50 protein-coding genes (2 of these 50 only partly in view) are annotated in these 57,671 nt (G+C 46.5%); 21 read left to right on the top strand and 29 right to left on the bottom strand.

The features are described from left to right. Nucleotides 1-513: the 3' end of an LCP family protein gene (locus NYE28_RS18520; protein ID WP_025285355.1), read on the top strand. 723 nt of this gene lie to the left of the window's left edge; 513 of the gene's 1,236 nt are visible here — the last part of the coding sequence; its start codon lies off the left edge, out of view; it ends in the stop codon at nucleotides 511-513. A 98-nt stretch (nucleotides 514-611) separates the two neighbouring features. Here the strand turns inward: NYE28_RS18520 and NYE28_RS18525 are convergent, their stop codons facing one another. The 12 genes from NYE28_RS18525 to NYE28_RS18580 form a co-directional block, all read right to left on the bottom strand. Next, nucleotides 612-1,688 carry an MraY family glycosyltransferase gene (locus tag NYE28_RS18525; protein WP_003151382.1) on the bottom strand — a complete coding sequence of 359 codons (1,077 nt, stop codon included), beginning with the start codon at nucleotides 1,686-1,688 and terminating at the stop codon, nucleotides 612-614. A 132-nt stretch (nucleotides 1,689-1,820) separates the two neighbouring features. Further along, complete coding sequence (locus tag NYE28_RS18530; RefSeq protein ID WP_094032536.1) at nucleotides 1,821-3,017, bottom strand: glycosyltransferase; 1,197 nt, start codon at nucleotides 3,015-3,017, stop codon at nucleotides 1,821-1,823. 19 nt (nucleotides 3,018-3,036) lie between these two features. Then, nucleotides 3,037-3,795, bottom strand: coding sequence for a glycosyltransferase family 2 protein (locus tag NYE28_RS18535; protein WP_012118576.1), 759 nt, complete (start codon nucleotides 3,793-3,795; stop codon nucleotides 3,037-3,039). Between the two features lie 23 nt (nucleotides 3,796-3,818). Then, on the bottom strand, nucleotides 3,819-4,499 hold the full coding sequence (locus NYE28_RS18540; RefSeq protein ID WP_033575219.1) for a Teichuronic acid biosynthesis protein TuaF: 681 nt from the start codon (nucleotides 4,497-4,499) through the stop codon (nucleotides 3,819-3,821). Then, on the bottom strand, nucleotides 4,496-5,983 hold the full coding sequence (locus NYE28_RS18545) for an O-antigen ligase family protein (protein WP_043021845.1): 1,488 nt from the start codon (nucleotides 5,981-5,983) through the stop codon (nucleotides 4,496-4,498). The genes NYE28_RS18540 and NYE28_RS18545 overlap by 4 nt, the downstream gene beginning before the upstream one ends. A gap of 66 nt (nucleotides 5,984-6,049) precedes the next feature. Next, entirely contained in the window at nucleotides 6,050-7,390 is a 1,341-nt protein-coding gene (locus tag NYE28_RS18550; protein WP_337681151.1) for a UDP-glucose/GDP-mannose dehydrogenase family protein, read from the bottom strand. Nucleotides 7,391-7,394: 4 nt separating this feature from the next. After that, a complete protein-coding gene (locus NYE28_RS18555; protein ID WP_227051133.1) occupies nucleotides 7,395-8,591 on the bottom strand; it encodes a glycosyltransferase family 4 protein in 1,197 nt (398 codons plus the stop codon). Next, nucleotides 8,588-10,036 (bottom strand): MOP flippase family protein, encoded by a 1,449-nt coding sequence (locus NYE28_RS18560; protein WP_060673969.1) that lies wholly within the window; start codon nucleotides 10,034-10,036, stop codon nucleotides 8,588-8,590. Before NYE28_RS18560 ends, NYE28_RS18555 begins: the two co-directional genes overlap by 4 nt. Before the next feature lie 36 nt (nucleotides 10,037-10,072). Then, entirely contained in the window at nucleotides 10,073-10,732 is a 660-nt protein-coding gene (locus NYE28_RS18565) for an exopolysaccharide biosynthesis polyprenyl glycosylphosphotransferase (protein ID WP_003151373.1), read from the bottom strand. A 216-nt stretch (nucleotides 10,733-10,948) separates the two neighbouring features. Continuing rightward, entirely contained in the window at nucleotides 10,949-12,439 is a 1,491-nt protein-coding gene (locus tag NYE28_RS18570) for an N-acetylmuramoyl-L-alanine amidase (RefSeq protein ID WP_012118582.1), read from the bottom strand. A gap of 21 nt (nucleotides 12,440-12,460) precedes the next feature. Next, on the bottom strand, nucleotides 12,461-14,581 hold the full coding sequence (locus NYE28_RS18575; RefSeq protein WP_020956425.1) for a SpoIID/LytB domain-containing protein: 2,121 nt from the start codon (nucleotides 14,579-14,581) through the stop codon (nucleotides 12,461-12,463). A 32-nt stretch (nucleotides 14,582-14,613) separates the two neighbouring features. Beyond that, the gene (locus NYE28_RS18580) at nucleotides 14,614-14,931 is read right to left on the bottom strand and encodes a hypothetical protein (RefSeq protein ID WP_007407496.1); all 318 of its coding nucleotides are present in this window, start codon (nucleotides 14,929-14,931) and stop codon (nucleotides 14,614-14,616) included. Between the two features lie 180 nt (nucleotides 14,932-15,111). On the opposite strand from NYE28_RS18580, the gene NYE28_RS18585 reads away from it, so the two are divergent. Then, nucleotides 15,112-16,029 (top strand): LytR family transcriptional regulator, encoded by a 918-nt coding sequence (locus NYE28_RS18585; protein WP_003151369.1) that lies wholly within the window; start codon nucleotides 15,112-15,114, stop codon nucleotides 16,027-16,029. Nucleotides 16,030-16,060: 31 nt separating this feature from the next. On the opposite strand, the gene wecB is transcribed toward NYE28_RS18585, so the two are convergent. Continuing rightward, entirely contained in the window at nucleotides 16,061-17,200 is a 1,140-nt protein-coding gene (wecB, locus tag NYE28_RS18590; RefSeq protein ID WP_094031334.1) for a UDP-N-acetylglucosamine 2-epimerase (non-hydrolyzing), read from the bottom strand. Nucleotides 17,201-17,428: 228 nt separating this feature from the next. Here wecB and galU point away from each other — a divergent pair, with 228 nt between their 5' ends. Beyond that, entirely contained in the window at nucleotides 17,429-18,313 is an 885-nt protein-coding gene (gene galU / locus NYE28_RS18595; RefSeq protein WP_020956427.1) for a UTP--glucose-1-phosphate uridylyltransferase GalU, read from the top strand. 39 nt (nucleotides 18,314-18,352) lie between these two features. Here the strand turns inward: galU and tagH are convergent, their stop codons facing one another. From tagH to tagD, 5 genes are all read right to left on the bottom strand, one after another. Further along, entirely contained in the window at nucleotides 18,353-19,897 is a 1,545-nt protein-coding gene (tagH, locus tag NYE28_RS18600) for a teichoic acids export ABC transporter ATP-binding subunit TagH (protein ID WP_342490206.1), read from the bottom strand. 20 nt (nucleotides 19,898-19,917) lie between these two features. Beyond that, nucleotides 19,918-20,745 (bottom strand): ABC transporter permease, encoded by an 828-nt coding sequence (locus NYE28_RS18605; RefSeq protein ID WP_003151365.1) that lies wholly within the window; start codon nucleotides 20,743-20,745, stop codon nucleotides 19,918-19,920. A 185-nt stretch (nucleotides 20,746-20,930) separates the two neighbouring features. Next, nucleotides 20,931-23,105, bottom strand: coding sequence for a CDP-glycerol glycerophosphotransferase family protein (locus NYE28_RS18610; protein ID WP_032867490.1), 2,175 nt, complete (start codon nucleotides 23,103-23,105; stop codon nucleotides 20,931-20,933). Between the two features lie 40 nt (nucleotides 23,106-23,145). After that, complete coding sequence (locus tag NYE28_RS18615) at nucleotides 23,146-24,687, bottom strand: glycosyltransferase family 2 protein (protein ID WP_305175824.1); 1,542 nt, start codon at nucleotides 24,685-24,687, stop codon at nucleotides 23,146-23,148. A gap of 137 nt (nucleotides 24,688-24,824) precedes the next feature. Further along, a complete protein-coding gene (tagD, locus tag NYE28_RS18620; RefSeq protein ID WP_003151361.1) occupies nucleotides 24,825-25,214 on the bottom strand; it encodes a glycerol-3-phosphate cytidylyltransferase in 390 nt (129 codons plus the stop codon). 355 nt (nucleotides 25,215-25,569) lie between these two features. Here tagD and NYE28_RS18625 point away from each other — a divergent pair, with 355 nt between their 5' ends. Further along, on the top strand, nucleotides 25,570-26,340 hold the full coding sequence (locus tag NYE28_RS18625) for a WecB/TagA/CpsF family glycosyltransferase (RefSeq protein WP_007407501.1): 771 nt from the start codon (nucleotides 25,570-25,572) through the stop codon (nucleotides 26,338-26,340). A 32-nt stretch (nucleotides 26,341-26,372) separates the two neighbouring features. Continuing rightward, on the top strand, nucleotides 26,373-27,539 hold the full coding sequence (locus NYE28_RS18630) for a CDP-glycerol glycerophosphotransferase family protein (protein ID WP_322824035.1): 1,167 nt from the start codon (nucleotides 26,373-26,375) through the stop codon (nucleotides 27,537-27,539). A gap of 61 nt (nucleotides 27,540-27,600) precedes the next feature. Here the strand turns inward: NYE28_RS18630 and NYE28_RS18635 are convergent, their stop codons facing one another. Beyond that, nucleotides 27,601-30,246: an N-acetylglucosaminidase gene (locus tag NYE28_RS18635; RefSeq protein WP_342490207.1), complete on the bottom strand. Its 2,646-nt coding sequence runs from the start codon at nucleotides 30,244-30,246 to the stop codon at nucleotides 27,601-27,603. Nucleotides 30,247-30,386: 140 nt separating this feature from the next. After that, nucleotides 30,387-31,337 carry a mannose-6-phosphate isomerase, class I gene (gene manA, locus NYE28_RS18640; protein WP_098082002.1) on the bottom strand — a complete coding sequence of 317 codons (951 nt, stop codon included), beginning with the start codon at nucleotides 31,335-31,337 and terminating at the stop codon, nucleotides 30,387-30,389. A gap of 219 nt (nucleotides 31,338-31,556) precedes the next feature. Between manA and NYE28_RS18645 the strand changes: the two genes are divergently transcribed. From NYE28_RS18645 to NYE28_RS18655, 3 genes are read left to right on the top strand one after another with little or no spacing between them, the layout of a single operon-like run. Next, nucleotides 31,557-33,008 carry a spore germination protein gene (locus tag NYE28_RS18645; protein WP_342490208.1) on the top strand — a complete coding sequence of 484 codons (1,452 nt, stop codon included), beginning with the start codon at nucleotides 31,557-31,559 and terminating at the stop codon, nucleotides 33,006-33,008. A 5-nt stretch (nucleotides 33,009-33,013) separates the two neighbouring features. Beyond that, nucleotides 33,014-34,120 (top strand): GerAB/ArcD/ProY family transporter, encoded by a 1,107-nt coding sequence (locus NYE28_RS18650; RefSeq protein WP_342490209.1) that lies wholly within the window; start codon nucleotides 33,014-33,016, stop codon nucleotides 34,118-34,120. After that, nucleotides 34,117-35,247 (top strand): Ger(x)C family spore germination protein, encoded by a 1,131-nt coding sequence (locus tag NYE28_RS18655; RefSeq protein WP_020956435.1) that lies wholly within the window; start codon nucleotides 34,117-34,119, stop codon nucleotides 35,245-35,247. The genes NYE28_RS18650 and NYE28_RS18655 overlap by 4 nt, the downstream gene beginning before the upstream one ends. A gap of 3 nt (nucleotides 35,248-35,250) precedes the next feature. Here NYE28_RS18655 and NYE28_RS18660 read toward each other — a convergent pair whose 3' ends face one another. Together NYE28_RS18660 and NYE28_RS18665 are read right to left on the bottom strand one after the other, a co-directional pair. Beyond that, the gene (locus tag NYE28_RS18660) at nucleotides 35,251-36,663 is read right to left on the bottom strand and encodes a bifunctional glycosyltransferase family 2 protein/class I SAM-dependent methyltransferase (protein ID WP_342490210.1); all 1,413 of its coding nucleotides are present in this window, start codon (nucleotides 36,661-36,663) and stop codon (nucleotides 35,251-35,253) included. Between the two features lie 92 nt (nucleotides 36,664-36,755). Beyond that, complete coding sequence (locus NYE28_RS18665) at nucleotides 36,756-38,132, bottom strand: sugar porter family MFS transporter (RefSeq protein ID WP_025285372.1); 1,377 nt, start codon at nucleotides 38,130-38,132, stop codon at nucleotides 36,756-36,758. A gap of 304 nt (nucleotides 38,133-38,436) precedes the next feature. Between NYE28_RS18665 and NYE28_RS18670 the strand changes: the two genes are divergently transcribed. The 3 genes from NYE28_RS18670 (at nucleotide 38,437) to NYE28_RS18680 (ending at nucleotide 41,267) form a co-directional block, all read left to right on the top strand. After that, nucleotides 38,437-39,423 (top strand): LCP family protein, encoded by a 987-nt coding sequence (locus NYE28_RS18670; RefSeq protein ID WP_012118595.1) that lies wholly within the window; start codon nucleotides 38,437-38,439, stop codon nucleotides 39,421-39,423. Nucleotides 39,424-39,578: 155 nt separating this feature from the next. Further along, nucleotides 39,579-40,436, top strand: coding sequence for a Cof-type HAD-IIB family hydrolase (locus NYE28_RS18675; RefSeq protein ID WP_025285373.1), 858 nt, complete (start codon nucleotides 39,579-39,581; stop codon nucleotides 40,434-40,436). Nucleotides 40,437-40,541: 105 nt separating this feature from the next. Then, the gene (locus tag NYE28_RS18680) at nucleotides 40,542-41,267 is read left to right on the top strand and encodes a hypothetical protein (protein WP_327975741.1); all 726 of its coding nucleotides are present in this window, start codon (nucleotides 40,542-40,544) and stop codon (nucleotides 41,265-41,267) included. A 38-nt stretch (nucleotides 41,268-41,305) separates the two neighbouring features. Here NYE28_RS18680 and NYE28_RS18685 read toward each other — a convergent pair whose 3' ends face one another. From NYE28_RS18685 to pgsB, 5 genes are all read right to left on the bottom strand, one after another. Further along, nucleotides 41,306-42,541, bottom strand: coding sequence for a C40 family peptidase (locus NYE28_RS18685; RefSeq protein WP_025285375.1), 1,236 nt, complete (start codon nucleotides 42,539-42,541; stop codon nucleotides 41,306-41,308). A gap of 150 nt (nucleotides 42,542-42,691) precedes the next feature. Continuing rightward, nucleotides 42,692-42,853, bottom strand: a complete 162-nt coding sequence (locus NYE28_RS18690; protein ID WP_003151344.1) for a hypothetical protein — start codon at nucleotides 42,851-42,853, stop codon at nucleotides 42,692-42,694. A gap of 7 nt (nucleotides 42,854-42,860) precedes the next feature. Beyond that, entirely contained in the window at nucleotides 42,861-44,009 is a 1,149-nt protein-coding gene (locus NYE28_RS18695; RefSeq protein ID WP_007614174.1) for a CapA family protein, read from the bottom strand. An 18-nt stretch (nucleotides 44,010-44,027) separates the two neighbouring features. Beyond that, complete coding sequence (gene pgsC, locus NYE28_RS18700) at nucleotides 44,028-44,477, bottom strand: poly-gamma-glutamate biosynthesis protein PgsC (protein ID WP_003151340.1); 450 nt, start codon at nucleotides 44,475-44,477, stop codon at nucleotides 44,028-44,030. 14 nt (nucleotides 44,478-44,491) lie between these two features. After that, nucleotides 44,492-45,673 carry a poly-gamma-glutamate synthase PgsB gene (gene pgsB, locus NYE28_RS18705; RefSeq protein ID WP_003151337.1) on the bottom strand — a complete coding sequence of 394 codons (1,182 nt, stop codon included), beginning with the start codon at nucleotides 45,671-45,673 and terminating at the stop codon, nucleotides 44,492-44,494. A gap of 731 nt (nucleotides 45,674-46,404) precedes the next feature. On the opposite strand from pgsB, the gene NYE28_RS18710 reads away from it, so the two are divergent. From NYE28_RS18710 to NYE28_RS18755, 10 genes are all read left to right on the top strand, one after another. Next, entirely contained in the window at nucleotides 46,405-47,874 is a 1,470-nt protein-coding gene (locus NYE28_RS18710) for a spore germination protein (RefSeq protein WP_015240716.1), read from the top strand. After that, on the top strand, nucleotides 47,864-48,955 hold the full coding sequence (locus tag NYE28_RS18715) for an endospore germination permease (protein ID WP_327943419.1): 1,092 nt from the start codon (nucleotides 47,864-47,866) through the stop codon (nucleotides 48,953-48,955). Before NYE28_RS18710 ends, NYE28_RS18715 begins: the two co-directional genes overlap by 11 nt. Next, nucleotides 48,945-50,078, top strand: a complete 1,134-nt coding sequence (locus NYE28_RS18720) for a Ger(x)C family spore germination protein (protein ID WP_039253592.1) — start codon at nucleotides 48,945-48,947, stop codon at nucleotides 50,076-50,078. The genes NYE28_RS18715 and NYE28_RS18720 overlap by 11 nt, the downstream gene beginning before the upstream one ends. A 93-nt stretch (nucleotides 50,079-50,171) precedes the next feature. Beyond that, nucleotides 50,172-51,161: a LacI family DNA-binding transcriptional regulator gene (locus NYE28_RS18725; protein ID WP_327943421.1), complete on the top strand. Its 990-nt coding sequence runs from the start codon at nucleotides 50,172-50,174 to the stop codon at nucleotides 51,159-51,161. Then, nucleotides 51,154-52,035 (top strand): ribokinase, encoded by an 882-nt coding sequence (rbsK, locus tag NYE28_RS18730; protein WP_342490211.1) that lies wholly within the window; start codon nucleotides 51,154-51,156, stop codon nucleotides 52,033-52,035. The genes NYE28_RS18725 and rbsK overlap by 8 nt, the downstream gene beginning before the upstream one ends. Further along, nucleotides 52,032-52,427 (top strand): D-ribose pyranase, encoded by a 396-nt coding sequence (gene rbsD, locus NYE28_RS18735; RefSeq protein ID WP_039253587.1) that lies wholly within the window; start codon nucleotides 52,032-52,034, stop codon nucleotides 52,425-52,427. The genes rbsK and rbsD overlap by 4 nt, the downstream gene beginning before the upstream one ends. A 16-nt stretch (nucleotides 52,428-52,443) precedes the next feature. After that, nucleotides 52,444-53,937: a sugar ABC transporter ATP-binding protein gene (locus NYE28_RS18740; RefSeq protein ID WP_342490212.1), complete on the top strand. Its 1,494-nt coding sequence runs from the start codon at nucleotides 52,444-52,446 to the stop codon at nucleotides 53,935-53,937. After that, entirely contained in the window at nucleotides 53,927-54,898 is a 972-nt protein-coding gene (gene rbsC, locus NYE28_RS18745) for a ribose ABC transporter permease RbsC (RefSeq protein WP_015240722.1), read from the top strand. Before NYE28_RS18740 ends, rbsC begins: the two co-directional genes overlap by 11 nt. A 13-nt stretch (nucleotides 54,899-54,911) precedes the next feature. After that, nucleotides 54,912-55,829 carry a ribose ABC transporter substrate-binding protein RbsB gene (gene rbsB / locus NYE28_RS18750; RefSeq protein ID WP_342490213.1) on the top strand — a complete coding sequence of 306 codons (918 nt, stop codon included), beginning with the start codon at nucleotides 54,912-54,914 and terminating at the stop codon, nucleotides 55,827-55,829. 60 nt (nucleotides 55,830-55,889) lie between these two features. After that, nucleotides 55,890-56,423, top strand: a complete 534-nt coding sequence (locus tag NYE28_RS18755; RefSeq protein WP_012118607.1) for an SH3 domain-containing protein — start codon at nucleotides 55,890-55,892, stop codon at nucleotides 56,421-56,423. Nucleotides 56,424-56,547: 124 nt separating this feature from the next. Here the strand turns inward: NYE28_RS18755 and NYE28_RS18760 are convergent, their stop codons facing one another. Both NYE28_RS18760 and budA read right to left on the bottom strand, forming a co-directional pair. Next, nucleotides 56,548-57,072, bottom strand: coding sequence for an NAD(P)H-dependent oxidoreductase (locus NYE28_RS18760; protein ID WP_007407526.1), 525 nt, complete (start codon nucleotides 57,070-57,072; stop codon nucleotides 56,548-56,550). A 101-nt stretch (nucleotides 57,073-57,173) separates the two neighbouring features. Continuing rightward, nucleotides 57,174-57,671: the 3' portion of an acetolactate decarboxylase gene (gene budA, locus NYE28_RS18765; RefSeq protein ID WP_003151318.1), read on the bottom strand. Its footprint extends 270 nt past the window's final position; only the last 498 of its 768 coding nucleotides appear in the window; its start codon lies beyond the right edge, outside the window; the stop codon is at nucleotides 57,174-57,176.

The following is a 57,671-nucleotide window of genomic DNA, read 5'->3' on the forward strand; positions in this document are numbered from 1 at the left end:
CTGATCGACCAAATGTCTAAGGCTGGAAATATTGCTAAAATCGATAAAATCGCTGAAACAGCAAGCAATAATGTCCAAACGAATATTCGAATCACTGAAGGACTCGCCCTTCAGCAGATTTACAACGGCTTTACCAGCAAAAAGATTGATACACTGACCATAACAGGATCAGATTTATATTTAGGCGGCGGCGGAACCGCGTCTACGGGCGGAACGTATTATTTCCAGCCCGATCCGACCAATCTCGAAAAAGTACGGCAGGAATTGCAGAAACACCTGGATTACCCGTCCGGAAGCAGCACGGCGTCCGATCCTGCTTCTGACAGCACCGGAACGGACAGTACGACTGATTCGACTTCTGACAGCACAGGAACAGGCGGTACGGCTGATTCGACTTCCGGCAGCGCAGGAACAAGCGGTACCACTGATTCAACCAACGGTACTGCCGGTGCAAACGGTACGGACAGCACACAGTCCGGCGGCACACAGTCCGGCGGCACAACAGGCTATTAAGAGTAAACCCGATCCTTTGAGCAGGATCGGGTTTTTTTATATAATAAGAGAATAGCAGAATCCACAAAAAAGCAGACCATTCGCATGATCTGCTCTTTTTAATTTTTCTTTACCAGTCTCTTGTAAAACTTGGTAAATGGTTTAAATTGTTCATTTACTAACCCTGTGACCTCTGCTATGATTTGCATAAATACAATCAATACAAAAATAATAAACAGCGAAAGCCATATGGTCGCGCTTTTCAGCAGGATGGCACTGACGCTGAAAATAAAGCCGATTAAATAAATGATAATGACAGCCGTGCGGTGTGACAGCCCGAAGGCCATCAGCCGGTGGTGTATATGTGACTTATCAGGCGCCGAAATCGGCTGTTTGTTTAAAATCCGCCTGATGACGGCGAATGTCGTATCAAAAATCGGCACGCCCAAAATGATGATCGGAATGATGATACTGAATAAAGTAACACTTTTATAAAGACCTAATAATGAGAGTACTGAGATGACGTATCCGAGAAAGAGCGATCCGGTATCTCCCATAAATATCTTTGCCGGATGAAAATTATAAAATAAAAATCCGAGTGTGCTTCCTATCACGACAAGTGAAAGTGACAGAATAAGGATTTTCCCTCCGGACAACGCCATAACGGCGATAGTGGAGAGTCCGATGACCGACAGGCCGGCAGCGAGTCCGTCCAAACCGTCAATCAGGTTCATCGCGTTCGTAATACCGACGATCCATAACACAGTCAGCGGGTAAGCGACCCATCCCAATTCTAAACGTTCCGTTAAAAACGGTACGGAGAAAAAGTCCATTTTCAGTCCCGTGCTCACAATCATAATGGCCACGGCCAGCTGGACGAAAAACTTTACCTTTGCGCTTAATTGGTATTTATCATCGAGGATTCCTAAAATAACAATAATAAACGCACCCACTGTAATGGCGGTCATTTTTGTTTCATTATATATGCCGGCCGCGAGCACACCCGCCGCTACGCCGATAAAGATGGCCAGGCCGCCCATACGGGGCATTATTTTATCATGTACTTTTCGGTTGCTGGGCTGGTCAACTGCACCTATTTTGATCGCAATTTTTTTTACGATAGGAGTTAGGATTAAAACCGTTAGCAGAGAGACAAAAAACGCAACAACTATGCGAAACATGCGTTCGTCAAGCATAAAGAAGTCTCCTTTGGAATTATATGAAGTCTTTTCTGATATTGAACCGTTCCTTCCATTATAATTCTTACTAGTTATTATAACAAGCATCATCAAAAAGAAACACGCAAATCAAAAAATGCGCTTTCCCTTTTAATGGGATTGCGCATTTTTCAATATACCCGTGCATTCGAGCATTCGGCCGAATAAAACATTCCAATCCCGTCTCCGGGCCAATTCACGGCGCAAAGCCTCATATGATCCGCTGCGGTCCGCTGCCAGAAGCGCGTCGCAGGCCGCGATGAAATCTGCGGGGTCACTGCCTTCAACGTATTCATAGACGAAAGGCCTTTTGATTTTTGACGTAGAAGAAAGGTTGCAGCCGACAACCGGTTTCCCGGCGGCTAAAAATTCAAAAAGCTTAAGCGGAAATACCGCGTCATTATAAGGTGAATTTTTATAAGGCATGATGCCGATGTCGACAAGCTGCATATAGGACGGCACTTCATTCGGCGCGGCAGGTCCCGTCCAGATGACATTCGGACGCTCTAGAAGCGACTTGAAATCCGGATCGTCCTGAGCCGTGTTCGGGCCTACCAATAAAATCGTCCAGTCAGGCCTCACATCTGCCGTTTCCGCCATAAGCGCAAAATCGAGCTTCGGTTTGATTCCGCCGATAAAACCGAGAACCGTTCCGTTCCGTCCCCGTAAAATGTCTTCATCCGGCTGTTTATTTTCCCGTGAAAACAGGTCATATTCCACTCCGTTTTCAATGGTGAACACTTTCTGGTGCGGGTTCTCCAGCTTTTTTCCGACCTCCTGGTGCAGACAGTCAGATGTACACGTAATGGAATCGGCACGCTGAATGATTCTCATTTCCGCCTGTTTAATGATGTTTCTTCTAACATTTGACAGCACCCCGGACCGGCCGCTGATCGGAGCGGCCCACAGATCACTGCAATCGTAAATCACTTCATCCCAAGGAAACATATCTGCCAGAAGCGGAAAACCGGGGAAGGTGTACCATAAGCAGCAGCGGGCCCCTTCTCCTTCTTCCTTCAGCATGTTCAACAATGGTGAAAGCTTATGCCTGTAGCACATGTCTGTATACCTGCCGAAGCGGAAAGCTTTTTGCCGCATGAGATCCTTTACAGTGAACTGCCGGATTCCCTCGGCGATCCCGGCCATTTGACCATCATTGGCTTGCGGAGACGGGCATACCCAAATGACGCTTTTCGTTTCTTTTTGCCGGGCGAGAAATTCAGCCAGCCGGTGCCGTCTGTATCTCAGCCGGTCATGCCCCCATTCCGCCGCTCCGACGATTACGTGAATAATCGGTTCCACCTTCATCACCCAGCTCCTCTGACGCCTACAGTCTTTTCAAGACCGCGTTTTTCGCATATTGCATAAAACACCACGAAGCCTTGATAAAATGCAGGCGCTCAATTTCTCTATAAACAAACCACGTTTTTTTTGCGGCTTTCCACTTGTTGCTTGAAATCGAATTCTGCACAAGCCTGTATTCTGAAAGGCACTCATTCAGGCCGTAAGCCGTAAATCCCCTTTTCAGCAGGGAAAGCCATGTCGCTAAATCCTGCCGCGTTCTGATATCAGGCATTTGAATCTGCCCCGTCTGCTCTCTGTCAATCATGACCGTTAAACACCCGATAATCGTGTTTTTTAAAGCTTCATCATATGACAGGCTTTCAGGGGCTTGAATCGTTTTGTCCGTCGGCGTTCCGTCCTGCTCCATGACGCTGTAGCCCGTAAATGAAAAAGCGCAGGACCGCTCTGCCATAAACGCAAGCTGTTTTTGAAGCTTTTCCTTTTTCCATCTGTCATCGCTGTCCAGAAATGCGACATAACGGCCCTTGGCATGTTTAAGGGCTGTATTTCTGGCAGCCGCGGCTCCCCCGTTTTTCTCTAAATAAACGACGCGGATCCGCTCATCCTTTTGTTCATATTGCCGTAAAATATCTCTCGTTCCGTCCGTTGAACAATCATCCGCGATAATCATTTCCCAATGCGGGTGGCTTTGATGTAAAACAGACTGAATCGTGTCTTCGATATATTCACTTGCATTATAAGACGGTGTAATGACAGATACGAAAGGTTTCCAGTTTGTCATGGTCACATCTCCATCGCAGATTTTTACAAGGACTCTCTAAAAAACTCAGGAATGACAATGAACATAAATGCAACTGCAATGCCGATTAAAACGCCCAGAACCGCTTTCTTTTTCGGCGGCATGCCTTGTCCCGCCGTTTCATTCATCGGCTCTGAATTGATGATGCCGGCCGCTTTCAGGTTCAGCTGCGTATTTTTCAATTCGTATAAAAATCGTTCCTTATCCACTTTGGCGTCCGCGCTGACGGTTTCTCCTTCAAGCGCAGCAATACTCTGCCGCACTACTTTTGCCCGTTTTTCAAACAGGTCCTGATCATTCTTCAGAAAAGTTTTTATGACGGCTTGAAACACCGATTCGGTCTCCTGTTTGTTTTGGCCGCTGTAGCTGACCGTGATCAATGAATCTGATTGTGTTTCGACAGTCAGTTTACTTTTCACGGCCGCTCTTTCTTCGTCTGTTTTATCAGGCAAAGCCTGCTTTAAAAAGGCATCGCTCGTCAAAAGGAGCGGGATTTCTTTTGTATTGTTATAAAGCGGATGATCATAATTTCCCGCGGCGATCGCGGCTTCTGATGTAAAACTGCTGCTTCCGCTGATTTTTGACGGCAATACATATCCCGCTGCCCCTAACACAACGGGCAGCGCAATGATCCAAATGATATTCTTTTTTATACGCCGGGTTATTCTTGTCAACATATCCTTCATCTCGCATCTCCCTGTTTTTCATAGTACGCCGTGACGGCAGGCTCCTTTTGTAAACGCCTCAATATATTGACCGCCGCGATCACGAGCGAGAGAAATACCCAGTGGAAAAATAAATTTGATACGGAGCTTGGGCTGATGCTGCTTACCAAAAAACCGGCCATCGCCGTGATAAGTCCTTCTGTGATCAGTCTTGACTGATTTTCCGATTTTCTTTCATGACATTTATAAAGTGTCCAAAAAAGGAACAAATAGACTGTCAGGTAACCGAGCATCGTAAGAACGCCGAAGTTCGCCATAATCTCGACGAGCCAGTTGTGCACCTCAACTACGCCGCCCGTATCATAAACGGGCTCTGCTTTTAAATAGTAAGAGACGTTTCCGGCACCCACTCCGAACCCCCAGGAATCAATCACATAGTGAAAGGCGTTTTTTAAAAGATTCGCCCTCGCGAGGTTGGAAGGAAGCGGATGCTGTCCCGGCATCGCCTGCGGAGCTGAAAACAGATTCAAGACGGCATTGGTGATACGGCCCGCAAATAAAACCGCAAACAGCGCCGCACCCGCTCCCGCTGCGTACAGCGCGAGTTTTTTCAACAGGGAAGGCAGCAGGATGAAGACGTATACAGCCGCCCCCGCGCATATGCCCAGCAGACTCGCGCGCGAACCGGTCAAAATGATTAAATACAAAGCGCAGATCGCAAAGAGCAGGCTGACGGCCTTCACATAGCCGTTTTTCATATTTTTCACCGCCGCCGCATACAGAAAGAAACTGATGCACAAAAACGTTGCGAAATCATTTTGATTAAAGAAAACGGACGTCGGATAATGCTGTTTGTACTGCGGGCCGTTATAAAGCGTGGAGCTCGGCAGATGGTGGTGTGTAAAATGATTGTAAAAGCCGATCGCCATCACAAAAATGGTCATCACAAGCCATATGCCGTAAAAAACCATCAGCTGATCAAAGCGCTGAATGAACATGACAATAAGATAAATCAGAAACATGCCCATTCCCATTAAAGCTAAATATTTAATCCCGTACGTCACGGATTTTGCCCACAATAACGATAGGAGACCGTATGTAAACCATAAGGCGAAAAACATCAGAACCCCTTTTACATTCACCCGATTCCATCTGTCAATATGATGACGGTTTGTCAGGATGCCGGCGACGTGAAGGGCGCCCGCTCCGATTAATAACAGCCGGTATATAAATAAGCTGAAAAATCCGAGATGGACCGCAAAGAAGGCCTGGTTTAAAAATGTACACGCGATCAGTATATAAATGAGCCCCATAAACATCTGACCGTTTGTTGTAAAGGCGGATAGCAAAGCAAGTCCGGCAAAGCCGATCATGGCGGCAAACAGCAGCACGGTGATTTTTCCGAAGCCGGCATCCGCCCTGACCGCCTCCAGCATGATGAATCCTCCTGTAATGAGAGCGGCAAGCAGCACAAGAACATGTGCCGCTGAACGTTTGATACTCACATGGCAAACCCCTTTCCAAAACCGGCAGCCGAGCCGGGCTGCCGAGAGCCTGAAGACAATCTTTTTCTATCTTGCCAGTTCTTTTATTTGCCGACCGGCATGAACCGCCGGACGTCCGACGGAATGATAAGTGAATCCTGAAACCCTCATATACTCCAACGGAAACATATTTCTGCCGTCAATGATGACCGGCTGTTTGAGCAGCTGCTTCACTCTCTGAAGATCCATCTCCTTGACTTCCGGCCAATCTGTTGTAATCAGGCATGCGTCCGCGTTTTTGATGGCACTGTACAGCTCTGTGTGATATTCAATGCCGCCGTCTCCTAATATCGCTGACGCTTCGGGAATCGCGATCGGATCATACGCTTTCACGTGAGCGCCCTGCTCTTTAAGGCTTGTGATGATATCAAGAGCCGGGGCGGAGCGGACGTCATTTGTGTGCGGTTTAAAGGCCAGCCCCAGTACGGCCACGGTTTTCCCTTTTAAGGGACCGATTGCGCGGTTCAATTTTTCCGTAATACGGACCCGCTGCTTCTGATTGGTTTCAATGACGGCTTCCATCATTTGAAACGGATAGCCGGCGGCGTTTGCGATATGCAATAAAGCCGTTGTATCCTTCGGAAAGCAGGATCCGCCGAATCCGATGCCCGCCTGGAGAAATTTATTCCCGATCCGGCTGTCAAGACCGACGCCTTCTGACACGTGGGAAATGTCCGCCCCGACACGTTCGCAAATATTGGCGATATCGTTAATAAAAGATATTTTCGCGGCTAAAAAAGCATTTGCGGCATACTTAATCATTTCCGCGCTTTCAAGATTGGTCTTTACGATCTTCGTACGGAACGGCTTATGAAGCTCTTCAATGACCGAAGCGGCATGTTCGCTTGTGGCGCCGATGACCGCCCGCTCCATCTGCATCGTATCCCGCACCGCCGAACCTTCGCGGAGGAATTCAGGATTTGACGCGACATCAAACGGATATTTTCCCTTTGACGCTTCGCTGACGATTTGGTAAACGAGCTTTCCCGTCCCGACCGGAACAGTGCTTTTGGTGACAATGATTTTGTATCCGTTCAGCTGTTCTCCGATTGTTTGCGCCGCTGCCTTAATGTAGGTCAGATCGGCTTCACCCGTCTTTGACATCGGCGTACCGACGGCGATATAGATGATATCAGCGGCTTTCACAGCCGGCTCAATGCCGGCCGTAAAGGATAAGCGCCCGGCACTGACATTTTTTTCGGCTAATTCCTCAAGTCCCGGTTCATATATCGGGATGACTCCGTTTTGCAAGCTTCTGATTTTCGCTTCATTGATGTCACAGCAAGTCACATGATGGCCGATTTCCGCAAAACAAGTTCCAGATACAAGACCTACATACCCTGTTCCTAATACAGCGATTTTTTTCACAGCTTCATCCCTCTTTCGAAAGGTTCTCCTCTTGCCCGGCCCGGTTCATTACGGATCGGTATTTCTCTTTCAGCGCTTTCGCGTTTTGGCTTGCGTCAAAATACGTGCGGACGGTTTGATAAAGTTCCTCGGCTGTTTGCGGCGTCCAAGCCTCTCCTTCGTCATATTGCAGAATCGATTCTGCCAGCGTCTCAGGTGAACCCGGCTTGATCAGCAACCCCCGGTGTTTCCCGAATAAAGAAGCCAATCCTCCGACATCGGTGCAGATCACCGGCACCTTCAGAGCGAGCGCCTCAATGACCACAGTCGGCATGCCTTCGCTGTAGGACGGCAGCGCCATTACATCCGAGGCCAGCAGATAGTCCTGTACCTTGTCGTTCGGCACTTGCCCCGTGACGATATGAGCGGCTTCACGCAATGAAGATGCGGCGGGACCGTCACCGACAAAGACGGCTTCATATCTTTCATCCAATGATTGAACGGCTTTTGATAAGTCGAAAACGCCTTTCTCTTTGACAAGCCTGCCGATGAACACGATCAGTTTTTTATCCGGAGGAAGGCCGAGGCGTTTTCTGACGGCTTCTTTCGTCTCGTTCCTTTTTCGAAAGGCGTCAAGCGTGATGCCGATCGGAAGCACGGTGCACTCCGCTTCGATAAGCTTTTTCATTTGTTCCCGCAGACTGCCGCTCACAGCGTAAATATCGGCTGCTTCCCGCACCGCAAATGTAAATGCGCGATGAGCGCTTTTGCTGTAATGCGGATAGACATTGACATCACTGCCATGCAAGGTCAGCACATACGGAATGCCTAAAGCCTTTGACACAATGGCGGCCGCTCCGCCTGACGGCATGGCGAAATGCGCGTGAATCAGATCGGGCTTCAGGCCATGATTTTTAATCGCGGAAAGAACCGATGACGCCATTCTTTTATGCGGCTGCGCCCATTTCAGCTGCCCGGGAACCGCCTGATAAAACGGCCGGTGGACGGACACGCCTTTCCGCCATTCATGCGCCGGCCTGATATCCTTTTGCCGATACGTCTTTTTCAGCACCCGGAATGGCGCGGGGAGTTTCGGCCGCGGACAAATGACGGTCATCTCCGCGCCAAGCTTTCTCAGTTCTTGGGCCTGCGTCTCATGAAAAACGCCTTCTCCCGGCTTCTCACTGCTCGGATAGACACTTGTCATCCACAATACCTTCATAGCAAACGTCCTTTTCTTAATTTACTTTTCATATGCGGATAAGCTTTTCCTAACAGGAATAAATAACACAACGCGCCGCAGGCTACGGAGATCGCCAGCCGCAGCTTGACATCAAGGCTGATCCGCTCCGTGCCGAAGCTGGCTGTAAAAGCGATGACACCCATTGCCGCCGTAAGCAGAAACGGTTTGGCCACGGCTTTGAAGTAAGCCGACAGCCGCAGCTTAATGACATATGCCAACAGCCAGCGCCCGATCAGGAAATTCAGGATGCTGATGAAAGCGTACGTCCAGGCTACCGTCAAGAGATTTCCGGACAGCACGGCGGCGTACAAAGATGCACCATACAGCAGCATCACCCCGGCGTCCCAATAAAACGCCAGATCGGCCCGCCCTTTTGCGAGCAGCACAGATCCGTTCGGATTCATCAGAACCCTTAATATCCCGACGATGGCGAGAACGTTTAAAACCGGGACAGCCGCCAGCCATTTTTCTCCGAATACCGAAGCCACGAATGCATCCGACACTGAAACCAAACCGAGCAAAAGCGGAAAGGATATCAGCGCGAGTATTTTGGTCATATTGAGAAATCCTTCTCTGATAACGCTGTTTTCATGCTTGTTTTTCGCAAAGACGGGAAACGCGACTCTCGTAATGATCGGATTAATTTTTAATACCGGAAGCGTGACAATCTGGTAGGCCAGATTGTAAATGCCGAGCGCCTCAGCGCCGATAAAACTGCCGATCAGAATCATATCAATATTCGCTCCGAGCCGGTTCACAAGCCGGGAAGACAGCTGAAAGGCCCCGAAAGAAAAGAAGCCTTTCATTCCTTTCAGATCAAAAACCAACGCCGGTCTCCATGTTTTTCTGCAGGCCATCCAGTACAGAATACCTTTTGACGATTGCAGGAGCACCTGGGAAATCACATAGGCGAGAATCGGGTCCGTATAAAAAACCGCGGCCGCCAAATACACGAAGGACAGCACATTTGAAAAGATTTCAATCTTGCTTAACGTGTTAAATGCCAGCGCTTTTTGCAGCATATACTGGTATTGCTGACCGATCGGCGCGATTAAAAACATGACGGCCAGCACGCGGATTAAATAGAAAAGCTCCTCCCGCCGATAAAAATCGGCGATGAGCGGACTGCTGAAAAACAGCAGTGCAAACAGCGCAAGCCCCGTTATGATATTCAGCCAGTACAAGGAAGACATCTGTTTATCAGTCACATGATCTTTTTGAATGAGCGCGGCGCCAAAACCCATATCAAGCGCAATTTGGGCAAACACCACTACCGTTGTGATCATGCCGACAAGGCCGAATTCAGCCAGTGACATGACCCGCCCGAGCAGGGCGAATTGGATGATTTGAATGACCGTAATACACGCTGTCGAAATACTTGTCCATTTGGCGCCGCTCAAGATTTGATTTGTAATACTAGGCATCGTTTTCCCTACTTTTTTGTCTGCTGACCAGAATTTTTATCGCGCCCCGTCACCGGTCCAGATCACTTTGCACGTTTTGAGCATAATCTTCAGTTCCAATGAAAAGGTCAGGTTGCGGATATAATATAAGTCAAACATCAGTTTTTCCCTCGGTGTCATGTCATATCCCCCGTTGACCTGCGCCCAGCCGCTTAATCCCGGCTTAACGGCCAGCCGCTCCGTAAACCCCGGAATCTCAGCCTGAAACTGTTCCGTAAACACGGGACGCTCGGGACGCGGGCCGATCAGGCTCATTTCTCCCCGAAGCACATTTACCAGCTGCGGCAGCTCATCAATACGGGTCCTTCTGATAAAAGCGCCGACCTTTGTCACGCGGGGATCCTTTTTCAGCGCCCAGACCGCCCCCGATTTTTCAGCATCTATTTTCATAGAGCGGAGCTTATACAAATAAAACGGCTTCCCGTCTTTGCCTACCCGCTCCTGCTTATAAAAAGCCGGGCCGGGCGACTCCAAACGAATCAGTATGGAGAACAGGCCCATCACCGGGAGCGCCGCCAAAAGCCCCGCAAGCGCAAACACAATGTCCATGAATCGCTTAAAAGCCAAATAACGGGCCGTTCTTTCCGTAACGGCAGCGGAAGTCCCCTGCCGCACTGCATAGTTATTATTTACATTCATGCTTTTCTCTGCTCCCACTGACACACACCTCACGATTTGTTGGGATGTTTGATGACCTATGCCGTGAGTTTAGCAGATGGATGTTAATTGGAAGTAAAGGAAGCGTTAATGTTTATTAGAATGTTTCGATTATTGTTTTTTTATTGTAAATCTATTCATATCCATATTTGAGACAAAGCATAATGAAAAATAAAAAAACAGACCGGTATGAACCGGTCTGTTTCCATGAAAAAATTATCGGAAATAGGAGGAAACGCCTTGGGTGATCCCCGCCGCGAGTCTGTCCTTTTTCGTTGATTGTTTTAAAATATTGGCATCAATCGGGCTTGTGACAAAACCGGTTTCTAACAAGACACTCGGCATTTTAGAATACTTAATGACGTAAAACCCGGCAGTTTTCACACTGCGGTCACGCGTGCCGAGAGCAGAAACCATTCTCGGCTGAATATTTTGGGCAAGCCTCAAACTGTTTGCGGATTGGTACGTTTTATCATAATACGTCTCCGTACCGTTTGCACTGCTGTTATCATTTGCGTTCGCATGGACGCTGATGAAAATATCGGCGTTCGCCTTCGCCCCTTTGTTCACTCTCTCCTCAAGCGAGTCAAAGGTGTCGCCCTTCCTCGACATTACAGTAAGCGCGCCCGCGCCGTATAATTGATTGTTAAGACGCGTAGCGATATCAAGATTTACATTTTTCTCAAGCAAGCCGTTGCCGGTTGCTCCTGAATCCTGATAGCCGTGCCCCGGATCAATAAAGACCGTTTTGCCGACAACCGGATTTTTAAGCTGCGACGCGGCATTGTTGCTTAAAGATGAAGCACTTCCTATGACGGTGAAGCTGGTGATGTTTTTACTTCCGATATACGTCCGGACGTCTTTTGACAGACTGTCTCCATTCGTCAGCAGGTGAACTCTTCCCTGTTTGGCGCTCAGCACGCCTCCGACGATGGTATCCGCCTCTTTAAAACCATTGGTAACAAACGTATAGCCTGTGCTTAAGCCTGTCTTTTTTGCAAGATTCACAGACAGGTTATAGCGGTTTTTGCCGCTGATTCTTGAAGGGTTCGGCAGTTTATTGTAAAGTGAGCTGCTGATGCTGCTTGTCCCGCCAATGACAATCGTGTTTTTAATCCCTAAGCTTTTGATCGCATTGGACGTAGAACCATTTAATGTCGAATCATTAGTGAATAAAATCGGATATTTTTTAGCGGACGCATAAGAAATCGCAGCCATTCCATCTGCATCAACAAACCCGTTGACCACAAGGGCTGTAGAAGATCTTGTCATTTCACCCGCCACTTTTGCGGCTGTGGCATATCTCGTGCTCCCTGATAATCGTTTGACACTGATGCCTAATTTAGCAATTTGATTTTCAGTATTTTTCGAAACGGCAGGTGTGCCGCCTACGATAATCACATTTTTCGTTTTTAAATCAATTAATCCCTTTTTTGTGCCGGCAGACAGCTGATCTTTATTTGTAAACAGCAGCGGCGCATTTTTTTGATATGAAAGCGGCGCAGCGGCAATTGCATCGGCATATGAAGTTCCGCCGGTGATAATTACCGTTTTCGCTTCACCCCATGATTGTTTTGCCGCCAGTACAGCCGTATCATACCGGGTGCTTCCGCCGATCCTTTTAACCGTGTTGTCAGCCAAAGCGGAAGGGACAAATAGAATGACCCCGAGAATAAAGACGGGGAGACATTTTATGATGAATTTCAATCCGATCTCCTCCACAGAAGTTTAGTAGTTTGTAAGTGCTGTATTAGGGTAATAGAACGCAAGAATAGAAGTATACGGCTCTCCGGCCTCCGCTCTTTCTTTTGCTCCGTATTGACTCATTCCTACGCCGTGACCGTATCCCTTTCCTGATATCGTGATTTGCGAAGAATTACCGGACGCACTGGCGTATGTGCTTTTAAAAGATGAAGCTCCGATCATCGTCCTGAGTTCAGACGCTTTCACCTCAACAGATGCAGTCTTGTTCATGACATAGCCCTTCGACTTGTCATTCACATGGTACGTGACCTTCACCGCGGCGTCTTCCGCGCGCTGGCCTTTTGTTTTTCCGGTGAGCGAGAGATCAGAGATGCTTGCAATTTTTATGGAACTTGCATTGGTTTCTTTATTTTTCATCAGCCAATTTTTTATTCCGTTGAGCTGCGCGGCATTTGCTTCGTTTGTTTTAGACCACCAGGATGCGGGATTTTTCATATCCAGACCCGCTGGCAGCTGTTGCTTCTGCAATGTTAAAGACCAGCTGATTTCCGGATCTTTTGTATCCTTTTTGGCTACTAAATACGGCACTTTCGATCCCCACACTTCATCGCCGGCTTCCATGTAACCGCCATTGCTTGATGAGTAAGTGGCATCTATCAATCTGCCGGAATAAGTGAGCACTTTCCCTTTTGTTCCGTTAACGGCTGCGGTGGCGTTTGGATACCAGCTGTATCCCCCGTAAACCTGAAAGGCCGTTGTATCCGCGACTGTTTGTCCCATCTTGCCGATAGAGTAGGTGCGGGCGGCAACAGCCTGGGCTTTCAGCGCTTCTGTCGGCCAGCTTCCCGGCATTTCATTCGGCAGGACACCTTTCAGATAATCCTCAAAAGGAATGTTTTCATTAACAGGTCTTACATATTTGCCGGATTCCGCAGTGAAACTCATATTCCCCAGATATGGCTTCCCGTCAATGCTGATTGTGTTTGCTGTTGAATATTTTTCAGGAACCGCCTTGAAAGACGTTTTTCCGCTGTTAATGCCTGCAACGCCTAATTTGCCGCCGGACGTTTCAATACGGTACGTCTTTCCGTTTACGAGATAAAACTCTTTTGCGTAAGCAGCCTTAACTGAATCGGCAATTGAATTCGCGCTGCCTATTAATGTATAAGAATAGGTGCCTTTCGTTTTAAAAAGGCTGGCCTCGTCGGCGGGTGTTTCGCTTTTTTTGATGTATACAAGCGGCATGTGATTTGCGGCGGCAATATTTGATCCGACAACGATGTCCGCTAATTTAGTCCCGTTGGCAGCCACCGTTTTGCTTGCATCCATGCCGAGCGAAGTGACTGCGTTTGCTGATATTTGATATCTGTTTGATCCGGTAATTCTTTTGGTGACCGAGGCCTTCTTTTTAATTTGATTCTCCACATCTTTGCTGACGCTTGAAGTGCCTCCCATGATGATCACTTTTTTAGGCAGATTGTAGCTCGGAAGGGAGTCTTTTTTCGTCAGGAGAATCGGATAGCCGTTTTGCGCAGCATAAGGCGCGATTGCCAGCGCATCCGTATATACATCCCCCGTTACTACGACCGCCTGGTCATAGCTGCCCATTTCGGCCGCAATATTTTTGGACAGATCATATCTGTTTTTTCCGCTGATCCGTTTCGTGCGGCCGTATTTCTTCAATGTCTTTTCCGCGGCTGACGAAATACTGTTCGTCCCGCCGATGATTAAAATATTATCCGGACTGAATTTCTTGATTTGCGCTTCTGTGCTGCTGCTCAGCTTTTTCGCTTCAGTCAGCAGAACAGGCGCTTTCAGTTTATTCGCTAAAGGAATGACGGAAAGCGTGTCCGCAAAATAAGCATCCGTATTAACGACAACTATGTTGGACGGGTTTTTCCAATACTTGGATGTCGCAGCGTTAGCCGTATCATATTTGGACGCGCCTCCCAATCTGGCAACGGAGGAGACATCGCTTCCCGTCAGTTTATAAGTTCCTGAAGGTTCGATATTCAGAGTCGATTTATTACCAATATAATTCGTCAGTTTTACTGAGATATCAGAACTGGACGCAAAAGTGCTTTCCGGTAATAAAGCCAGGCTGAATATCACAGAAAAACAGACAGCCCATATTGTTTTCTTCAATTTTTATCCCGCCTTTTGCTGATCATGGTGTATTATTTTGCTTTCTCGATTTCCTTGATCTCTTTTTGGCCTTTATCATTTGTGAAATAAGTAATGCTGACTTTGTCATTTTCGCTGAATTTATTCAGAACATCAGAGAAATCATCAGAAAATTCAAAGCTGACGGGCTGATCATCCACTTTTACTTCAATTGTGTGCGTATCCGCCATACCGACATAATATGCCGTTTCTTTTTGAGCCTGGTTCTCCGAAGAACCGCTTCCCTTCTTTGATTGATCCGCCGTTCCGCACGCTGCCAATACAACAGAAAAAAGCAGTATTAAGAACGAAGCTGCAATAGTTTTTTTCATTTTTTTCACCTCATCTTTATGTATCGTCTTATACTAACTTTTTTTTAAGGTAATTTTAAGGTCTTTTTGTAACCTTTTTTTAAGAATTTCGTCTATTACATGGTTATAAGTAAAAATATGACTGGGTTTATAAAGATTAGTAAATTGTATCAGGAAAGTTAATAGAAAAGGTGATGACAAATGAGAGCTGAACGAAAAAGAAAGAAGAAAAAAGTTCTTCTGACAATCGTAACAATCATCGGGCTGTTAGTTTTATCATCAGGAGGCTACGTCTACTACTTGTGGCACAAAGCGGCTTCAACGGTGGCAAGCATTCAGGAAGACTTGAAAAAATCGGACAAACGTGACACGGATATAGATCTCGGAAAGAAGGATCCGATTTCTGTTTTAATCATGGGCGTCGATGAGCGGAAAAATGACAAGGGGCGCGCGGATACGATGATTTATATGACCGTCAATCCTAAAACGAATACAACAGAAATGGTCAGCATTCCGCGTGATACGTATACGAAAATCTCCGGCAAAGGTACGATGGATAAAATCAACCACTCCTATGCTTTCGGCGGAACGCAGATGGCCGCGGATACCGTCGAGGACCTGCTTGACGTGCCGGTAGATTATTTTGTGAAAGTAAACATGGAGAGCTTCAAAGATACCGTGGATACACTCGGCGGGATTACGGTGAACAGCACGTTTGCCTTCAACTACGACGGGCACTCTTTCGGAACGGGGAACATCAGCCTGAACGGCGAAGAAGCACTGGCCTACACGCGTATGAGAAAAGAAGATCCCCGGGGGGATTTCGGCAGGCAGCAGCGCCAGCGCCAAGTGATTGAAGGGATTATTTCTAAAGGGGCAAACATCTCGTCTGTCACGAAATTCGGAGATATGTTTAAGGTCATTGAAAACAATATGAAAACAAACATGTCATTCGATGATATGTGGACGGTTATGACTGACTATAAAAACGCCCGCAGCAAAGTCACTCAGCATGAACTGAAGGGAACGGGAACGAGAATCAACAATATCTATTATTACAAATTAGATGAAGCAAGCCTCGCTTCAGTCAAAAAAGAATTAAAAGAAAGCCTGAAATAATAAAAAACTCTGCATATGATGCAGAGTTTTTTTATTCTGTAAAAGGCTGCGGACGGGTTTTTCTATAGCCGTACCGATAAAGCAGTTCTTCCACAATCCGTTTTGAAGCCGATCCGTCACCATAAGGGTTTGACGCCTTTGACATCCGTTCATATTCAGCCTGATCGGTTAAGAGCTGTTTTGTCAGCTGATACACCGTTTCTTCATCTGTACCCGCCAGCTTTAATGTCCCGGCTTTCACTCCTTCGGGGCGCTCGGTTGTGTCCCGAAGCACCAAGACCGGCTTTCCGAGAGAAGGCGCTTCCTCCTGCACTCCGCCCGAGTCGGTCAAAATGAAACTTGCTTTCGCAGCGAAGTTATGGAAATCCACGACCTCCAGAGGTTCTATTAAGTGCACCCTGTCCGAATCAGCAAAATGGGCTTCTGCGGCCTCACGAACTGCGGGATTCAAATGAACGGGATAAACGACTTGTACGTCCTCAAACTCTTCAACGACTCTTCTGACGGCCTTAAACATCTGTTCCATCGGCCTGCCTAAATTTTCACGTCTGTGCGCTGTTAAAAGAATCATCCTGCTTCCTTCCAGCTTGTCAAAAATCGGATGAAAATAATCTTCCCGCACTGTCGTTTGAAGCGCGTCTATCGCCGTATTTCCCGTGACAAATATAGAATCCGGCTTTTTATTTTCAGAAAGCAGATTCTGCTCGGCCTGGCTTGTCGGCGCAAAATTCACATCAGCCATCACGCCCGTCATCTGCCGATTGATTTCCTCGGGGAAAGGAGAGTATTTATTATGCGTACGCAGACCGGCTTCCACATGGCCGATAGCGATTTGATGGTAAAAGGCGGCAAGGCTTCCGGCGAACGTTGTCGTCGTATCTCCGTGGACCAAAACGATATCTGGTTTTACTTCTTGGAACAGCTTGTCCAGTTTCAGCAAAGCATGAGATGTAATTTCTGAAAGCGTTTGACGCTCTTTCATAATATTCAAATCAAAATCAGGCGTAATGCTGAATGCTTCAAGCACTTGATCCAGCATCTGTCTGTGCTGCGCGGTTACAGTCACCAGCGAATCAATTTCCTGATATTTTTCAAGCTCTAATACGAGCGGAGCCATTTTAATTGCTTCAGGTCTTGTACCGAATACGGTCATTACTTTTAGTTTTTTCAACGGTTTGTCTGCACCTCGTTTTATATGTCGGATATCCCTTCATGTTAACATATTTATGCCGTTTCTTAGATATTGTAAAGCTTAATGGCAAACAAAGCAAAAACCGTTCCAAGACTCTTTGAAAGCGGATTAAAAGGTGTGAATTTTAATCAATTGTGGTAAAGTGGAAAAAGACTAGGTTATAGTTCTGAAAAAAAGATTTTGCAGAAACAAGGATGGTGTTATTCAGTGAAGAAAGTACGCAAAGCCATTATTCCGGCAGCAGGTTTAGGCACTCGTTTTTTGCCGGCCACAAAAGCAATGCCTAAAGAAATGCTTCCAATCGTTGATAAGCCGACAATTCAGTATATTATCGAAGAAGCTGTCGAATCCGGCATCGAAGATATTATTATCGTAACCGGAAAAGGAAAAAGAGCAATAGAAGACCATTTCGACAATGCCCCTGAACTGGAACGCAATTTAGAAGAAAAAGGGAAAATCGAACTGCTTCAAAAAGTGAAAAAATCGTCAAATATTGCGGATATCCACTATATTCGCCAAAAAGAGCCAAAAGGACTCGGTCATGCCGTTTGGTGCGCACGCAACTTCATCGGCGATGAACCTTTCGCCGTTCTTCTCGGCGATGATATTGTCCAGGCTGAAAAACCGGGACTTCGTCAGCTGATGGATGAATACGAAAAAACATTGTCTTCAATCATCGGTGTTCAGCAAGTTCCTGAAAACGACACACACCGCTACGGAATTATCGATCCGTTAACAAATGAAGGCCGCCGTTACCAGGTGAAAAATTTTGTAGAGAAGCCTGAACCGGGCACAGCTCCTTCCAACTTGGCTATTTTAGGAAGATACGTTTTCACTCCTGAAATTTTCATGTACCTGGAACAGCAGGAAGTCGGTGCAGGAGGAGAAATTCAATTAACGGACGCCATCCAAAAGCTCAATGACATTCAGCGTGTCTTCGCTTATGATTTCGAAGGAAAACGTTACGATGTCGGTGAAAAACTCGGATTTATCGAGACGACGCTTGAATTTGCCTTACAGGATCAGGATATCCGCCATAAATTAATTCCGTTCATGAAGGATCTTCTTGAAAAAGAAGAAGCTGACGAATAGAAAAAGCTGCCGAATCCGGCAGCTTTTTTTATGTGATCTTTACTTTTTAGACGTTACCGTCAGTGTTTTATCAGCATTGTTCACCGAAAAAGTATATTCCTGGTTTTTAAGCATGAGCAAATTCTGATTGATTTTGCTGCCGCCTTTTTCACTTAAAGCTGAGATGTCTGCAGGACGCGATAAATGAAAAACCACTTCGGAGACTGTATCATTGTCAATCACTACCTCCGTTTTTGCATCGGATGTTTTTAATACGTTCCGTCCGTCAGCCGTTTGTCCGGCAGCTGGATTTTTCAATTTACTCTGTACATCGTCCCCGCTTTTATTGAGATATGAGAGAAACTCTTCTGCTGTTTGGCTTGATAAACTGCCGCTGAAATCATTAAGCTGAACATCCGTCTTTTTTAAAGCGTTCACTTTATACAGATCAGTCTTTTTCATAAAGTACTCTTTATCGTTTAATTTCACTTTGGCCGCCTGGTTATTCTCGGCTTCTACCTGCACCTTCGTGCCGAAACTTACACTTGCGGAGGCTTTTCCTTTTATATCTTTTTCAGTATAAAGGTCTGCCTTTTCAGCTTTTATCAAAGCAGGTTTATTCACAGACTCATAAAGGCCGGCATCGCTCTGTTTGACGTCACCGAAAGATGTAATCGCACGCAGTGGCTTGTCTGAAAACATCGAAGCACCCGCGCCGACAGCCAGCAATGCAAGCAGCGTAATCTGAATCGTATTGGCAATGAATTTAGGCTTCGCTTTCTTTTGCTGCGCCTGAGTGATTTTCTGTTCCTCGGCTGCCCGCGTTCTGCCTTCAATCTGCTCGTTTTGATATTTCTTCTTTTCTTTCTTTGAAAGCTTGTTGAACCAATCCACAAAAGCTTTATATTCTTTCACAACGGCTTTCGTTTCGTCGAACATGCGCATTTCGCCGTAATGCATCCAAGCCACCCGATCACACATTTTCTCAATCTGTCCGATGGAATGACTGACGAAAAAGATCGTTTTGCCGCGTTCTTTAAATTCCGTAATGCGGTCCACACATTTCTGATAGAAAGTCTGGTCCCCTACTGAGAGCGCCTCATCAATAATAAGGATGTCAGGGTCCATATGCGCCGATATGGCAAAACCGAGACGTGATTTCATACCGCTTGAATAGCTTTTAACAGGCTGATCTATAAAGTCGCCGATATCCGCGAATTCAACGATTTTTTCATAAAGCTCGTCTATCTGCCGATTGTTGAGACCCATCATCAAGCATTTTAAACGAATGTTGTCTTTACCGCTTAATTGATTGTTTAATCCGGCAGAAATCGCGATTAAAGACGGCTGCCCGTTCATATCAATCTCACCGCTTGTCGGCGGAATGATCTTTGCAAGCAAATTGGACATCGTTGATTTTCCCGAGCCGTTGATCCCTACGAATCCGATCGTTTCCCCTTCATAGACGTCAAAAGAAACATTTCGGACAGCGAAAAAACCTTTTTGATTTCTGTTTGGGAAAAACAGTCCTTTAATTTTGTCAGACTGTTTTTTATATAGAAAATACTGTTTTGAAACATTTCTGAACGAAACTTTTAGTTTCATCGTATAATCTCCTTACTATATTAAAGAAAGTCAACAAACTTATCTCTGAATTTCATATGAAGAAGTGAACCGACTGTTAATAACAGCAGTGTGACGAACCAGAAATACAGCGTGTATTTCACATCGTGGAAAAACCACTGCCCTTCCATAAAGCTGTCTCTAAAGCCCTCGATAATATAGAAAAGAGGGTTTAACTTCAAGATGGTCAAAACTTCAGGTCTGTTTCCAAATTTCTCCGCAATGTCCCAGAAAATCGGCAGAAGAAAAAAGAGCAGCCTTGTGACGGCTTGAAGCAAAAACTGATAGTCCCTGATTAAAACGCTGATGGTTGAATTAAACAGGCCGAAAGCAAACATAAAACTGATCATGCAAAACAAGTAATAAATATATTGCAGCCAGTGAAGCGTCGGAAACAGTCCGTTGCTCAGCAGCACAATAATATAAATCGCCATCATCACAAAGTAACTGAATAAATTCGATGCTATCACTACAGAAGGCAGTGAACTGATCGGAAAGTTCATTTTCGACACTAAATTTATCCGTTTAAAAACACTGTTAGATGCATCCAGTATCGTCGGACTGATAAAGAACCAAGGAATTAAGCCGGCCAGCATCCAGACGATGAACGGTACGCTGTCTCCATTTCCAAGCACCATATCATGTCCGCCGCGAATCCCGAGACCAAATACGAACCAGTAAGCCAGCATTTGAATCATAGGGTTGAGAAACTGCCACAATATACCCAAATAGTTCACTTGATACTTTGATTTCGTTTCGTACACTGCAAGCCGCATAATCAGCGGAAATGAGTTGAATTGCTCTTTCAGAATTTTTACCAATGCATTCATTCTAATCTTCCTTAGTCGTAAGTTTTAGGTAATAGCTTTGACTTACAAAAGCACCGCTCATAATTGTAACAGATTACGATGTATTTTTCACTTCATAACAAGCCTGAATCCCATGAGCGCAACATGCCGTCACTTAAGCAAAAAAGCATAATTAACGTGGTTAAATTATGCTTTTTTGCACCTATTTACTTGTCCCCGAAAATCACTTTTACGGCTTTTTCAGACGATTCTCCGGTTTCTAAATAACAGAACTTCTCGTAAAAAGGCCCGAATGAATCCGGAAGCTTATAATCATCTGATTCCGTTTCATTGACCCATTTGATAACGTCACCTGTTTCTTTGACAAGCGGGCCAGGCGCTTCTTTTTCAAAGTCAAAGTAAAACCCTCTGAGTTTATCCCGGTACGTTTCGATATCAGGCACATAAAACAGCATCGGTCTTTTCAGATTTGCATAGTCAAAAAAGACAGAGGAATAGTCCGTTATGAGTAAATCAGAGACCATATACAGCTCACGGATATCTTCGTAGCTGGAGAAATCATAAGCAAATCCTTCATACGGTCCGAGATCAAAGTTTTCCGCCACGAGATAATGCATTCGTAAAATAATGACATAACGATCGCCAATCGCTTCTCTCAATTGATGAAGGTCTAAATCAAGGTCAAACTTGTATTTTCCCTTCTTATAAAATTGGTCATCCCGCCATGTCGGTGCGTAGATAATCACTTTTTTATCTTGCGGAAGATTCATTTTTTCTTTCAGCGCTTTGATGACAGAAGGGCTGTTATCCGTTTGAAGGAAGTCATTCCGCGGATATCCCGATTCAATCATGGTTTTATTAAACTGAAACGCCCGGGCGAATATTTCGGTTGAATATGCGTTCGGTGAAATCAGGTAATCCCACTTTGAAGCCTCTGTCGTAAAGTTGCGCTTGTATTTTTCAGTGTTTGTTCCGGGCATATGCACTTCATCCATATCTACGGCAAGGCGCTTTAAAGGCGTGCCATGCCATGTCTGGACATATGTCGTATGCTCAGGTTTCGGAATCCACAGCGGCATACGGCTGTTGACAACCCAGTACTCGGCTCTTGCCATGGCAAACAGCCATTTGAACGTAAAGCGTTCGATATAAGGAATTCCTTTATCTTTAAATGTCTGTGAGTAAGCGGGGTTTACACTCCAGCAGAGACGGTATTCCGGCATCTCTTTGCTCATGTATTCATAAATCGCCCGCGGATTGCAGCTGTACTGTTTTCCGGCAAAGCTTTCAAACATGACAAATTTCTGTTTGACAGGCAGTTTCCCCGCAACCCTGAATCCCGCTTTATAAGTGTTTTGTATTCTTTTCTCAATGAACTTTTTCAGCTTATTCTTTCTCTTGCGTACAAAGGAAGCGCCCCGTTTCAGCTTTCCTTTCACAAAATACTCCACGCGGGTGCTGAAGCTGTAATCGTTCATTCTCAGGTGGAGATTTTTCGTTTTCTTTTTCGTGAAAACGTGAAATCTGGCAGGCCCTTTCTCCGTTTTCAGGATCGTGAATTGGTTAGGGTTTACTTGTTCAGATTTCAGAACCTTTAACGGTTTGCTGTTGGTGATAATCTCTTCACCCGTCCCGGCATCTTCAAAAATGAATTGAATATGGAATTGAAAGGTTAGCTGCTGATTCAATTCTTTATAAACGGCATTCAAATCAATTTTTGTATCAAAGCCTATCGTGTCAAGCATCGTTGTGTCCTGAACATATTCATCAAGGTCGTGTCTCGGCACGTCGTGAAGCGGATACTTCAGAATGAGAGGCTCCTCTTCTTTTCCTTTTTTCATTTTCAGAATCAGGTTTTTTTCTTTTATCTTTAAGGTTTCTGCCGCATTCAGCCGGAATGCAAAACCTTTCAGATGTAAGCTGCCGTCAGATTCGAGCTCCATTTCATCAATCCGCGTGACGAACTTTTTCTGCAGCAGCTTTAAGGAGAAATTCCCTTTCTTCGTCGTGTAAGGGAAAAAGAACATATGATGAGCCTCATCTTTATAAGAAGACAGTTCAATAGGTTCAAGGCTGGATTTTAACCGTTTTTTACTGATATCACTGTCATCATTGATAAAGGAGACATAGAAATCCAGACATCCTTTGCCGTCCGTATGGTCAGAAAGCAGATCCGTGCTCATAACAGCATGGTACTCCCCGCCTTCTCCGGCCAACCGTTTCAGAGGGACGGAAAGTTCCGCTTTTGTCTTACGATTTATAATCTGAAGAGAAGGCTCTTCCCCTGCAGTGACATTTTCACAGGATATCGTAATGCTGAATGTCTCTTCCTTTATGTTAAGATGTTTTAACTTGTATCTGACAGGATTTTCTATACCCATAAAATAAGTCTACTCCTCTGTTTCAATTAAACATATCCAATCACAATTTTGTTACTTTCAGCGAAAGGTTCTCCTTCACCGTCCGGTAGAATTGATATTGCAGTCCGTTCGCTTCTGCCGTCACCTTTTCACCGTCGTCTCTGTTTAACATGACACGTTCATAATCGTTATAAATAACATACATAATATAACCGCCAAGTCCGACTTTTTCAATGTCACGTAACGGGATTTCAAGGACGTACCGCCCGTCTCCCAGTGACTGAACCGGAAACTGGTGGACTACTTTCATGTTATCTCTGTGCTGAAACTGAATATATTGGGCATTATTTCTGTCCTGTCCGAACAAGCGGAACGTAACGGTGAATTTATGATCGGCGAACACCGCGCTTTCCGTTTCTCCGTGCATGCGAAGTTCGACCAGTTTATTTTCTTCATCCGTCAGCGGGCTTTCTAAATAAGCCAGTCCGCCTTGCGTCACGATGGTTTTATCGGGCTCTTTTTTGGACCAGCGGAACAGCTTTTCGACCTCATCATACCGTTTTTGAGTCAGCAGACGGAAGGCTGTTTTATGAATCGGATGAAAAAATGTCTCGGAAATATCGTATTTCGTCTTCTTTAACACATTCAGAATTTCATTGAATTTATTGTAGTAGGCTTCTTTGTTTTCGCTTTTCAGGAAGTGCATCCGATCGAAAAGACGCGTAATGGAATCGAATTCGATCAGGCGGTTCATCGCCATCTTCTCTTTTTCAGTATCTAATTTTTTGTTCAGAATATACTTCATTACGGCTATGTTCGTGTCGGTTTTTTCCATTATATTAGTCTGCTTTGTCAGCGACTCATTATTGTCCATTCTGTTCAGATAATAGACCGGTTCGGTTGACGTTGAAATATCTCCGCACGCCAAAAGAACATCCATAAAAAATTGCTTATCTTCAGCAAATTTCATTTCCGGATATCTGATATCATTATCTTTTAGAAATTGTAAGTTCATCATTCTTGCCCGCGGGCCGAGATGATAGAAAATATGCCGGATTGAAAAAGGCGATACCTTCGCTCTGTTCAGAGAAGACTCATGTTTCCCGATCGTTTTTTGACCGTTCACCTGCATTTCGATCGTTTTTCCGACCGCATAATTTACCTGATCTCTTTCAAGCATGTCGAATAAGATTTTAACTCCGTTCGGCGCAAACCAATCATCCGCATCCAAAAATGTAATGTACTTTGCATTTGCCAGCTCAATTCCCAAGTTTCTCGGATAAGCCGGGGTTCCCGTGTTGTCTTTCAAAAAGACGACTGTAATATTTTCATACAACTCGGCGTACTCAGTCAGGATGTTTCTGGAATCATCAGTAGAGCAATCATCGACAAGAATTAAAGAAATATGCTGAAAGCCGATGTTTTGAAGGATCACTGAATCAACTGTTTTCCTTACATATTCTTCTGCATTATAAACAGGAACGACTACCGCTACCTTCTTCTCTTCCGCCAATGCTTCTTTGTTTAAAATGGTATATTCGCGTTCTTCTACGGACGGCTTGGACTCTTTTTTATTCAACTTAAAAAAGTTACTAAGATTCATCTTTAAATTCTCCTCTTATTGTCTAGCTTTTTTTCAAAAGCGCATAACAAATATAGCGAAAATAACCTTATATTACAAGAAGTACTCCCTATCCGGAGGGAGTACTTCTTTATCATCTGTATATCCGAATGTTTCAATTACACCCCGGCAATTTCTTTTTTAATCTGTGTGGTGGAAATGCCTTCGGTTCTAGGGAGGTAGATGACTTCGCATTGATCTTTAAGGAAATCGAATTTGCCTTCCCAATCGTCTCCCATTACGAACACGTCGATGTTGTGATCCGCTACGTCACGTACTTTTTGATCCCAGCTGTTTTCCGGAATGACTTCGTCGACATAACGGATCGTTTCCAGAATCAGCTTTCTGTGTTCATAGCTGTGGTAGGCCTTTTTTTGTTTTTGCAGGTTGAACTCGTCTGTTGAGATGGCAACAACAAGGTAATCTCCAAGCTGCTTTGCGCGCTCAAGCAGTTTAATATGACCCCAATGCAGTAAATCAAACGTACCGTAAGTAATGACCTTCTTCATGAAACAAAAGCTCCTTTCTATCATCATACGTATAACAAGCAACTGCCCTGAAATGCTGCGCAGCTGTATCCTTAATCACTAAAGTGCCAATTTCGTACTCATGGAACCTCATTATATCACATAGCCCTGAAAAGGTTAAGCCAATGTAAAACGAAGTTAAAATCCACTTATTAACAAATGTTATTACAATAGGAGTTTAGCAGGGTTTTTGCGCGTATGATTAAAGAAATTGTTATCTTATTTATATTTTTGTAAAACTATTGTTAAGTTTATCTGAAGGTATTATGTTAAAATAAAGCTTAGCCTAAGTCACGAAAAAGTGAAAGAAAATCCCGTACAAAAAGGAGGACGGCAGATGCAGACTGAAATGGTGCACAACCTTTCTTACGTTAATGGAAATTTACAGGAGTTTATTTCATATTTAGACACTTATTATATCGCACAAAAGCAAGGAGCCGTCATTGCGACGGTCAATCCTGAGATCGGATACGCTGCGGCGAAAGACAAAGGTTATCATCAAGTCATTTCTTCCGCGGATTTCGTCCTGCCGGATGGTATCGGCGTCGTGTTAATGTCACGTTTGACGCAGCACCCGCTGAAATCAAGAATTGCGGGATTCGATGTGTTTCTTGCGCTGCTCGGCCTCGCAAACCGGCAGTCTAAAAAAATATTTTTATACGGAGCTAAGCAAGACGTGCTTGACGCCGTTTTGAACCGGATCAGCAAAGAGTATCCGAATATTGAGGTTGTCGGAGCCAGCAACGGTTATGAAGCGGATAAACGCTTCGTCGCCAAACAGATTTCCCGGGCGAAACCCGATCTCGTGTTTGTCGCCTTAGGATATCCCCATCAGGAACAATTTATTTATGAATACAAACATCTTTTCCCTCAGGCTGTATCGATCGGTTTGGGCGGAAGCTTTGATGTGTTCAGCGGAACGGTGAAACGCGCCCCTGAATGGATGATCAAAACGAATCTGGAATGGCTGTACAGACTGGTGACGAATCCGTGGAGATGGAAAAGGATGCTGAACATTCCGAAGTATGCTTTTACCGTTTTGAGAAATAATAAATCAAATAAAAGCCTGTATTCCAAGCAAGCCGAAGATCAAACGAAACAGCTTTAAACAAATAAAACAGCAAAAGAGATTGGTAATCTATGAACTTGCGATCTTTATTCGCCGCTTTTTATTCTATATATCTGTCTGTTCTCGGCGTTTTGTTCAAGCCTGTAAAGCCCAAGAACCATCTGACCCTGCTGGTATCTTTTGAAGAGAATGCGCAGGCTCTCATCCGTTCTTACAAAGCGCACGCTGAATCGCTTTCTTATGAAATGACGGTTTTGTATACGAGACACGCCGTCAGTCTGAAAAAAGAGCTGGAAGGTATCGGCTCTTTTTATCTGAACGAAAAACATCCGCTGCATCTTTTGAAGGCTGTTTTGATCCTTTTTAAGAGCAAAGTGGTGATAACGGATAACTATTTCCTCATGACAAGCGTCTTAAACCGCCGGCCGCAAACGACATGCATTCAGGTGTGGCATGCGAACGGCTCTTTGAAAAAGTTCGGCCTTGAGGATGTGACGAATCAAAACCGTCAGGCATCAGATATCAGCCGGTTTAAAAAAGTGTACCGCTCGTTTGACTTTGTCACCGTCGGTTCAGACGCGATGGCTGACGTTTTTAAAAAGTCGTTCGGCATACGGGACGGCCAGCTGTTAAAAACGGGTGTCCCCCTGACTGACGTCTATTATGAAGAACACAAGCCCGAACTGAAGCACAAATGGCCGAAAAAAATCATCTTGTACGCACCGACATTCAGGGATTATGATATGCAGTCCTTTCGGCTGCCATTCACCGAAGAACAGCTCACAAACGCGTTACACGGAGAGTATATGCTGCTTGTAAAGCTTCACCCTGCCGTTTTGCATCAGATTTCGGCTTCGTTTGAAAGCGAACTGATCAAGAACGTGTCTGACATGCGTCTTCATGATCTCTTGAAAGCGGCTGATATTTTAATTACGGATTACTCTTCCGTGCCTTTTGAATTCGCGCTCTTAAATAAACCGATTTTCTTTTTCACATATGATCTGGAGGAATATGATCGAAAACGCGGTTTAATCGACAATTATACTTCCGTCATTCCCGGAAAGGCTTGTCATGACAGCGAAGCCCTTCTGGAGGAAATGACGAAAAAGCCATTTCGTGCAGAAGAAATGAAGCGGTTCTCGGACAAATGGAATATGTATTCAGATGGGAATTCGAGTGAAGCGTTATTGAAATTTGCGGAAACAAAAATGAAAAATTGTGCTGAAGCACCTGCCTGAATCCGACGGCGGGTGTTTTTTGCATGAAGAAAGGGCTGAAGCATACACTTCAGCCCTTTTTTTATACTTTCATATACACGGGAACATCATAGTAAAGCGTATAGTCATCCAGCAGTGAGTATAAGCTGTACATGCGGTTTACCTGCTTATACGCCCAGCCGATGTCTGTCGCATACTGATGGGCCGCGGCTGGAGACCATCTCATTTTATACAGCGTATCCTGCTCGTATGAAGGATTGTGAATATAAGACGCACCGATAAATTGGGCTCCGCCGATAATCGCGGCTTCCGGAGTAAACCAGCCTTGATTATACGCGTATTGTGCGCCGTAGTAATTCGGGTTGCTGTCATAAGCCCCGATGCCGTACATGTTGTAAACCTTTTTACCATTATACATAATGCCGTTCGCAAGCTCTGACGTGCCATTGCCCGTTTCAAGCAAAGCATGCGAAATCAAATACACTTCATTGATGCTGTATTTGCCGGCGGCTGTAATAAAGGCCTGGCCTTTCCCTGTCAGTATTCCTTTATTGACCAGCACTTTTTGATTCAGTTCCGATGCGTTCAGTCCGGCTGTCTGAGAGAGCTTCAGAAATTGAAAGTAATACTTGCTGTCTTGTGCGAAGTGAGCCGGATTGACATACTGCCCGACTTCGTCACTGCTGGCGTTTCTCCAGCCCATGCTGAGTTTGGCCCAGCCGTTTGTCTGGCCTGTGATGCTGACTTTATCGCCTTTTTTCAACTGCCCGATAATATTGCCGGAGCTGACTTCCGGGGTTGACCGGACGTTCAGGACGTCGGCTGTGACCGTTCCGGAGGCCGTATTGATGTACGTAAGCGATGCATAAGCCGCGGCATCAGTCTGCGGGCTGACTGTCATTTGTTTTTTGACCATATCTGCCAGCGAGATGTTGTAATTGGTATTCATGATTTGCGGTCCGTTTTTTATTTTCAAAATAGCCATCGTCCATCCGTACAGCTTTTTCAGCTTTTGGGAGGCGGCATCCGCTGACTGCGCTCCCGTGAATTGATCGCGAATGCGGAGTTCATAAACCGGATGGCTTTCACTCGTATAGCCGGCCTGTAATTGTTTGGCGCTGAAAAAGCTCATGCTTTTATTTAAAACGGTTTTACTGCTGAATGTTTCGGTTTTGATGACGTACTGTGCAGAGCCGGTTTTCCCCGTCTCCTTCACAGTGCCGGCCGCTTTGTTTTGCTTGAAAAAAGCAGTCACGCGGTCAATGTCTTCCTTTTTAAGCAGCGGTGCCGTTTCAATTCTGAATTGTGTATACGCTGCTTCACCTGTTTTCTGCGCGGAGGCGGATACTTTTTTCCCTTTGAAAAAGTCCAGCGAACGATTGATCTTTGCCGTATCAAGCAGTGATTCGGTTGTGACTTGGTACGTTGTGTCCGTCTGCTTGGATATCGTTTTTGAAATAGCAGTCAGTTTATATTCCGCCAGCAGATTCAATCCTTTTTTTATCCTCGACTGGTCTGCCGTCTGCTGAGAAAGCAGCTGATATTCGTTTTCTGCTGTTTTTCCCGCCGCGGTTCTTGCCGTCTTTACATGCTGCTGGCGGAAAAACGCCTCCGCTTGATCTGCCTTTGCAGCGGTAAGCTGCCCTGCCGTGATCCGATAAACGGACACTGATGCTGTCTTTTTGACAGGCGATGCGTCGCAATGCCATTTTTTCTTTTTAAAGAAAGCTTGAACACTTTGCAGCTGCTTAGCCGTCAGTCCGCTCATCGCGACCGTGTAATTGTTTTTCTTGCCGGCTTTTTGATAGCTTCCGCTCACACCCGTATTCTTCTTGATTTGGGTGATAGCATTTTGTACGGCGCTTACTCCGTTAAAATATCCTGACTGCACGTTGTACACGGTTGCTGTTTTGCTTTGGGCATACTTTTGAACATTCCCTTTGACGCCCGTTTTCTGCTGCAGCTGTTTCGCTAAACCTGCCGCATCATTTGCATTTGAAATGTCAGAGGCTGTCACGGTGATATTCGGACTGGCCTTTGCCGTGACTTTCAGCGACGCCTGCAATCCTGTTTCCTTTTGAAAATCAGTTTGGATTTGAGCGGCTTTTTGATCGCCGGAGATTGTTCCTGATTGGATCTGAAACCGGGCTGTTTCCCGTTTGATCTGACGGTATGACGCTTTCACGCCCGTCTGCTTCGTCAACGCTTGCGAGAGCGCTTTTGCGTCCGCTTCGGCCGCCATCTCAGCAGTCACGACCTGCATGTACGGCTGTTTTGTCCCCGCCGGCTTGACGGCGCCGGTCACGCCCGTTTTTTTCGTCAGTTCGGCAAGAAGATTTTTCGTCTGCCGCTCGTCTGATAGGACGCCTGATGTGACGGTCACGTACGGCTGTTTGCTTCCGCTTGCGCTGTAAGTGCCGGACACGCCCGTCTGCTTCGTAAAATCTTTCAGCACGGTTTTCGCATCCGTTTCATCGTGTAAGCCTGAAGCTGAGATTTGATAAGTGAGCGGCGTATTTCCGGCTTTCTTTGCGTCAGCCTGCCACCCCGTATCCTTTTTCAATTTCGCTGCCGCTTGAAGCGCCTCGTTCTCAGAAGCAAATTGCTGCTTCGTTTCCAGCTCGTAAACGGAGTAGTCGCTGTATGCGGCCTCAGCGGGCTGTGTAAGGGTGCAAAAGACAAGGAAAACGGCGGACAATAACATAGGTGCAACGAATCTCTTTTTCATTCCTTCTCCTCTTTCTGATTCAATTGGTTTCTATCAAACTAGTTTATTTATCGGCCGGCCTTCTTCATTTTTACAGAGAGAAATCACCCAATTTTCCAAATAAAAAAAACTTAATCCCAGAGCTGGGATTAAGTTTGGTTTTATATATGAGAAACGATGATCGTGCAATCTCCGTTTATCGTAAAGTCAGGCATCTGATCCGGCAGTATGAAATGCGCGCCTTTTTCAAGCTTGGCGGACTTGCCTTCACAGAGGATGGAGCCGCTTCCTTCTGTGACGCTGCACAGCATAAACGGAGCGTCCTGGGTCATTTCCGCCGTCCCGCTGATATCCCATTTGTATACAGAAAAATATTCTCCCTGCACAAAGGTTTTGATGGTGACGCCTTTTCTCGTTTCAGTTGATTCATCTAAAAATCCGTCCACATGAGGAACGGTGGCGGCGTTGACGGCATCGCGGATATGCAGCTCACGTGCCTGGCCGGTTTGATCTGTACGCCCGTAATCATATATCCGGTAGGCGGCCTCTGAATTCTGCTGTGTTTCAAGCACGAGCGCCCCCGCGCAAATGGCATGGATGGTTCCGCTCGGCACATAATAAAAATCGCCGGGTTTGATCTTCACACGGCGCAGCAGGCCTTCCCAGTCACCGCTGTTAATCATGGTGACAAGTTCCGCTTTCGAACGGGCCGTGTGACCGTATATGATTTCCGCATTTTCTTTACAGTCAATAATGTACCAGCACTCAGATTTCCCCGTTTCGCCCAGTCCATGCTCCTCAGCGTCATAATCGTCAGGATGGACTTTAACGGACAGATGTTGTTTGACGTCCAGTATTTTCGTCAGCAGCGGAAACCGGTCCCCTTCCGTTCCGCCGAATAATTCTCTATGCTGATCCCACAGTTCCATCAAGGTTTTCCCTTGATACGGACCGCTTTTGACCGTGCTCATTCCGTGCGGATGGGCTGATATCGCCCAGCATTCGCCGGTTGTTTCTGAAGGTATGTCATATCCGAATCGTTCGCGTAATAACGTGCCGCCCCATAGTTTTTCTTTACATACAGGCTGTAAAAAAATCGGCTCTTGCGTCATGTTCGTTCCCCTCCCCTTAAAAAGCGGCTCATATCCCATTCCCCCTGTGTCTTTTTTAAAACACGGAGGGAGCCGCGGTTAAAAACAATATGTATAAAATGGCTGACCTGCTCATTATACCATTCGGATGGGGCGGAATGCTCAGTCATTTCCTATTCCAGAATAAAATGCCTTGTTTGTCGCAAATTAAAATAACTGATGGAAAAAGGGGGGAACATTGTGACGATACATGCGGAGCTCGGCAAAAACCTTGAAGTGCTGAAAAAACGGTTCGGCCAAAGCGATGACATGATGTTTTATTCGTTTACGTACGGAAACGGCAAATGTGACGCCTGTCTTATCTATATAGACGGACTGACCGACAATCAATTGCTTGCGGAATATATTATTTCGCCCGTGCAGGCGTCCGCCCGGCATCAAGAGGAACCGGCTGAAATACCGCCGTCATCCATCTCTTTCGGCTATCGTCATACCCGGCTTTCTTCACTTAAGGACGCGGAGGCAGACATTTTCTCCGGCAAATCGGTTTTGCTGGCGGAGGGATGGGAGGAAGCTCTTTCGTTTGAGACGGAAACATTTAAAATGCGTGATATTGAAGAACCGTCTTCTGAAGTGCTTGAACGGGGGCCGAGGATAGGTTTTGTCGAAAAGCTTCGGACGAACACGGCGCTTTTGCGCGAGCAGTCCGGTGATCCCAACCTCGAGATCAAAGAGGTCACACTCGGCGAACGGACAAAAAAGCGGATCGCCGTTGCCTACATTCGGGATATCGCGCCTGATGATGTCGTAAAAGAAGTGATGAAAAGACTGGAGTCCATCACCATTGACGACATTCCGGAATCAGGAGCGATCGAGCAGCTTATTGAAGATAACACGTATTCCATTTTCCCGACCGTCTTGACGACCGAACGGCCCGACCGGGTTATGGGCGCTCTTTTGGAAGGAAGGGTTTCCATTCTTGTAGACGGAACGCCTTTTACCCTTTTGGTGCCGGCTACCGTTGATGAATTTATCCACTCCCCTGACGATTATAATCAGCGGTGGGTTCCGGTTACCTTTCTCAGGCTGCTTCGGTATACATGCATTTTAATCACGATTTATTTACCCGGCCTTTACATATCGCTCGTTACGTTTCACACGGGGCTTTTGCCGACGAGAATGGCGGTTACGATTGCCGGAAGCAGATTGAATGTTCCGTTCCCCCCTTTTGTTGAAGCGTTCATCATGATTTTTACGATCGAGATGATCAGAGAAGCCGGACTCAGGCTGCCGAAGCCGATCGGACAGACGATCGGCCTGATCGGAGGCGTGGTGATCGGGCAGGCCGCCGTTCAGGCGAACATCGTCAGCGCGATGATGGTCATTGTCGTATCCGTTACGGCATTGGCTTCTTTTACGGCGCCCTCCTATGCGTTCAATTTTCCGCTGAGGCTCATCCGTATTTTTTCGATGATTTTGTCGGCGATATTAGGTTTATACGGACTGATCATGTGCTATCTGCTTGTCATCGGCCATCTGATGCGTCTGAAAAGCTTCGGTCAGGACTATCTTATTCCGATCATGGCGCAGCCTGGCCAGGACTTAAAGGATACGATCGTCAGACTGCCGACGCCTCTTTTGAAAAAACGGCCGACCAGAAAAGAGACGAAAGATAAAATCAAGCAAAGGTGATCCCCATGAAAAAACCGGAAGACAAGCTGTCGTTTATGCAGACACTTCTCATGGTAAGCGGAACAATGATCGGAGCGGGCGTGTTAACACTGCCGCGCTCCGCCGCAACAGCGGACAGTCCGAGCGGATGGATCATTATTCTTGTGCAGAGTGTCGTGTTTATCGGCATCGTCCTGCTCTTTATGCCGTTTTTGCAGAAAAACAGCGGGGAAACCATTTATGAGCTGAATCAAAGCATCATGGGCCGCGCCATCGGTTCTCTTCTGAATTTATTCATCAGCTGTTATTTTGTCGTCACCGTCTGTTTTCAAGCCCGTTTTCTCGGTGAAGTCATCAATTACTTTTTACTGAAAAATACGCCGATGGGTGTCGTCATATTCATCTTTCTGGCGGTCGGCATTTACCATGTGACCGGCGGGGTCTATCCCATTTCAAAGCTTTATGCCTATCTGTTTCCGATTGCGATCGTCATTCTGATTACGCTGCTCATATTCAGTTTGAGACTTTTTAAGCTGGATTTCGTCCGCCCGGTCATGGAAGGAGGCTACAAAAGCTTTTTTGAGCTGTTTCCGCGGACCCTTCTGTATTTTTCGGGACTTGAGGTGATTCTTTATCTGGTGCCGTTTATGAAAAACCCGAAGCAGGCGAAAAAGGCGGCTGTCTTCGGCATCGCAGGCGCGACCATTTTTTACAGCTTTACGCTGCTTGTCGTCATCGGCTGTATGTCGGTCGCTGAAGCCAAAACGGTGACGTATCCGACCATTTCCCTGATTCATGCCTTGGAAATCCGGGGCATTTTCATAGAGCGGTTTGATATCTTTCTTTTAATTACGTGGACATGCCAGCAGTTCACCTGTATGCTCGGTTCTTTTAAAGGGGCGCATCTCGGATTAAACACCATTTTAAAACTGAAAAATAAAAACAATGCCTGGCTGCTGGGAGGCTTATTGGCAGTGACATTCGGCCTATCAATGTACCCCGATGATATCAACAGTGTGTTTGCATTCGCGAATATTCTCGGATATGCGTTTTTTGCCGTCATTATGATTCCTTTTCTCATCTGGTTTGTCAGCTGGATGAAGAAAATAGCCGGGAGGAAACAGACGTCATGACACTTTTCATAAAATGGGCGGCGGCGCTTTTCATACTGATGACGCTTTCAGGATGCTGGGACGCGAAGGAAGTCGAAAAGCTGTCTTTCGCCCGGGGGCTGGCGATAGACGAGACGAGTGACCGCCGATATAAATTAACCTATCAAAACCTGCTGCCCCAAAGCGAAAACAGCCAGGCTTCCGGCCGGCCCGTGTTTGTCAATGTGACGACGCGGGGGGATACCATTCTTGAAGCCGTCAGTGAAGTCTCTTTAAAAGATCCGCCTGTTTACAGCGATCATTTAAAAGTGCTGATATTCAGCGACAAATTGCTGGCCGACCAAAATATACTGCAGATGATGAATCATTTTATCCGCGATGATGAATTAAGGCGGAGCAGCTATCTCTTCGCGGCAAGAGGAAAAGCGTCCGATATTCTGACGGAGCCGACGCCGAATCAGCAGCAGCCCATGGCCGCGGAAAAGCTGATCGACCTTACGAACAACGGCGGCTACAACGGGAAGATTTTAAAACCGCTCCGAATCGGGAGAGCTTCGATTTACTGCCATAATAAACTCAGTTTTCTCATTCAGGCCGTCAGCAATCAAAAAGGAAAAACGGTGTATGACGGAGCGGCCATTATCAAAAACGCAAAACAAAACAGATTGGCGGGCTTTCTGTCATCATACGAAATACAGAGCCTGAATTGGCTGATGGGGACGATACGGGGCGGCGTGCTGCCCGCTTTGGATAAAGGGGGGCACCCGATTACCTTCGAGATCAAAAAATCAACATCCGCCATCACTCCCAGGCTGAAAAACGGGAAGCTGTCATTTCATGTAGCGGTAAAAACAAAAGGACTTTTGTCAGAGGATCAATATGCCGGAGAAGATTCATTCGATCAGCACTATTTAAACGGGCTGGAAAAGATTTTCGAAAAAAAACTGAAAAGCGATGTGAAAGAAGTCATCGATAAGCTGCAGAATCAATATGAAACGGACCCTGTATTCTTTTCTGACAGAGTCCGCATTCAATATCCCGACTATTGGAAGAAAGTAAAGCATCATTGGGATGAGACCTTCTCCGAAGCGGCTTTTGACTATGATGTTTCCATTCAGATTACCAACTTCGGAACGATGGGACGGTAGCCTTCAGCCTGTTTTTTCGACACGGAGGAGAATCTGATAAATCCGGCTTTGTTCGGGCAGCTGTGTCACCGGAAATTGCATCGATTGCGCCATTCGTGTGATTTCCTGTAAAAACAGCTGCACCCGCTCATCCACGTGAACATACGTATAGGACTGCTTTTTCACAGCAAATGTCTCTTCCGGAAAGAGCGTGCGCACCGTCTGCGGCGTAAAAAACCGCAAGTGGGTGCGGTCGAGAATGCCGGCGTCTCTGTATGTCCAGTCACCGAGCAGAAGCGGAAACAGCGCTTCGGCGTGGGAAATATTCGGAATGCTGCAAACGATTGATCCGGCAGGCGACAAATAGGATGAGTACGTTTCAATGACGCGCCACGGGTCTTTTAAGTGCTCAAGGATGTCCGCGAAAATGATGCAATCAAAAAAGCCTTCCGGATAAGGCAGCTTCACTTCTTCGACATCTTCCTGCAGCACCGCTTCATAGTGTCCTTTTGCCGCTTGCGCCGCCAGCGGGTGCAGTTCTATTCCGTACAGTTCGCAAGGCTGTCTGTTTTGAAGTTCCAGCCCCGTAGCTCCCGCACCGCAGCCGACATCAAGTATCCGTTTCGCCTCCCGGGGAACGAGCTCCGCAATTTCCGGTCTCGGATGAGTAAAGTACGTGAAATCAGTGCCCCATTTTTCCGTAAAACGCTGGCGGTTCTCCGAATATAACTGATTGATATTGATATCCTGATTAGCCGTAAACGTCGCGTGCCCGTGGTGATGCACAAAGGCATCGAGGGCGATGTGCAGGCTGTAGCCTTTTTGCAGGGCGCGCAGACATAAGTCATCATCTTCAAAAGAACCGTATCCGAATTGCTCATCGAACGGGCCGATGTCTTCAATGACTCTTCTTTTCACTAGAAGACAGAAGCCGACAAGGCGCAGCACCCGCTTTGTATGATGCTTTTCCCGTGCGCAATATGCCTCCGCGAATGACTCCAGCTCATCAAGCGATTGATATGCGTCGTGGATCATTTGCGCGCCGCTGACATAGTTGCTGACAGGCCCGACCATACCGGTTTTTTCAGATTGATACAGCACCCTCAGCATGGAGGTGAGCCAATTTTTCGTGACCATCGTATCGTTGTTCAGAAACAGCAGATTTTCTCCCCCTGCCGCTTCGATTCCCTGGTTGCACCCCTTGGCGAACCCGAGGTTTTTTTCATTTAGGATGACTTTGACGTCAGGCAGATTTGATATGTATTCTCTCGTTCCGTCTGAGGAACCGTTGTCAACTATAATCAGTTCAATCTTATCTTTGTCGGTGTATCGTTCAATGCTGGCCAGACATTTTTTCGTCAGCTCAAGTTCATTATATGTAAGGATAATAATACTCGTTTTCACCGGCATCCCCGCCTTTATCGTGACTTTATACAACGTATGACATATCCCCGTCATTTATGTGACCGGGCGCCCGCACGGCATCCGTTTTGAGGGGCCGGTGAATAACCGCCCCCTAAAACTGAATATTACGGATGAACTGTCCGCCGATTTGATTCTGATCCCGAGCCTCCGTTACGGCTTTTCAGATCCTGCTCAATTTCTTCAAGGCTTTTCCCCTTCGTCTCGGTCACTTTAAACCGGACGAACAGGAATGCCAGTATCCCGATCGCGGCATAAATGAGAAATAAATAGCTGATGCCGACTGCTTCCATTAACATCGGATAGGTTAATGAGACAATCAATGTTCCGGCATGCAGCATCAAAGTGGAGACACCCGTCCCGATACCCCGGACATGCAGCGGGAATAATTCAGGAAGCATGACCCACACGGCAGGCCCCCAGCTGACCGCAAATACAACAATAAACAGGCCTAAACAAATCACCGTTGTCCATGATGCGGCTGCTGAATGTTCAAAGAAAAGATTGACCGCGGCCAATACGAGCAGACTGATGACCATGCCCGCATTACCGGCCAGCAGCAGCGGCTTCCGGCCGATCTTATCAATGACTTTAATAGCCGCAAGCGTCATGATGACATTGACGGCGCCGATTCCGACCGTTCCCAATATAGACGCGGAATTGCCGAACCCGACACTGGTAAATGTTTTCGGGGCGTAATAAATAATTGTATTTGTCCCGATGAATTGCTGCAAAAAGGCAAGTCCGAGGCCGGCAATCAGCGCGGGTCTCACCCACGGCTCAAACAATTCTTTCAAGCCGCCTTCGTTTTCCTTTTCCGCTTCTTTCATCTGATCAATCTCATCATCAATATTCTTCGTTCCCCGCAATGATGAAAGGATTTCTCTTGCTTTCTCTTCTTTGCCGATCGTAAACAGCCAGCGCGGGCTTTCCGGCATAAATAGGATTCCGATCAGCAGAATGACTGACGGCACAACCGCAAGTCCAAGCATCCAGCGCCAAGCGCCTGCATCGGCAAATATATAGTTCACGATATAAGAAACGAGGATTCCGACCGTAATCATCAGCTGATTCAGCGAAGAAAGCGCCCCTCGTTTATGCTTCGGAGCCAGCTCCGATAAATAGAGCGGAACGATCGTTGTAGATGTTCCGACAGCCAGTCCGAGAATGATCCGGAAAAGAACCATCACCTCTGTATTCGGGGCAAAAGCGACTCCTAAACCGCCTATACAAAACAGCAGCGCCGCTCCCATGATGGCCTTCCGCCTGCCGAACCGGTCGGTCAGTTTGCCGGCGAACCCCGACCCGAGAATCGCCCCCGCCAATAACGAACTGACGACGAGGCCTTCTGTAAAGGCGTTCAGTCCCAGTTCTTTTTTCATAAATAAAATAGCTCCGGAAATGACTCCGGTATCATATCCGTATAACGCGCCGCCGAGTGCGCCGAAAAAATAGAGCCATTTATTCGAGTGTATGCTTTTCATGTTATATAGACTCCCTTCATCCAACGCTGTATCCGCGCGGAATTGTTCTACTGCTTCTTTTGCCTGTTTCCGTCCGTTTCAAACCTTCCGCACCGTTAATATCCATTATTTTACTAATTATTTTTTACAAAGCGACGAAACATTTCCCGCTTCCTGCCGTCCAATATAATGTGAACCTGATGCAAAAATAACAGTAGATGTTGTCGAAATAGAGAGAAAGATTTGGAATTTTCTCATTTGCAGAGTTGCTCCAAGTCAACAATTATGGTACGCTTCACAAAGAATAGAAACGAGAGGTAATGATATGGAAGAACGATCTCAACGCAGAAAAAAGAAAAGACGCCTCAGAAAATGGGTGAAATTTGTACTGGTATTCGCCGCTTTCTTATTGGTGATCGCCGGTTCCGTCGGCACCTACGCATTTGTGAAATTGAATAATGCGACCAAAGAAGCGCACGTCAGCCTTGACCGCGGCGACCAGTCCGTAAAACGGATCAAAGAATTTGACCCGAAGAAGGATTCTTTCACCGTATTGCTTTTAGGAATAGACGCCCGTGACAATAAGGGCGAATCAGTAGATGACGCAAGAAGTGACGCCAACGTGCTCGTCACCTTCAACCGGAAAAAGAAAACAGCGACGATGCTCAGCATTCCGCGGGATTCCTATGTCAACATCCCGGGACACGGCTATGACAAATTCGCGCACGCACATGCTTACGGCGGTTATAATTTAACTTATAAAACAGTAGAAAACATGCTTGATATTCCGGTAGATTATGTGGTTGAGAGCAACTTCGACGCGTTCCGCGATGTCGTCAATGAGTTGAACGGCGTTACGGTAAATGTGAAAAGCCAGAAAATTGCCGATCGTATTAAAGTCGATACAAAAGGAAAAGTCGTGCTGAAGCCGGGCGTCCAGACGCTTGACGGTGAGCAGGCACTGGCTTATGTAAGAACACGCAAAGCGGACACCGATCTGATGCGCGGACAAAGACAGATGGAAGTGCTGAGCGCCATTATTAAAAAATCTAAATCGTTAAGCTCGATCCCATCTTATGACGATATCGTCGACAGCTTAGGGAAAAACTTAAAAATGAACTTATCTCTTAATGACGCCATCGGTCTGTTTCCGTTTATCACATCGCTGAAATCGGTGGATTCTTTGCAGCTGACAGGTTCAGACAGCTATATTTACACTCCTCAGTACGGCAAAAATATTTATTACTTCAAGCTGAATGAGGAAAACCTTCAAGAAGTAAAAACAAAATTAAAAAATGATTTAGACGCGTAAGACGTCACGGCGGGGTTTTAGAAACCCCGCCGTTTTTCTGTTGAAAAAAAGGACATGAAGGTATAGCCTTTTAACTGAAGGCTTTCTGCTGATTTCGCACAAAGCTGAACATACTACATGAAGCAGCTTTATTTATAAGGAGGGCATCCATACATATGAAATTGATAGCCATTGACTTAGACGGCACATTACTGAACTCGGACAGTGTGATTTCTCCGGAAAACAGAGCGGCTTTACAAAGAGCGGATGAAGCGGGCATTCTCGTGGCCATCTGCACGGGCAGAGCCACGTTTGATGTAAAAGCGCTCTTGAAGGATTTGGATATTCCGATCATTGCGGCAAACGGCGGGACAGTCCATGACAAAGGATACCGCTCCGTCAGCCGGCTCTTAATGGATCAGCAGGCCGGGAAGGATATCGCCGCTTATTTAACGGACAAAGACATTTACTTTGAGGTCTATACAGATGATCATCTGCTGTCCCCATTTGACGGCGAGTCCAAACTGCAGGCAGAACTGGATATTCTGAAAAGCGCCAATCCCAAGGAAGATATTCAGACATTATGGGAGGGCGCAAAGACGCAGTTCAAACAATTCGGCATTAAACCCGTACAGGATATACAGGCGATTTTTAACGGAGACGAACATGTTTACAAGCTTCTTTGTTTCTCTTTTGATATGGAAAAACTGAGAAACGCCAAAGAAGAAATAACACATCATCCGAAATTATCCCAGACATCTTCCGGAAAACACATTATCGAAATCCTCCCTGCCGGTTCTGGAAAGGGACGTGCTCTGACGGAGCTTGCCTCACTGTACGGAATTGAAAAACAGGATATTTACGCCATCGGCGACAGCCCGAATGATTTCTCCATGTTTGAAGCGGCGGGAAACCGCATCGCCATGGGCAATGCGATTGATGAACTGAAGGAAAAAAGCACGTATATTACAAAAAGCAACGATGAAAACGGCGTCGCATATTTCATCAACCGGCTTCTCGACAACGATCAATAAAAGGAAAAAGCCAGGTCTTTCACGGCCTGGCTTTTCACGTTTTCCAAAAAAGAAATTCCCAAAAATGAAAATAAATTGTAAGATAAAGAAAAAAGGAGTTTCATGATGTCGAATGCAATCGCTATTATAGGATGTTTAGCTTTTCTCTGCGCAGTCGGATACGGAATTTACCATCTTATATGCAAAGCGGCAAAAAAAGAAAAACGTTTTTCAAAAAAGCTGTTTTGGCCCCTTCTCATCGGCGGATTTATCCTGCTTCTGACCGGCGCCTCCATCGCAGAGCCGGACGCCTCGGCCGTGAAGGCAGAGGAGAAATACAGCACCCTTGATACCGCTTATCAAAAATTGACGAAGGAACACCAGGCGCTTGAGAAAAAATATGAAAGCATCAGTGCCGCGGCCGAAAAGGAGAAATCCGAAGCCGAAGCCGGCAATGAAGAAAAACTCAGCAAACTCAGCCAAGAGATAAGCGAGCTGAAAAAAACAAACAAATCACTCAAACAAGACAATGAGAAATTAAAAAATTCACAAAAGAAGCTCGAAAAGTCCGCTGAAACGCTTCAGTCAGAAAATAAAACTTTAAAGCGGCAGAAAGCAGAAACAAAAACATCCGAAAACGCGGAAACGGCGCAAAACAACGCCCCTTCCTCCGGCGGACATGCCGAAACGAAAGCAGCCGGCACCTCACAGGGATGCGACATTAAAGGCAGCCGGAACGGCATTTATCACACGCCGGGAAGTACATACTACGACCGGACGACAGATCCCGCGGAAATGTTCTGTTCCGTAGAGGATGCGGTAGCGGCCGGATACAGAGCGCCGAAACGGTAAAAGAAAAAGACGTCAGAGACACTCTCTGACGTCTTTTTTTACGGAAGCCGGATGCCGCCCGCATATTTGTCCTTCCAATAAGCGCTTGTGTTCATATTTGTTATGGTAACGCCTGCGGACACGGTGACATGAATCACTTGTCCGCTCCCGATATAAATGGCCGGATTCAGGCTTTCCGCTTTAAAGAAGACCAGATCGCCGGGCTTCAGATCTTGTTTATCGACCGGAACGCCCGCCTGCATCTGCTTGTCCGCATAACGCGGCAGGCTGATTCCTTTCGCTTTTTGATAGATGTATTGAACAAATCCCGCCGTATCAAAGCCGGTTTCCGGTGAAACGCCGCCTTTCAGATAAGAAATTCCGATATGATCGGCCGCTGTGGACACAACGGGATTTTCTTTAGAAATGGCTAAATTGCTGAATCGGCGCACGCCTGTAAAATGTTTTTTCCAGTAATCTTCCGACAAGTAAGAAATGGTGACTTTTTCGGAGCGGCTTGCTTGGATGAACCTTCCCTCTCCCGCATAAATGCCCGCATGGGAAATTCCTTTTTTATACGTGTCGCTGAAATAAATCACGTCCCCGGGCTTTATGCCGCTCAGTTTGATTTTCTCACCGACCAGCCACTGCTGTTCCGCTGATCTAGGCAGGTAAATGTGAAGCTTGTTTTCAAAAACATATTGGACCAGCCCCGAACAGTCGAATCCCTCCTCGGGCGTGCTTCCGCCGAATACATACGGAATGTCAAGGTAACGGGCTGCCTCCTGAACGATCGGGTCATCAGCCAGTTCCGGATCTTTTGTAATCCGCTTTGCGCCAAGATATAAATTCATCCAATAACTGCTTTTTTGAAACCGTGTGACGGTTACGCCTTCTGACGGAGAACTGTGTATCATCTCTCCGTTTCCGATATAAAGACCGTCATGGACGGGTGCGTTTTGTGTTGAATCTGACTTTTTGAAAAACACAAGATCTCCCGGTAAAAGGTCATTTTCTTTGACGGCGGCTCCGACTTTCCATTGATCACTGACCGTTCTCGGCAGATGGATGTTCTGCCTGCTGAAAAGATAATGCATCAATCCGGACGGATCAAAACCGTCCTCAGGCTCTTCGCCTCCGTAAACATATTTATTTCCGACAAGTTTTTGCGCGTCTGAAACCATCAGGACAGAAACTTGAGAATCCGCTTCAGCAATTTCCGTTCTCGTTACTGCGGGTGCCACAAGACAAATCATAAGGCCGGCAAGGATGTACTTCCTCCAGCTTGTGAGCATGTTTTCTATTCACTCTCCTCATTTTTAGTAGTTTTTACATCGGTAACTTTTAACAAATGTTTAGGAGAGCACACAAAAAAAGAATGCCCGATATGGGCATTCTTTACTGGATTCGGAACAAACAATATGCCGGCAAGCGGAATCATGCGCTTATTTTGCGCCCGCTGTGTCCTCTTGCTGAATCTTTTGCATTTCCGTGTCGATTTTTTGTTTTTCCTGATCTGTGAGCTGATCATTGTATTTAAACGCTGACATAAACATAAATACCATAATGATCGCGGCAAACGGCCATCCCGCTTTAATGATTTTCATTTGTTTTTCACTCCGCTTTCTTTTTTAAGATATCGCTGTGATCCACATCAAACGTTAATTTTCCATCCTTGACGCTCCAATCGAAATTCGATTCTTTCGTCAGTTCACGTACGATCGTTTTATGATTGATGCTGCCTTTTTTAACCGGTGCAGGTGTTGCTTCATGAATATTCATCGGCGTGACTTCAAAGCGTCCCGTGCCGTTTTTCTGCAGATGATATTGAACAAGCGCCGTGTCTCTCGTTCTTGTCCACCCCTGGTCGAATACGAAGTTGCCCAGGCTGTAGAAAATAACGGTGCCGTGGTACATTTCGATCGGTTCTAGCACGTGCGGATGGTGTCCGACGATAATATCCGCTCCGGCATCTGACATTGCTCTTGCCAATTGGCGCTGTCTGTCATTCGGATCATTATCGTATTCCTGTCCCCAGTGTGTTTGAACAATGACAAGATCGGCTTTCTTTTTGGCTTTAGAAATCATCGGAATAAACAGCTCTGGATCGGCCGGAAGCACACCCGGCGCATTTCGTTTAGCTGCAAAGCCTTTTCCGGAAACATCAGTGAAACCCAGTGTTGCGATTTTGATTCCGTTTACATCTTGATAAGAAATGTTCTGCTCGGCTTCCTTCAGCGTGAGGCCCGCGCCGACAAGTTCAAGATTTTGCTTTGAAAACTCTTCAACCGTATCCCGCATTCCTTGAGGGCCGTAATCCATCGCATGGTTGTTGGCTGCCGTGAGAACGGTGAAATTCATGTCCTTCAATACTTTTACGGCATCTTTGTTTGACTGAAGGTGGATATTTTTTTCTGCTTCTTTGTAGTTCTTTTTATATGTAACCGGGTTTTCAAAGTTCCCCGACACATAGTCGGATGCTTCGAAGAATGGCTTTGCGTAACGGAAGACACTCTCCGTGCCTTTATGCTTTGTCACTTTCTCGACATTCCGGCCCATCATAATATCTCCGACGAATGAGGCTGATACAAGGTCATCGGCATTTCTTTTCACACTCGGCGTTTCCGCCTTCCCTGTCAGGATGCAGACGAACATCAGGCAAAAGACGATCGGCAGCGCGATAAAAACGTGAAGATTGGTCTTCTTTTTCTGCTGTTTGGTCAGCTTCAGCAGTTTTTCTTGAAAGCTTAATTGTTTTTTCATCGTTTGACACACCTTACATTAGATTAAGTAGTAAGCAAACATAATGGCAAAAGTTGCGCCGCTTAAGAACAGCGTGCTGGCAAATGTAATCGTTAATCCCTGTTTCTGAATGGTATTGGCGATCAGACCCGGTACGATGATACCGATTCCGCGGAATTCTGATATCTCAAACGGTACGATCGGGTAAAGGAAATCAAGGGCGATTTTTAAGCAGATTCCCGTTATCAGCATAGCTGCGAATTTTCTGCGTCCGTACAAAATCATAAATCTGGATAAACCGTATTTGACGATCACGTATGTAAGAAGACTCACTAACAATACGAGTAAAATAAAGACCGGCTGGTTAAAAACGAGCCCTAAATAACCCGGCACGACTAAACCGGCTGGTACGATACCTGTTTTTTCCGCGAAAATTAAACTGATTAACACGCCTAAAATAAGTGAGATGTATAAATCTGATCCGAACATTTATCCTTTTCCTCCTAGCTAACGAGCTGTTTCACCTTATACTCTTGAATTTTTTCAATTAATGGTTCCGCTGAACCGTGGATATTGCCGACGCCATATATGACACGGTTTTGCATTCTTGTTTTCAGCACGTCCATGATTTCGTCTGTTGATTTATATTCCAGATCGTGCAGTGTATCGGCAGGAATCTTGCCTTCTTCATAAGCTCTGACGATCGGTTCTGTCGTCTCGCCGATGAGTATGAGTTCCTTCGTTTTAATGTACGGAAGCACGTCGTTTGCGAACTGAATCGTTCTGTCCACACGGTCGGCGCGGCAGTTCATGATAACGATCGGTTCATCTGTCGGGTAGCCGATTTCCTTTACACGTTTCCATATATTTAAAGTAGAAGATGCATCATTTGCGGCAAAGCCGTTTACGAAATGACCGGGCTCCTTCGTGCTGAGCAGCGGCAGGATTCTCATGGCGCCAGGATCAGGCGGCGCATTCAGCATTCCTTTAAACGCCGTTTCTTCATCTATCCCAAGAGCCTGGGCAACGCCGAGCGCAAGGGAAGCGTTATCAGGAAAGACCATATATTCAAATTTTCGAAGGTATTCATCTGTAATTTTAGAGTTATCCGCAATAATGACCTCGGTATTCCGCTCTGCGGCTTTTTCTTTAAAGAAGTCTGTGTATTCACTGTCTGTAATGACAAGGTGACCGTTATACGGTATCGTCGCGGTAAATGCTTCAGCGATTTCATCAAGCGTCGGCCCCATGACGTCCATATGGTCTTCAAGCACATTCACGATGACGCCGATGTTGGCTTGAAGGAGTTCTTCCTGAAAGATAATCTGATAATCCGGGTTTACCGCCATACATTCACTGACAATGGCATTGGCGCCCCGTTCTACGGTTTCCTTCATTACTTCTTTTTGCTCGCCGATATTCGGGCCCTGCGGTTTCCGTTTGATCGGTTTCTCCTCAGGTGTATCCCAATAGATCATCCTTGCATCTGTTCCCGTCGTTTTTCCGACTGTTTTGTAGCCCGCCTCCATCAGTATTCCGGTCGTCAGCCTCGTTACGGTTGACTTTCCGCGGATACCATTAATATTGACGCGTACTGGCAGAGCATCGATATTCTTCTGATGCCGCCTTTTTTCAATGATTCCGATGATTAGTACGGCAGCACAGGCTATAATGAGTAACCACATTGATTTTTGACATCTCCTTCTGTATTGATAAATTCATTCATCAGTATATAGCTTCACTATGAATTCTCAATCGGCATTATGTAACATAATCTTCCCGCTTTCACTGAGCCAAACTTCTCTATTAGTGACGCTATTCTTCCTATTATCGAATTGCTTTTTTTGGGAATAGGCAGGACTTCAACCTTACTTCAATTTTTCAAAAGAAAAATGAATGCGTTTACATTTTCACACAGAAATTCATTTGGACCAATGGAACTATTCGCGTTCCGGAAGAAAAAGATGTAATGATAATCCATCTTTTCCAGCCCGTTTGTATCAGCGTTTTTCGCACTGCGCATACGTTTCGGGACTCTCTGTCCGCTGTGTGCAGACTGCCTGTTTTGTTAAGGATAAGGTCTTAAAGTCATTCATTTTTCCCCCGTATCCTGCTTTCAGTCCCATTCCAAAATAACTAGCGGAATGACTGGTACATGACAGAATAAGACGGGTCCGGAGTGTTTACAAGAAATACACATTTTATATGCGGAAAGCCTTTCTCCTTTTAAACCATTTACAGGACGTTTATCACTCTTTTGAAATAATTTTAATAAATCTTTATATTCGTTCAAGAAATATTCATCCATAATTGTGAAGTTCTTGGTAAAACATCGAGGAACTCCTCTATTTTATAAAATGCATAAAAAAGGAATACCCGCTGAAAACTACAGATAACCAGGAAAGGAGGCGGTCTGATGTCTGCGGATAAACAAAACAAACGGATTCCCGGCGATTTTGAATCGGCTGTACGGGAAATGCAGGAGCTGATGTGTGTTTGCGGTGATTTTAAAATACGAAGGATCAAACTGCAGGACCGTCATACCGCTTTCTTTTATATTGAACAAATGATAGAAGAACAGAAGCTGAATGAGTTTCTGTTAAGCGACACCCTGCAGAACGGCCCGCTTGAGGAAACGATGAATGCCGTCAGCAGTGCGGAAACGGATGAAATCAGAAAACTCATTGACGGGATTTTGGCAGGACAGGTTGTTTTTCTCAGCGATGCATCGAGGAAAGCGAAGCTGTTTTCCGTCGGCCAGAATCCGCTGCGTTCCATTATGGAACCCGAATCTGAAAGTATCGTCCGCGGCGCCCATGACGGGTTTGTGGAAAGTTTGGAAACGAACATTCATCAGCTGCGGTTTCACATACAGGACCGCCATCTCTCCGTTCATTATATGGATATCGGGGAAAGAGCCAAATCAAAGGTTGCGGTTATCTTTGTTGAGAATATCGCCAATCCGGAGATTGTCGAGGAAGTGAAGCGGCGCCTGTCATACCTGCGTATAGACAGCGTGCTTGCGCCCGGGATTATCGAGGAATCAATAGAAGATAATTCGTTTTCCATTTTTCCGCAGATCATTCATACGGAACGGCCGGATAAAGCAAAAGCATGCGTGATGGAAGGCTGTGTACTGATCATGATGGACGGGAGTCCGTCGGCTTTGATTGCGCCGATCACATTCTTTTCTTTTTTTCAATCTCCGGATGACTACAGCACGAGGTGGATTTCCGCCAGTTTTTTAAGAGTGCTGAGATTTTTCGCCTTTATGATCGCGATTACGCTGCCCGCTTTTTATATCGCGCTGATTGCGTTTCATTTTGAAGTCATTCCCAACGATCTGATTATCACCATGAAAAATTCGATTGTTGATATTCCCTTTCCCCCGCTGATAGAAGCCATGATTATGGAAATTACGATTGAACTGATCCGCGAAGCCGGTATCAGGCTGCCGAGACCGATCAGTCAGACGATCGGCATTGTCGGCGGTCTCGTGATCGGTGACGCAGTCGTTCAGGCGGGACTCATTTCTAATATGATGATTATCGTCGTAGCCGTTACGGCCGTTTCTTCTTTTGTGCTTCCTTCATATGAAATGAGCACGTCCATCCGAACGCTCAGATTTCCGCTTATGTTTCTGGCATCCTCGTTCGGTTTTATCGGCATCGCACTCGGCTTCGGGCTTATTCTGATGAACCTGTGCAAGCTTGAATCACTCGGCGTTCCTTATTTATCATCTCTGACGCCGTTTCATTTCAGTGACTTGAAGGATGCATTTATCCGGCTGCCGGCTTGGTTTATTAAAAGAAGGCCTTTTTATTTGAGACCGCAAGACTCAAAGCAGATGAAACATGTTCGGGGGTGGAGAAAAGATGAAGCCTAAAAAAATCAGCCCGCTTCAAGGCGTGTTTTTCATTAATCAGACGCAGATCAGCATCGGCATTTTGGCGCTTCCCCATTTACTGATGATGAGATCGGGAAGCAGCGGATGGATTTCCATTCTGCTTACCGGATTGCTCGTCCAGCTTACATTCAGCCTGTATATGATATTATTTCACCGGTTTCCGAAGCTGAACCTGTACGAAATGCTGGAGGAGGTGTTCGGAACACTTACCGGCAAAGGGGTGCAGGTGCTGTATATTTTATATTTCGCGTTTCTCTGCACGCTCATTCTTTCTGTATTTACACGGATATTGGATATCTGGGTGCTCCCGCAGACTCCGAATTGGGTGATCAGCTTAATGCTGATCCTCGGTTCTGTCTATATCGCCCAGGCTCCGCTGAATGCGATCGCCAGGTTCAGCTTTATTTTAACGCCGTTTTTGCTGCTGATCTCTCTGCCGCTTTTATACACGCTGGGAAAAGCCGATATCACATACATTATGCCGATTTTTCACGGAACCGCAAAAGACATGCTTACCGGGGTGCAGCAAACACTTGTCAGCATTACCGGCTTTCAGGCGGCGCTCGTGATCGGGCCCCTAATCAACTGCACCGTCAGCCAGCGCTACAAAATACTGACGATTTCAAACATCATGATTATCCTTTATTACCTGTATATCACCCTTACTTGCTTTGTCACAATCAGCCCCGAAGAAATAAAAATGATCCCGGAGCCTGTGCTGTACCTGTTAAAAACCGTTTCATTCAGAATTATCGAACGGACGGATCTGCTCTTTTTGACGTTTTGGTTCGTGACCGTCTTTTCAACGCTGGCCAACGTGTTTTACTTGGCAAGCACCGGCATTGCCAAGCTGTTCAATCAAAAAGATCACAGCCGGTTTGTTTATCCGCTGGCCCTGCTCGTCTTCCTTCTGTCTATTTGGGCCACAAGCACAGATAAAACGATACAGCAGCTGGATCAGTTTTTCCGCATTTCCGATATTGTGTTTGTGTATTTGTTTCCGTTGTTTATGGTATTGATTGTCCTTGTACGTAAAAAGGGTGTCCGCCATGCGCATTAAAAAAGCGGTTCTTATCAGTCTCATGTGCGCAAGCCTGACACTTGCGGGCTGCTGGGATCAAAATTTGCTGAAAGATATTTCTCTCGTGCTGACCGCAAGCCTTGATGTTGATCATGACGGTAAAAATAAAATCGGCATCACCTATCGGAAGGTTCAGTCCTCCCAGGCGGAACAGGAAACGGGCGGCTCATTCATTACGACGGTGCTCAGCGCTTCCGGGCACACCATCCGTGAAGCGCGGTTTCAATTGGATAAGCTTGTCGATCAGCGCATTGACACGTCCAAGCAAAGAGTCTTATTAATCGGTGAGAAAATGGCGGAAAAACCGCTTTTTCCTTATCTCGATGTCTTTTACAGAGATCCGAAAAGCCCGCTTCTCGCTCATCCGGCGGTTGTAAAAGACGGCGAGGCGATTGAAGTGCTGAAGCTGATCGTCCGGCAGAAATTGATCGTCAGCAAGTATTTAACGAATTTATTAACAAGCGCTAATGCGGAATCAAATATCAGCATGGAGAATTTGCAATCCATCCGTTCAAGCATGCTGACGGCTGATAAGGATTTCGCCCTTCCTTATTTATCGATTAACGGACAGACGATAAAGGTAGAGGGTTCTGCCCTGTTCAGCGGCCAGCGGAAAGTGACTGAGGTGCTCGGTCAGGATTCGACCCTCCTGACCCTTTTAAGCGGGCAATTTAATAAATCGGCTAATATTAATCTGAAGCTATGGGACAAATACAAAATGGATATTGAAAATTATCTTTCTCTCGGCATCACGGATGCCACGCGAAAGATTGTATTTATAGATACAGATCCGCAGCATATAAAAGTGAAAATCCGTTTAAAACTGAATGCACGCGTCTTGGAATATCCAAAGGACAAGCTGAATTCTTATACGGCAATCGACCAAATAAACAAACAAGCCTCAGCAAATTTGAACAGCCAGGCCAGATCGGTGATCAGCCATATTCAGGAGCACAACTCGGATATCCTCGGCATCGGCCGGAAATATCAAACCCATTATTATGAGCGGGGCAAGCGGCTCAATTGGCGTGGGGTCTATCCTTCCATCGAGATAATCCCTGATATCAAAGTGAATATCTCACAAATCGGCATCGTGAACTAAAAGAGACCCCGGTCTCTTTTTTTGTTGCCAACCGAAATGATTCGTGTTACTCTTTTTATGTAAACGGTTACATAATTGAAGGAGGAGTGTTTATTGGCAACGATTAAAGATGTCGCAGGCGCTGCCGGCGTCTCTGTTGCCACGGTTTCACGTGTCCTCAATGACAACGGCTACGTGCATGAAGATACACGAACGAAGGTCATGCTTGCCATGGAGAAGCTGAATTATTATCCGAATGAAGTTGCCCGCTCTCTTTATAAAAGAGAATCCAGACTGGTCGGGCTTTTGCTTCCGGATATTACGAATCCCTTTTTCCCTCAGCTTGCCCGCGGCGCTGAAGACGAGTTGCAGCGGGAAGGATACCGGCTGATCATCGGCAACAGCGATGAAGAATTGGAAAAAGAACTCGACTACCTGCAAACATTTAAACAAAATCAAGTTGCCGGTATTTTGGCGGCCACCCATTACCCCGACCTTCCCGAATACAGCGGCAGCCTTTACCCGGTCGTATTTCTGGACCGGACAAAAGAAGGCGCCCCATCCGTATTCAGTGACGGGCGGGCAGGCGGAAAACGGGCGGCTGAGGAAATGCTTCGCGGCAAAAGCACAAGCATCACGCTTGTCAAAGGCCCAGCCCACCTTCCGACCGCTCAGGAACGTTTTAACGGCGCACTTGATGTGCTGCAAAAAGCGAACGCGCAGTTCAATGTCATCTCCGCCGCTTCATTTTCCATCAAGGATGCCGCCATTTTAGCAGAAGAATTGTTTGCAGCATACCCTGAAACCGACGGAGTCATTGCCAGCAACGACATTGCGGCGGCTGCCGTCCTCCATGAGGCGCTGCGGCTCGGCAAAAAAGTTCCGGAGGAGATTCAGATCATCGGATACGACGATATTCCGCAGAGCAGGCTTTTGTTTCCGCCGCTTTCAACCATCCGCCAGCCTGCATATGAGATGGGAAAACAAGCGGCAAACCTGCTGCTGCAATTGATAAAGAAAGAACCGCCGAAAGAGACGGCCATTCAAATGCCCGTGACTTACATAAGAAGACAAACGACGAGAAAGGATGATCAACATGAGTGAAATTTGTGTTATCGGAAGCTGTTCTATGGATCTGGTCGTTACATCTGAACGGCGTCCGAAAGCCGGAGAAACCGTACTGGGCACAGACTTTCAAACCGTGCCCGGAGGAAAAGGCGCAAATCAGGCCGTAGCCGCTTCCCGCCTGGGCGCAAACGTATATATGGTAGGAAAAGCAGGCAATGACAGCTACGGAAAAGCGATTATTGAAAACCTGAAGGCAAACGGTGTCAATACGGACTATATGGAAACGGTTACACATAAAAAAAGCGGAACGGCTCATATTGTGCTCGCTGAAGGAGACAACAGCATCGTCGTCGTAAAAGGCGCAAACGATGACATCTCCCCCGATTATGCCAAAAGTGCGCTAGCAAAACTTCCCGGCATTGATATCGTGCTGATCCAGCAGGAGATTCCTGAAGAAACCGTTGAAGCAGTGTGCAGCTACTGCCGCGCGCAGCAAATTCCGGTTATTCTGAATCCCGCGCCGGCCCGGCCGCTGAAACAATCGACGATTGAGGATGCCGCATATCTTACGCCGAACGAACATGAAGCATCCATTTTATTTCCTGACCGGACGAAAGAAGAAGCGCTCGCCGGCTATCCCGGCAAACTGTTCATTACCGAAGGAAAACAAGGCGTGCGCTACTCAGACGGCACCGCGGAACGGCTTGTTCCCGCCTTCCCTGCAGAAGCGGTCGACACGACGGGAGCCGGCGATACCTTTAATGCGGCACTTGCCGTCGCACTCGCGGAAGGACGGGACATTGAGCAAGCGCTCCTGTTTGCCAACTGCGCCGCCTCCCTGTCCGTGCAGCACTTTGGCGCCCAAGGCGGCATGCCGGCCAGAAAAGAAGTTGAGGAGCTGCTGTCATGAAAAAACACGGAATGTTAAACAGCCACATTGCCAAAGTATTGGCCGATCTCGGGCATACAGACCTCATCGCAATCGCAGATGCGGGTCTCCCCGTCCCTGACGGCGTCCCTAAAATTGATTTGTCCTTAATGGCGGGCGTTCCCGCCTTTCGGGACGTGACCAGCCTGGCAGCCGGGGAGATGGCAGTCGAAAAGGTGATCGCCGCTTCCGAGATCAAAGACGCAAACCCCGAGAATGCAAGTTTCATAGAAAGCCATTTCTCAGCGCAGACGATCGAGTACATGTCCCACGAGGAATTCAAACGGCTCACACAGAAAGCAAAAGCCGTCATCCGAACGGGTGAAATGACACCATACGCCAACTGCATCCTGCAGGCGGGTGTGATTTTCTAGAAAGAAGGGATCCAGCATGCACATCGGCATGACAGACATTCATAAAGCATTCGGCAAAAACCAAGTGCTCTCCGGCGTCTCATTTGAGCTTCTGCCGGGAGAAATCCACGCTTTAATGGGAGAAAACGGAGCGGGCAAATCGACGTTAATGAATCTGCTCACCGGGCTCTACCGGCTCGACAAGGGAAACATTACGATAAACGGAACAAACATGAGCTTCTCCAATCCAAAGGAAGCCGAAAAGCACGGAATCGCCTTTATCCATCAGGAACTGAATATATGGCCGGACATGACGGTGCTTGAAAACCTTTTTATCGGCAAAGAGCTGACGACGGCGTTCGGCGTTTTGGAAACTAAGAAAATGAAAGCGCTAGCAAAATCACAGCTTGAAAAACTGGGAGTCTCTCTTCCTCTTGACCGGGAAGCCGGACAATGTTCCGTCGGACAGCAGCAGATGATTGAGATTGCCAAAGCGCTGATGACAAACGCCGAAGTCATTATTATGGACGAACCGACCGCGGCGCTGACCGAACGGGAAATCAGCAAACTGTTTGACGTGATGACGGCGTTAAAGCGGGACGGCGTATCCATCGTCTATATTTCGCACCGAATGGAAGAGATATTTTCGATTTGCGACCGGATCACCATTATGCGGGACGGCCTCACTGTGGATACGGCGCATATTATCGACACTAGTTTTGATGAAGTGGTCAAAAAAATGGTCGGGCGGGAGCTGACCGATCGGTATCCGACTCGCACGCCGTCACTCGGCGATAAGGTGCTCGAAGTGAAAAACGCCTCAAAAAAAGGAAGCTTTTCACAGATCAGTTTCCATGTGAGCGCCGGAGAAATCCTCGGCGTTTCCGGCTTAATGGGTGCCGGACGGACAGAAATCATGAGGGCGCTGTTCGGAATTGACAGGCTCGATTCCGGAGAGATCTGGATTTCCGGCCGAAAAACCGGCATTCGGGGTCCGTACGATGCCATCCGTAAGGGACTCGGCCTGATTACGGAGAACCGCAAAGATGAAGGGCTGCTGCTGGATACGTCCATTCGTGAAAATATCTCATTGCCGAACCTGACCAGCTTCTCTCCGAAAGGCATCATTGACCGAAAACGCGAGGCGGAGTTCGTTGAGCTGCTCATCAAGCGTCTGACCATTAAGACCGCATCTCCGGAAACCGCCGCCCGGCATTTATCAGGAGGAAATCAGCAAAAAGTCGTCATCGCCAAATGGATCGGAATCGGCCCGAAAGTTCTCATCCTTGATGAACCGACAAGAGGCGTCGACGTAGGCGCGAAAAGGGAAATCTATTCATTAATGAATGAACTGACCGATCGCGGAGTCGCCATCATCATGGTGTCTTCCGAGCTGCCGGAAATTCTCGGCATGAGTGACAGAATCATCGTCGTCCACGAAGGGCGCATCAGCGGAGAAATCAATGCGGCCGGCGCAACACAAGAACACATCATGACACTTGCCACGGGAGGGCAGCAGAATGAAAACTGAACCAATGACATCAACTGAACAAAAGCGATTTTCCATTCACACCTTCACACAAAAACTCGGTCCGTTTCTCGGCTTACTGATTCTTGTGCTGATCGTTTCCGTTTTAAACCCGAGTTTTCTTGAACCCCTCAATATTCTCAACCTTCTTCGGCAGGTTGCGATTAACGCTCTGATTGCATTCGGAATGACGTTTGTCATTTTAACGGGAGGCATTGATCTCTCTGTCGGAGCCATCCTCGCCTTATCGAGCGCATTGGTCGCAGGTATGATGGTCTCAGGCATCGACCCGATCTTAGCCGTCATCATCGGCTGCGTAATCGGCGCCGTACTCGGCATGATAAACGGATTATTAATCACAAAAGGAAAAATGGCGCCGTTCATCGCCACTTTGGCGACAATGACCGTCTTTCGCGGACTGACCCTCGTCTATACGGACGGAAATCCGATTACGGGACTCGGTTCAAGTTACGCATTTCAATTATTCGGGCGCGGTTATTTTCTCGGCATTCCCGTACCTGCCATTACGATGCTGATTGCATTTGCGGCCCTGTGGGTTCTTCTTCACAAAACACCGTTCGGCCGCCGGACATACGCTATCGGCGGCAATGAGAAAGCGGCGCTGATATCGGGAATCAAAGTGCCCCGCATCAAGATCATGATCTATTCTCTGACAGGTTTATTATCGGCGCTGGCGGGAGCGATTCTGACATCACGCTTAAATTCCGCACAGCCGACGGCCGGGGAATCATACGAGCTGGACGCCATCGCAGCGGTCGTTCTCGGCGGAACGAGCCTGTCCGGCGGTCGAGGGCGCATCATCGGTACACTGATCGGGGTTTTGATTATCGGTACGCTGAACAACGGCTTGAACCTTCTCGGCGTATCATCTTTTTATCAGCTCGTCGTCAAAGGAATCGTCATTTTAATCGCGGTGCTGCTGGACCGCAAAAAATCGGCATAGTAGGAGGACCATTATGAAGAAAGCCATCATCACGATCGCGGCATTATCACTGTTTTTGCTGTCCGCCTGTTCACTTGAACCGCCACAATGGGCAAAACCGTCAAACACAAAACATAAAAAAGAATTCACTATCGGGCTCTCCGTCTCCACATTGAACAATCCGTTCTTCGTTTCATTAAAAGAAGGCGTTGTAAAGGAAGCCAAAAAACGGGGCATGATGGTCATTATTGTCGATGCCCAAAATGATTCATCTAAACAGTCAAATGACGTAGAAGATTTGATCCAGCAGGGAGTCGATGCGCTGCTGATCAACCCGACCGATTCATCAGCGATTTCAACAGCCGTCGAATCGGCAAATTCCCTCGGCATTCCCGTCATTGCGCTTGATCGTTCAGCCGAACACGGCAAAGTCGAAACGCTTGTCGCCTCTGACAATGTCAAAGGAGGAGAAATGGCGGCTGACTACCTCGCCGATCAGCTCGGAAAAGGCGCCAAAGTGGCGGAATTGCAAGGGGTGCCGGGCGCATCCGCGACACGGGAACGCGGAACGGGCTTTCATCATATTGCCGACAAAAAGCTGGATGTCGTAACAAAGCAAGCGGCGGATTTTGACCGTACAAAAGGATTGACCGTCATGGAAAACCTGCTGCAGGGACATCCGGATATCAAAGCCGTGTTCGCCCATAATGATGAAATGGCACTCGGCGCGCTCGAAGCGATTAACAGCTCGGGCAAACACATTTTGGTCGTCGGTTTCGACGGAAATAAAGATGCGATTTCTTCCATTAAAAACGGAAAGCTGACAGCCACGGTCGCCCAGCAGCCGGAGCTGATCGGAAAACTGGCGGCCGAAGCGGCGGAGCAGGTGCTCAAAGGAGAAAAAGTCAAAAAAACCATTTCCGCTCCATTGAAACTTCAAACACAAAAATAACCGGCCGATGTTTAGACTTCCGGTAAAACGTGAAAGGATGAAGTAAAAGGAGAGATACAGATGAAGAAAACAGCCAAAGCGGCATCCATTCTGACCCTTGCAGCGGGAATAACAGCGGCTTCAGCTGCCGGAATAACGCCTCTTCCCGAGACACACGCGCAGGAAGCGGTCAAAATTGACGATCTGTACAGCTACCCGCTTGACTCTTATCTCGTTTCCGCGGAAGCATTGAACGTCAGAACAAAAGCATCAGCAGCCAGTCCGAGAGCTGATACCCTTCATTTAGGCGACAGCTTAAAGATCGTTTCATTCCAGAACGCTGACTGGGCTAAAGTACATTATAAAAACGGAAAAACAGGATTTGTATCTACTCATTATATTGTTAAAGAAGCAACAACCGTAAAAACGACGAAAAAAACAAAAGTATATACAGACAAACAAGCGGTCAAAGCTTCCCTTGCTAAAAACACGAGCGTTTCTTTCCTCGGATGGAAAAAGACAGCCGGCGGCGGCATTGACTTCGGCTGGGCGCTTGTCGATTACGGGGGCGCAACGGGATATATCAGCACAAAAGATCTGCAAAAACTGACATAATATCAAAACGGATTTCGCAAATTCAGCGCGAAATCCGTTTTTTCTTTCTTGAGCAGTCAGAAACGTCTAAGGTTCGAAATATTTCTCAGGAAATATTGTCAAATGAAGATGAATGCATACGACTCTAAAATGGCTTCTTTATGTAATCCGCCAGGCGTTTGGCATTGTCACGGATAGCCGCAGCATCGGCGCTGCTTACCCCGTACATCGCGAAAGCCGGCAAATAGGTCATACCCGTAAAATTAGCCATTGCCTGAAACGGCCTTAAGAGCTCGCTCAGTGAAAAATGATTAGACCCGCCTGCCTGATATGCATCCTCTCCGGCACCTACGGAAACAGCCAGCAGCAATTCTTTGCCGTGCAGCGCCTTTCCTTTGGAGCCGTAAGCCCAGCCATACGCCAGCACATGATCCATCCATGTTTTTAAAAGCGGAGGCGCACTGTACCAGTACAGCGGGAATTGAAATACGATCCGGTCATACTGTTCACACAGCTGCCGTTCCTTTTCCGCATCTATTTTCCCGTCCGGATATTCTTTATAAAGCTCACGGACCGTGATTTCATCATGATTTTTTAATTCTTCTGTCCACGCCTTATTGACCGCTGAGTTGTCCATGTCAGGATGAACCGCTAATACCAATACTTTCACAGCTACCACACCTTTCCCTTTTGACTGTATTTTACCTAATCTTTGCCGGTTCAGCCAAATAAAAAGAAAGCCCCCGAGAAAAATGGGGCTTTCTTTTTATTTTATTCCGGGCTTCCTTCGGTTGTTTCGATATCCTTCGCAAAATTCGGATTATCTAAATTTGCGTTGAAAAAGTCCGCCGTATTCGGAAGCTTGAGGTTCATATTCATTTTTTGAGAAATCGTCACTTTACAATCTTTAATGACATAGTCAAACACGTGTCCGCCGGAATTGCGTCCTTCATCAATGAAGTGCAGGTGATATCCGGAAACAGCGATGCCGTTTGCGTACCCCGGCGTCCAGAAGCCGGCGATTGTACCCTGAATGTCGTCAAAGTTGAACACAGGCTGTGTTTTCACCGCTTCGATCATCGGAACGTACGGTTTCTCCTGGCGTTCTACCGTTCTTGTCTGCACCTTTTTAAATACGCCGTCTAAACGGATCGCATAAAATAAGTTTTTACTAGGCAGAAGGCTGGCGATTTCCTGCTCGAATTCTTCACGGGTCATTTCGCCGTCGATCGTATGCGTCATATCAGGCGTGAAAAATGTGAATGAGCA

This window comes from Bacillus sp. FSL R5-0443, assembly GCF_038608285.1.
Taxonomy (GTDB): Bacteria; Bacillota; Bacilli; order Bacillales; family Bacillaceae; genus Bacillus; species Bacillus velezensis.

What these genes read in the sequence shown, in the direction of transcription:
- NYE28_RS18525 (WP_003151382.1), bottom strand. Translation starts at nt 1,688, where the DNA reads ATGCTTGACGAACGCATGTTTCGCATAGTTGTTGCGTTTTTTGTCTCT.
- NYE28_RS18530 (WP_094032536.1), bottom strand. Translation starts at nt 3,017, where the DNA reads ATGAAGGTGGAACCGATTATTCACGTAATCGTCGGAGCGGCGGAATGG.
- NYE28_RS18535 (WP_012118576.1), bottom strand. Translation starts at nt 3,795, where the DNA reads ATGACAAACTGGAAACCTTTCGTATCTGTCATTACACCGTCTTATAAT.
- NYE28_RS18540 (WP_033575219.1), bottom strand. Translation starts at nt 4,499, where the DNA reads ATGAAGGATATGTTGACAAGAATAACCCGGCGTATAAAAAAGAATATC.
- NYE28_RS18555 (WP_227051133.1), bottom strand. Translation starts at nt 8,591, where the DNA reads ATGAAGGTATTGTGGATGACAAGTGTCTATCCGAGCAGTGAGAAGCCG.
- NYE28_RS18560 (WP_060673969.1), bottom strand. Translation starts at nt 10,036, where the DNA reads ATGCCTAGTATTACAAATCAAATCTTGAGCGGCGCCAAATGGACAAGT.
- NYE28_RS18580 (WP_007407496.1), bottom strand. Translation starts at nt 14,931, where the DNA reads ATGAAAAAAACTATTGCAGCTTCGTTCTTAATACTGCTTTTTTCTGTT.
- NYE28_RS18585 (WP_003151369.1), top strand. Translation starts at nt 15,112, where the DNA reads ATGAGAGCTGAACGAAAAAGAAAGAAGAAAAAAGTTCTTCTGACAATC.
- tagH (WP_342490206.1), bottom strand. Translation starts at nt 19,897, where the DNA reads ATGAAACTAAAAGTTTCGTTCAGAAATGTTTCAAAACAGTATTTTCTA.
- NYE28_RS18605 (WP_003151365.1), bottom strand. Translation starts at nt 20,745, where the DNA reads ATGAATGCATTGGTAAAAATTCTGAAAGAGCAATTCAACTCATTTCCG.
- NYE28_RS18610 (WP_032867490.1), bottom strand. Translation starts at nt 23,105, where the DNA reads ATGGGTATAGAAAATCCTGTCAGATACAAGTTAAAACATCTTAACATA.
- NYE28_RS18615 (WP_305175824.1), bottom strand. Translation starts at nt 24,687, where the DNA reads ATGAATCTTAGTAACTTTTTTAAGTTGAATAAAAAAGAGTCCAAGCCG.
- tagD (WP_003151361.1), bottom strand. Translation starts at nt 25,214, where the DNA reads ATGAAGAAGGTCATTACTTACGGTACGTTTGATTTACTGCATTGGGGT.
- NYE28_RS18625 (WP_007407501.1), top strand. Translation starts at nt 25,570, where the DNA reads ATGCAGACTGAAATGGTGCACAACCTTTCTTACGTTAATGGAAATTTA.
- NYE28_RS18630 (WP_322824035.1), top strand. Translation starts at nt 26,373, where the DNA reads ATGAACTTGCGATCTTTATTCGCCGCTTTTTATTCTATATATCTGTCT.
- NYE28_RS18635 (WP_342490207.1), bottom strand. Translation starts at nt 30,246, where the DNA reads ATGAAAAAGAGATTCGTTGCACCTATGTTATTGTCCGCCGTTTTCCTT.
- manA (WP_098082002.1), bottom strand. Translation starts at nt 31,337, where the DNA reads ATGACGCAAGAGCCGATTTTTTTACAGCCTGTATGTAAAGAAAAACTA.
- NYE28_RS18650 (WP_342490209.1), top strand. Translation starts at nt 33,014, where the DNA reads ATGAAAAAACCGGAAGACAAGCTGTCGTTTATGCAGACACTTCTCATG.
- NYE28_RS18655 (WP_020956435.1), top strand. Translation starts at nt 34,117, where the DNA reads ATGACACTTTTCATAAAATGGGCGGCGGCGCTTTTCATACTGATGACG.
- NYE28_RS18665 (WP_025285372.1), bottom strand. Translation starts at nt 38,132, where the DNA reads ATGAAAAGCATACACTCGAATAAATGGCTCTATTTTTTCGGCGCACTC.
- NYE28_RS18670 (WP_012118595.1), top strand. Translation starts at nt 38,437, where the DNA reads ATGGAAGAACGATCTCAACGCAGAAAAAAGAAAAGACGCCTCAGAAAA.
- NYE28_RS18675 (WP_025285373.1), top strand. Translation starts at nt 39,579, where the DNA reads ATGAAATTGATAGCCATTGACTTAGACGGCACATTACTGAACTCGGAC.
- NYE28_RS18680 (WP_327975741.1), top strand. Translation starts at nt 40,542, where the DNA reads ATGTCGAATGCAATCGCTATTATAGGATGTTTAGCTTTTCTCTGCGCA.
- NYE28_RS18685 (WP_025285375.1), bottom strand. Translation starts at nt 42,541, where the DNA reads ATGCTCACAAGCTGGAGGAAGTACATCCTTGCCGGCCTTATGATTTGT.
- NYE28_RS18690 (WP_003151344.1), bottom strand. Translation starts at nt 42,853, where the DNA reads ATGAAAATCATTAAAGCGGGATGGCCGTTTGCCGCGATCATTATGGTA.
- NYE28_RS18695 (WP_007614174.1), bottom strand. Translation starts at nt 44,009, where the DNA reads ATGAAAAAACAATTAAGCTTTCAAGAAAAACTGCTGAAGCTGACCAAA.
- pgsC (WP_003151340.1), bottom strand. Translation starts at nt 44,477, where the DNA reads ATGTTCGGATCAGATTTATACATCTCACTTATTTTAGGCGTGTTAATC.
- pgsB (WP_003151337.1), bottom strand. Translation starts at nt 45,673, where the DNA reads ATGTGGTTACTCATTATAGCCTGTGCTGCCGTACTAATCATCGGAATC.
- NYE28_RS18710 (WP_015240716.1), top strand. Translation starts at nt 46,405, where the DNA reads ATGTCTGCGGATAAACAAAACAAACGGATTCCCGGCGATTTTGAATCG.
- NYE28_RS18715 (WP_327943419.1), top strand. Translation starts at nt 47,864, where the DNA reads ATGAAGCCTAAAAAAATCAGCCCGCTTCAAGGCGTGTTTTTCATTAAT.
- NYE28_RS18720 (WP_039253592.1), top strand. Translation starts at nt 48,945, where the DNA reads ATGCGCATTAAAAAAGCGGTTCTTATCAGTCTCATGTGCGCAAGCCTG.
- rbsK (WP_342490211.1), top strand. Translation starts at nt 51,154, where the DNA reads ATGAGTGAAATTTGTGTTATCGGAAGCTGTTCTATGGATCTGGTCGTT.
- rbsD (WP_039253587.1), top strand. Translation starts at nt 52,032, where the DNA reads ATGAAAAAACACGGAATGTTAAACAGCCACATTGCCAAAGTATTGGCC.
- NYE28_RS18740 (WP_342490212.1), top strand. Translation starts at nt 52,444, where the DNA reads ATGCACATCGGCATGACAGACATTCATAAAGCATTCGGCAAAAACCAA.
- rbsC (WP_015240722.1), top strand. Translation starts at nt 53,927, where the DNA reads ATGAAAACTGAACCAATGACATCAACTGAACAAAAGCGATTTTCCATT.
- rbsB (WP_342490213.1), top strand. Translation starts at nt 54,912, where the DNA reads ATGAAGAAAGCCATCATCACGATCGCGGCATTATCACTGTTTTTGCTG.
- NYE28_RS18755 (WP_012118607.1), top strand. Translation starts at nt 55,890, where the DNA reads ATGAAGAAAACAGCCAAAGCGGCATCCATTCTGACCCTTGCAGCGGGA.